This window comes from Corynebacterium sp. HMSC08D02, from assembly GCF_001807505.1.
Taxonomy (GTDB): domain Bacteria; phylum Actinomycetota; class Actinomycetes; order Mycobacteriales; family Mycobacteriaceae; genus Corynebacterium; species Corynebacterium pseudogenitalium.
In genome coordinates, this window is the sequence record NZ_KV789252.1 from 172,057 (window position 1) to 227,772 (window position 55,716).

Here is a 55,716-nt window from a genome sequence, read left to right on the forward strand (position 1 = left end):
ACCACGGTGAAGGTTCCTGTTTCCAAGATTGGTGAGGTCATTGGCCCGAAGGGCAAGATGATCAACTCGATTACCGAGGAAACCGGCGCGGACATCTCGATTGAAGAGGACGGGACCGTGTACGTCTCGGCAACCAGTGGCGAAGCGGCAGACGCCGCGATCGATAAGATCAACGCAATTGCTAACCCACAGTTGCCGAAGGTAGGCGAGCACTACCTGGGTACCGTGGTCAAAACCGTTGCATTCGGCGCGTTCGTTTCGATCGTCCCGGGAACCGACGGCCTGATTCATATCTCGAACTTGGGTGGCAACAAGCGCATCGAGAAGGTCGAGGACGTTGTCAACGTCGGTGACAAGATCGAGGTCGAGATTCGTGATATTGATAATCGCGGCAAGATCTCCCTTGTTCCTGTTGAGCAGGACAAGTAGTCTCACCGCTTAAAGAAGTGGCCAGGGCATTTACGCCCTGGCCACTACGCGTTTGCCGAGCTAACGGTGGACGTCAATAACTAGCCGTGTTGGACTTTCCAACACCGTGGCCTCAAACGAACGCTGCCGGTCGAGTCCGATGAAGAACTGCGACTGGTTCTCAAACGTGCCGCCGTTGGTGATCCCAGCGACGTTGCCGGTTGCCAGCTGATATGGGCCAGCGGAGATAAGGTCAGGGTTGCTCGGGAGTCGATCCATCGGTGTGCCGTCGATGAGCACCTCCAAGATATTGTTACCGGTGACCGCGAGCTCGTGGCCGGAGGCCTGCTGGAGTGCCTTATCGGTGTACTGAATTCGGTATCCAGGTAGGCCATTGCCTGAGAACTCGAAGACGACGCGGTCATAAGTCTCATGGCTACCGACTCGAACATCCTGGAGCGTTAGCTCAGGGGCACCTTCGGGCGGAGCGAAAGCGTTGAGAGCGACTGGGGCTGCGGGAGATGCGGCAGCCGACACCGTTGACTCCGTAGCAGATGCGTCTTGCGTAGTGGTAGCTGTAGCGCTTTCAGTGGACGCGGTTGCTGTGGACGGCTCTGTCACTTCGGAGCCCGTGCCGCACGCGGTGAGCAGTGCAGCCACGGTGAGGACACCGGGGAGGATCAAGCTTCTCTTCATGCTTTTCGAGTGTACCGAACCACACCTGCCTCACGGCGCGCTACAGTGACAGCAGTAGATCGAATGTAACTCGTATGTAGAGAATTGAGGAATGAAAATGTCAATCAAAGTCGGTGTATTAGGGGCGCATGGGCGCGTTGGTACCGCAGTTGTAGCGGGCGTGCGCGCTGCTGATGATCTTGAACTTGTCGCCGAAATTGATAAAGACGACAGCTTAGACAAACTTCTGGACGCTGGCGCCGAAGTTATCGTTGACTTCACCACTCCTGACTCCGTTATGGGCAACCTCGAATTCTGCATCAAGCACGGTATCTACTGTGTTGTCGGTACAACAGGCTTTGACGACGATCGCTACGACCAAGTACGCAGCTGGTGTGCTGCTTCGCAGGGCACTGGCGTTCTCATTGCGCCTAACTTCGCCATCTCAGCTGTATTGACGATGTCCTTTGCTCGCCAGGCGGCCAAGTTCTTCGAGTCAGCCGAGGTAGTTGAGTACCACCATCCGAACAAGCTGGATGCACCGTCCGGCACTGCGGTAAAGACAGCGCAAGGGATTGCAGAGGCCCGAAAGGCCGCCGGAATGCAACCTTGTCCGGATGCCACTGTGCAGGAACTCGATGGAGCGCGCGGCACAGATATCGATGGTGTCCGAGTCCACGCTGTGCGTATGACCGGAATGGTTGCGCATGAGGAAGTTATCTTCGGCACCGTCGATCAGTCGTTGACTATCCGCCAAGATTCCTATGGGCGTGATTCGTTCGTACCGGGTGTATTGCTCGGCGTACGAAACGTCATGGATCATCCAGGCCTCACGATTGGCCTTGACAAGTTCCTCGGGCTGTAACAGATGCAGCCGCAGCGCCAACTCAGCATCCAGCTCGTGGCAGCATCAACGTTCGAACCGCCAGCCGGATTGGGCTGGTGGCCTTCATCTGGTGCAGCGACGGCGGATGCTGTCGTCGAATTTGCAGGCAGGGCAAGCTATGACTCCTTCGGCGACAATGAGTCTCACACTTCGAGCACGGACGCCTTCCTGCATCACATCATTGATGCCGGCAACCTCTCGCTGCTCGAGCATGCAAGCGTGACGCTGTATATTCAGGGAATCTCAATGGCCACCAGCCATGAGATATTGCGACACCGAGACTTTTCAGTCAGCGAGCTTTCACAGTACTCCTTACCTGAAGAGCAAAGAGGAGTCGTGGTTCCTAGCGTTGTGCAGCGGGACGAGCAACTTCAACGGTTTTTCGAGCACGCGATTGAAGACGCTGCGTTTGTGCACGACGAATTGCATAACGCGGTGGAAGCAAGTCTGACGGATGAGAAGAATGTGTTACTGCGCAAGCAACAGGTACGCGAGGCAGCTATGGCACTTGCTCCGGCTGCGAGAGAAACCCGACTTGTTGTCAGCGGCAACCTCCGGACTTGGCGGAATTTTGTTGCGACCAGGGCAGCTGAGCACAGTGGGGAGGAACTACGAGCAGTCGCCGTGAGGTGTCTGGAACTTTTGAGTGAGTGCGCACCCGTCTTGTTCGAGGACTTCGTTGTCACAACGCTGCCGGACGGGACTAAGAAGGCAACAACCCAGTACAAAACGTAGCGGTGGAGTTACATTCAGCCAGCAAAAAGGGTACGCTCTTTTGGCATGGGCACTTCTATGAAAGCTAGTATCGGTGCTGACGTTTTCGGCACAGTCTGCGTCGCAATGGTCACGCCGTTCGATAAGCATGGCGAGCTAGACGTTAAGGCAGGACGAGCATTAGCTGCCCACCTTGTCGGCAATGGCATTGATGCCCTCGTGCTTGCGGGCACGACGGGCGAATCGCCAACGACAACCAGTGAAGAGAAAGTCGCGTTACTGAAAGCGGTGCGTGAAGAAGTTGGCGATAGCGCCAAACTTATCGCCGGAGTAGGCACGAACGATACCCGAAAGTCCGTCGCATTGGCGAAGGAAGCTGCTGAGGCAGGGGCTGATGGCCTCTTGGTTGTCACGCCGTATTACTCGAAGCCGTCTCAAGACGGCGTGTTTGCGCACTTCCGGGAGATCGCGTCTGCAACTTCGTTGCCGATCTGCCTCTACGACATTCCAGGACGCTCTGCGATTCCGATTGCTTCGGACACCATTGCGAAGTTGGCGGAATTGCCAACCGTAGTTGCGATGAAGGACGCGAAAGGCGACTTCTTCCAGGCAGCACCGTTGATCCAATCAACAGGTCTGGCATGGTATTCGGGGGACGACCCTCTGAACCTGCCGTGGCTGGCCATGGGGGCAACCGGTGTGATCTCGGTTGTAGGCCACGCAGCACCGCAAGCATTGCGCGAGCTCATCACAAGCTTCGAGGAAGGCGACCTCGTCCGTGCGCGGGAAATTAACGCCAACGTCATCGATGTTCTCGCACATCAACAGGCGATTCTCGGTGGCACAACATTTGCAAAGGCTGCCCTGCGTCTGCAGGGCATTGAAGTAGGCGAACCACGCCTGCCAGTGGTCGGAGCGACCTCTGAGCAGGTAGAGGTTCTCAGAGAAGATTTGAAGAAGGCTGGAGTCCTTTAAGTATGAACGAACCCCGTACACGCTCACGCAAAGTGACGCGTAAAGCAGGGCCACCTGAGGCCACTGAACAGAAGCCGGTGTTTCAGGCACCGAAGCAGGCCGCAGGAACTGCAAGTAATGAAGATGACAAGGGCTCTGAGAAGTCACAGCGGGATAACAAGTCCCGGAACTCGAACGGAAATGGCGGTAACGGCAGGAATCGCCGCCGCGGCCGTGGACGCGGTAACAACGGCGGTGGCCGCCGTAACCCGGTGAAGTCGATGCAGGGCGCAGACTTGACGAAGCGCCTCCCGGCTCCTCCGAAGGCACCGAAGGGAACCCTGCGTATTTACGCCTTGGGTGGTATTTCCGAAATCGGTCGTAATATGACGGTGTTTGAATACAACGGACGCCTGCTCATCGTTGACTGTGGTGTGCTGTTCCCGAACTCCGGTGAACCAGGCGTTGATCTTGTGCTGCCTGACTTTGGTCCGATTGAAAAGAAGTTGGACAAGGTCGAGGCCCTGGTTGTCACTCATGGACATGAAGACCACATTGGCGCAATCCCGTGGCTGTTGAAGCTGCGCCCGGATATCCCGATTTACTCGTCGCGTTTCACCAATGCGCTGATTGCTGCGAAGACGAAGGAGCACCGTCAGCGTCCGAAGTTGCATGAGGTGAACAAGGATTCTTCCGTCAACTTGGGCCCATTCCACGTGCGTTTCTGGCACGTGAATCACTCCATTCCGCAGTGTCTCGGCCTGTCTATTAAGACCGGCGCGGGTCATGTTGTGATGACTGGTGATGTCAAGGTGGACCAGACTCCGTACGACGGAATGCCGACGGACCTGCCGGCGCTGTCGCGTTACGGTGACGAAGGCGTCGATCTGTTTATGTGTGACTCCACGAACGCTACGGTGCCGGGTATTTCTGCATCCGAGGCCGGTATCGAGGAGACACTGACGCGTTTGGTGAGCCAGGCGAAGCAGCGCGTTGTGATTGCTTCGTTTGCTTCCAACGTTGCTCGCGTCCAAATGGCAGTCAACGCGGCTGTAGCGAATGGTCGCAAGGTTGCCTTCAACGGCCGCTCCATGTTGAGAAATATGGAAATCGCCGAGAAGATGAGCCTGCTGAAGGCTCCGAAGAACACGATTATCCCTATCGAAGAAGCTGCCAAGATGGCGCCGCATAAGGTTGTGCTGATCACAACGGGTACGCAGGGCGAGCCGATGGCTGCGCTTTCGCGTATGTCGCGCCGTGAACACCGCCAGATCACCATCCGCGACGGTGACATGATCATCCTGTCGTCTTCCCTGATCCCAGGTAATGAGGAAGCTGTGTTCGCGGCGATCAACAACCTCGCACAAATCGGTGCGACTGTGGTGACGAACTCCGAAGCTCATGTCCACGCTTCTGGCCACGGCTACGCCGGTGAGCTTCTCTTCCTGTACAACGCAGCACGCCCGACTTGCGCTATGCCTGTGCACGGTGAGTGGCGCCACATGCGCGCGAACAAGGAGCTCGCTATTGCGACCGGTGTGAAGCCGGAGAATACCGCACTTGCTCAAAATGGTGTTGTGGTTGACATGACGAAGGGCAAGATCAAGGTTGTTGGCCAGTACCAGGTCGGACAGCTTTATGTTGATGGCGCGACGATGGGCGACGTAGACCCGGACGTGCTGGCAGACCGCAGCTCGCTTGCCTCAGGTGGCGTTGTCTCGATTACCTGCGTGATCGACGACCGCACGAGTAGCCTCATTGAGGTACCGCGCGTCTCCACCACTGGTTTCTCTGAAGACGACCGTGACTTCAATAAGAAGGTCGTCGAGCGTGTCCAGGAAGTTATGGGTGATTTGGCTGCAGAAGGGGAGAATGACCCGTACCGCATGGTGCAGCAGCTTCGTCGTCAGCTCTCGCGAACGATTGAGCAGAAGTACAAGCGTGAGCCAGTCATTCTTCCAACCGTGGTTCCAACCGCGGCGGATATTGGACCGGCAGAAGACGCTGATGTTCAAGCAACACGAGAGTCGCTTTAATACCTGACACTTTTGTGAGCAGAACTATGGGCCCTGGCACTATGCTAGGGCCCATGTCATTTGCAAAGACTGAACGAAATCAACTCGCTGAACTGTTACTCGAAGTCGGGCCTGAAGCACCGACGCTGTGCGAGGGCTGGAACACTCGCGATTTGGCGACGCACCTCTATATCCGTGAACGAAGGCCATTAGCTGCCATCGGAATATTCGTAAAGCGAGCGAGGAAGTTTTTGGAGGCGGAGGAAGCCCGACTTGCATCATGGTCGTACGAGGATCTTGTGCGTCTCTGGGCCATCGGTCCGCCTTCGCTTTTCAAGCCGAGTGACGACACGTTAAATACAGCCGAGCACTTTATTCACCACGAAGACGTTCGTCGAGGTAGAGGTAAGGTCGAGCCTCGGCAGTTTAGTGCCGTCACCAACAAAGAACTTTTGAAGCTTGCGAAGCGGTTTGGTTCAGTCACGCTGAAAGGTGTTGCGGTACCTGTGATTTTGACGCCCCCGGACTTGCCTCCTGCGGTCATTGGCGAAGGCGTCGGCGTTTCAAAGCAGGGCGATAACGTCGTCCGCGTATATGGCGAACCCGGGGAACTATTGTTGTGGGCCGCCGGTCGCAGCGCGGTCGAAGTGGATGTAACCGGTGCGGTTGAAGCTCTTGCTGGAGTAGATATCAAGTTGTAGTACTTGATTCATTCGCCTGTAACAATATCTGTGGTTTTAGAGTGGCGGATGGTAATAATGGTGCGCAAGGTACTAATGTGTAGCACATGTCTGCCAGGAAACCAGCGCCACGAAATACGCGAGCTTCGACAGGCCCGCGGGACCGTGCACGTTCAACGACGAGCCGTTACGGTGCCCCAGCGTCGATGACGCATCCACCGACCTCGTCCATGGTCGCGGCAGAGACTGCCGATGAACGGGTCGGGTCCGCGACGAGAGTCGTCGGAAGCTCAATTGGCAGTGCAGTTCGCGGAGCTGGTTCGTTGCTTACCAAACTTCGACCACGCCGTAAGGAGAGTTTTGACAGCGTGCCCGACGCAAACGGATACGATGACGAGGACGACAACTTCGATTTTCTTGACGACGGCCCCTCTGCTGAGGCGCCGCAACGTGAAGAGCACTCACGAAAGTCCAGTCGCTCGTTGGGCATCTCGCGTGGCAACGTTGACGCGTACGGTTTAGTGCTCATTGGCCTTGCCGCGATCCTGGGCGCCTCCGTGTGGATGGATATCGCTGGCCCGATAGGCAACGTCATTGCGCAGGGTGTTCACTGGGCAATTGGTGCTGGTGCGCTCCTGCTTCCTGTGATTTTGGTCTGCATCGCTATCGCTCTCATGCTGAACGTGAAGGCAGAACCGGCAGTACGTGCCAGGGTGGCGTCGGGCCTGTTGATTATTGGTATTGCGATGCTTGGCATGATTCATGTCTTCGCTGGCAACCCTGCCGATTGGGAATCTCGCAAGATCGCCGGTGGGGTAGTGGGCACGTTCACCGGTGGCTTGCTCGCCGCTGGATTCTCCTCATATGTGGCAGTTCCGCTGCTGGGACTTGTCATTGTTTATGGTGCGCTTCGTACAACCGGTATTACTGTGCGTGAGGCGTATGATTTTTTCACTGCGTGGCTTAGCTCGGTATTCCAGCGGCCCGAGACTGACGATGAGTCGGATCCTTACAGTGATGTAGGCCGGGACATTGACGCTATCGCAGAGGGGTGCCCGCGCACGTCGGCAAAGCGCTCGCGGGTTGAGCCTGAATCGAGGAGCCCACGTACCGGTCTTTCTCCACGTACAGCGGCAAAGAAACCAAGGGTTTCTGGGTTTTCGTCTTTCTCGGAGAAGTTGCGAAAGGCCTCCACGCCACTGGATAACTACCCGGCGAAGCCAGCGTCAGCGCCTCAAACATCGGGTGATGAGACAGAGGTTATCGATTTCGGTGAAGACTTCGACACGCAGGAAGGCAGCGACGCCACTGCGGTCATTGAACGTCCTGCGACGAAGGCGGCGTCGAAACGTCAGCCTGCGCAACCCGAGGAGACGAAGATTCTGCCTCGACCTACGCTCGAGGAGGCTCAAAGGGATGCCGTCGATCAGTCGCGAGACGCAGTTCGCCAGGCGGTCGTAGCGCGTTCAGGGAAGGACCCAAGCACAACTCCACCTGAGGCGCCGAAGGATGGCCACGCGAAGAAGATCGACAGGAATTCCACCTACGTCGTTCCAACAACCGATTTGCTGCTCGCTGGCCAAGCGCCGAAGACACGCACCGAAGCTAACGATCGCATGATCGAAGCCATCACAGAGGTCTTCGAGGAGTTCAAGGTCAATGCTATGGTGACGGGCTTCTCCCGTGGTCCGACCGTGACCCGCTACGAAGTAGAGCTTGGGCCCGGCGTCAAGGTGTCGAAGATTACCAACTTGCAGTCCAATCTTGCCTATGCAGTCGCGACCGATAACGTTCGTTTGTTGACGCCAATTCCCGGCAAATCTGCCGTCGGCATTGAGGTGCCGAATCAGGACCGTGAGATGGTTCGTCTGCGCGATGTCCTCGAAGCGCCGAATGTTGCTGCGGACGATGACCCTATGCTCATCGGCTTAGGCAAGGACATCGAGGGCGACTTTATTGCATCTTCGGTGCAGAAGATGCCGCACTTGCTTGTTGCGGGTTCTACGGGCTCCGGTAAGTCGGCGTTCGTGAACTCGATGTTGGTTTCCTTGCTGACGCGCGCAACACCTGAAGAAGTACGCCTGATCCTCATCGACCCAAAGATGGTGGAGCTCACTCCGTACGAGGGGATTCCACATCTGATCACGCCAATTATCACGCAGCCGAAGAAGGCATCAGCGGCACTGCAGTGGCTGGTGGAGGAGATGGAGCAGCGGTACATGGACATGAAGACCGCTCGTGTCCGCCACATCAAGGACTTCAACAAGAAGGTGAAGAGCGGTGAAATCACTGCTCCTGCAGGCTCTCAGCGCGAGATGCGACCCTACCCGTTCATCGTCTGTGTCGTCGACGAGCTTGCCGACCTCATGATGACCGCGCCGAAGGAGATCGAGGACTCGATCGTCCGCATTACGCAGAAGGCCCGCGCAGCAGGTATCCACCTTGTCTTGGCTACGCAGCGACCTTCGGTGGACGTCGTCACGGGCTTGATCAAGACGAACGTGCCGTCCAGGCTCGCGTTTGCAACATCCTCGCTTACTGACTCACGCGTCATCCTCGACCAGGGTGGCGCGGAGAAGCTCATTGGCATGGGCGACGGTCTCTTCATCCCGCAGGGCGCCGGCAAGCCGCAACGCATGCAAGGTGCGTTTGTGTCTGACGCTGAAATCCAAGCCGTCGTGGACGCTGCCAAGAGCCAGGACGAACCACAGTACGTCGAGGGCGTTACGGAAGAGAAGGAGTCCGAGAAGAAAGTTATCGACGACGACATCGGCAAGGACCTGGACGACCTGCTGGAAGCCGTTGAACTCGTTGTTACGGCGCAGCTCGGATCGACCTCCATGCTGCAGCGCAAGCTGCGTATCGGTTTTGCAAAGGCCGGCCGACTGATGGATTTGATGGAGTCCCGTGGCATCGTTGGGCCATCGGAAGGCTCCAAGGCTCGTGAAGTGCTGGTGAAGCCAGAGGAGCTCGAGACCATTCTTTGGATGCTCAAGGGTGCGGATCCCGCGGACGCACCGAAGGACGTCGACGCACAACTTGGTGATGACGCCACTGCAGATGAAGATGACGTTAAGACGGTCGAAGCAACCTACAATCCCACCGGTGGAGCCGTATAACTGGTAGCGACTCCTCTTGATGGTGTAGCCTGGCATTCGCATTGGAGGGGAGTACCCCGCAAGTGCCTCGAATCGTCAACACGGAACATACGTATCCCGGTTGAGGCAGCCGCGTAGCTACGTGGTGGGGGAGACCTCCGGTCTTTCTTTGTCCTATGCAACGACCGGAGGTAACCACGTTGAGTGTCCCCCTATGGATATGGCTGCTCACTGCAGCAATCATTCTGGGCTTTTTCGCCTTTGACTTTCTTACTCACGTTCGCCAGGCCCACGAGCCAACTATCAAAGAATCGGGCTTTTGGACGCTGTTCTACATGACGATGGCAGCGATCTGTGGCGGTGTGATCTGGTGGGAGTGGGACGGCGAGCACGGCGTCCAGTTCTTCACCGGCTACATTACTGAGCTGGCGCTGTCCGTGGACAACTTGTTCGTCTTCGCACTGATCATGGGCGCGTTCAAGATTCCAAGGAAGTATCAGCAAAAGGTGCTGCTCCTGGGCATTGTTATCGCGTTGGTATGCCGCTTGCTGTTTATTCTGCTCGGCGCAGCACTTATCGAGGCGTGGAGCGACGTCTTCTACATCTTCGCAGCGTTCTTGATCTACACGGCTGTCAAGCTCGTCTACGACGAAGCGACTGATGCACCTGAAACAGATCCGAACGATATGGCTGTCGTGAAGGCACTCCGTAAAGTCGTCCCAGTCACGAGCTCCTACCACGGTGACAAGCTGTGGTCGAAGACGAAGGAGGGCAAGTCCGCAGCGACCCCGCTGTTCGTCGCACTGCTCTCCATCGGGTTTATCGACGTAATGTTTGCGTTTGATTCGATCCCAGCAATCTACGGGATTACCTCTGAGGCGTACATCGTGTTTACCGCGAATGCGTTCGCACTCATGGGCCTTCGCCAGATGTTCTTCCTGCTTTCTGGCTTGTTGGACCGTGTGGTGTATCTGTCGTACGGGTTGGGCGTGATTCTTGGCTTTATCGGCATCAAACTGTTGCTTCACGCGCTACACGAGAACAACCTGCCGTTTGTCAATGGCGGTGAGAATGTGAGCGTACCGGAGGTCGGCACCGTTGCATCGCTCGGCTTCATTGTGGCAGTACTGGTGATTACCGTGCTGTGCTCCATGGTGAAGGACCGAGCGGATATCAAGGCTGGGCGTCGAGACCCGAACGGTCCGAGCTGGCACATCGACTACGACGACCACGGGAACCGTCGCAAGGTCGATAACCAGGGCCACCACATCGAGTGGATTGATGACCCTGCAACGTCGGGCAAGGGCGACCACACCGCCACTGGTTCCCGCGAGACGGATCACCTCCATGTGCAGCGCGGGAGGAAGTAGAACTTCCGCGGTTTAAGGGAACACCCGGGAGACCGGGTTCCACTCGTGGACCTCGCGGCTGAGTAGAGCGTTGTTCTGCCAGTAGGGGTCCTGGTTCATGAGTGATACTGCCTCCGCAGCGTCGGCAGTATCTGGTAATTGCACGATGATGAGGGCCTTGCCGGCGTCGACTAGCGGGCCAGATCCGACAATCCTTCCGAGCTCTAGCTGCTTCGCGATGAACTCGCGGTGTGCGGGGCGCGTAGCATCTACGACGTCCGTATTATCTGAGTACGTGTAATGGAATGCAAAATATTTCATAACACGCAGTCTAAGGGAAAGCATGGGATAGGTAGGGTAGAGGGCGTGACTGAAAAACCATCGAACTGGAACGTACCCAACGTCTTGACGTCGTTGCGAATCATTTTTATCCCCGTCTTCGCATGGTTGGCACTGGACCAGCGATGGGGTGCGGCGTTCGGTGTGTTCGTTGCGCTGATGCTCACGGACAAGCTAGACGGAACAATCGCCCGTACCTACAACCTGATTACCGACTTCGGGAAAATTGCGGACCCGATCGCGGACAAGGCCCTGATGATTACGGCACTTGTAGTACTCAACGTGGCGTCCAACCTTCCTGTGTGGATGACTATCGTCATCGTGGTCCGCGAGCTCGGCATCACCATGTGGAGAATGTGGATGCTGCGCAACGACCATGTCGTTCCCGCGTCCAAGGGTGGCAAGGTGAAGACGGTGCTCCAGACCGTCGGCGTTGCTCTCTACCTGTGCCCGCTGCCTTCCTGGATGGACGTGCCTTCCTACGTTGTAATGGTGTTGGCCGTAGTCGTCACCGTGGTGACCGGCGTGCAATACCTTGTCGATGCTCGCAAGGTGAATAACTAATGCGAGGTACTGCATCCGATGTGATTGCGGAACTTACTAAGAGGGATGCAACAGTTGGGCTTTGTGAATCGCTCACTGCCGGTTTGGCAAGTGCCGCACTCGCAGGCGTTCCGGGTGCCTCCGCAGCGCTACGAGGCGCGATGGTGACTTACGCGACCGAGTGCAAAGTTACCTTGGCCGGTGTTCCCCAGGACGTCATCGATGAGTTTGGACCTGTTTCTCCGGTGACCGCGAAAGAGATGGCGAAGGCGGCAAGGCGGAAGCTCAACGCAGACTGGGGTCTTTCGCTCACTGGTGTGGCCGGGCCCAGTGAACAGGATGGCCACCCTGTCGGTGAGGTCTGGGTAGGGATCGCCTCAAGTGATGGTTGTGAAGCAGTTCTTGCAGGCGACATTCTTTCCGACGCCCCTCTCGTACGCGGAACCATTCCAGGATTCAGACAGGCCCGAAACTTGCTACAGGCGCCGCGCAACGAGGTACGCGAGTGGGCTGTTGAAGCAGCGCTTCGCGTCCTGTTGCATGCCGTGCGGGAACAAAAACACGTTGAGGGGAGTTATACCAAGTGATGACTACGACACTTCTAATCGATACGCCGCTTGAGCCCTCGTTCGATGCACAGGATGAGGTCGCTTTTCCATTTCGCGAGTCTGGAACCCGCCAGAAAGAACCGCTGCTGAGAGAGGCGCTAGGAATGTCACTGCGAGCTTTCCGGGCGGATAAAGGCGTGACGTTGCGATCTCTTGCTGCTCAAGCCCGCGTTTCTTCTGGTTATCTCTCTGAGCTGGAGCGTGGGCGCAAGGAAGTTTCCTCAGAGCTGCTCGCATCGATTTGCGAAGCACTGGACACAACGGTTTCAGAAGTTGTTCTCGAGGCTGTTGCGAACCTTTCACTGCAATCGATGAACGATGAATTCGCTACGGCTGATGCGATTCACGCATAGCGGAGCAGCGCTGTAACAGATAGAATACGAAACAGTTTGGCCGTGGACACGGCCAATTTCAATGCTCAGCGAAAGGTAAAACGCAACACTATGGCAAACCCGTTTTCAAAATTCTGGAACTACCTGATGGCACTTTTCGACAACAAGATTGAGGAGAATGCTGATCCAAAGATCCAGATTGAGCAAGCAATTTCCGAGGCTCAGCGCCAGCACCAGGCGCTTTCGCAGCAGGCAGCCGCCGTTATCGGTAACCAGCGTCAGCTGGAAATGCAGCTGAATCGTCGCTTGGAGGAAGTCGAGAAACTTCAAGCGAACGCTCGCCAGGCGCTCCAATTAGCAGATAAGTCCCGCTCCAACGGTGACGCACAGAAGGCGACCGAGTATGAGAACGCTGCTGAGGCGTTCGCGGCGCAGCTTGTTACCGCAGAGCAGGGCGTTGAAGACACGAAGGCGCTGCACGACCAGGCACTTCAGCAGGCCGCACAGGCAAAGCAAGCCGTGGAGCGCAACGCGGCACACCTGCAACAGCAGGTCGCTGAGCGTTCGAAGTTGCTGTCGCAGCTTGAGCAGGCCAAGATGCAGGAGAAGGTTTCCGAGACCATGCGCTCGATGAACTCGTTGACCGCCTCCGGCCCGAATTTGGACCAGGTTCGCGACAAGATTGAGCGCCGCTACGCGAACGCACTGGGTGCTGCAGAGCTCGCGGAGAACTCGATCCAAGGCCGCATGGCTGAGGTGGAGCAGGCTGGAATCCAGATGGCAGGCCACAGTCGGCTCGAGCAGATTCGCGCAGAGATGTCTGGCGAGTTGACCTCGGGAAAGGAACAGCAGTCGATTGAGCAGGGCAAGACCGGCGCCCCGCAAGCAAGTCAGGACGCCGTCGCACGTCGGATGCGTGAGCTCCGCGGCGAAGCCTAAGGCGTGGTAAAGAAAGCTCCAGGATTTCTATAGAAACCTGGAGCTTTTGCTTTGCCCTGCGAAGGATTGAAGGCGGTTAGTCGAGCGCGCCACGAGCGACAAGTGCATCGCCGATCTGTTCCGCCCTTCGGATACTTCGCACGATGAGCGGTACGCCAAACGCGAGGGGAGAAAATCCCAGTCCTCGGGCCTTGCGGGCGTCGAGAACTTCCTGCGATGTCTGCAAGATGAGCGGGATGAGACGGAGCGTGAGGGCGATAGCGAGGCTGATTTTCTCAGTTGGTATTCCGAAACGGCCGAGCGGTTTGAGGCCTTCCTCGAGCGATACAAGGAGCGCTTCAACTGTTGTGGTCAGAGTAAGAAGGTTTGCGGCGAGAATCGTTGCGAACAACGTAATCAGCGTGACGCCGGCAAGCCAGATGCCATTTTGCCAGACAAGGAATGCGCCGAGTATTGCGAGCAAGGGAAGAATTGGCACGAGCTGATTGGCAACGATTCGGATCGGAATTCTTGCCACGATGTACAGAACGAAGATCAAGCCTAGCAACGTGAGCGCGATTGGGAACGTACGCCCGAAGTTGGTCGCTATGAGGATGTACAGAATGAGCAGTACGAATTTCTTCTTTGGGCTCATACGGTGGAGCAGCGTTTTGCCTGGGACGTACACGCCCATTGGTAGCGAGTCAATCTTCACTGTTCGGCTCCATTAGCTGAGTGTAGAACTGAATCGTGTCTGCTGGTGTGCCGTCGTATGCAATGACGCCGTCGTTGACACAAATTACTCGGTCGAAGTCACTGAGTAGCTCTAGATCATGGGTCACCACGATTGTTTGTTGATCAAGCGAGTTCAATTCAGCGATTATTCGCCGACGGTTTCGCAGGTCAAGCAATGTTGTTGGCTCGTCTGCGATGATGGTGGTCGGTTCAGTCACCAGTACCGCGGCCAGCGCGAGAAGCTGTTTTTCACCGCCAGAGAGCGTATGAGGTGATTGTTCTGCCTTGTGCAAGAGTTTGAAGCGTTCCAGTACCTCATCGACGCGTTGCTCTTTCTCTGCCTTAGAGAGCTTGAACTTCTTCAATGAAAACGCCACGTCATCGTGGACTTGGGGCATGACAATCTGGCTTTCTGCGTCGGAGAACACGAACCCGACACGTCGGCGGACTTCAGAGCTACGAGTTGCAAGCGAAATCCCGTCGTAGAATACCTCGCCTGTGCTCGGCTCTTCGAGCCCATTGATAAGCCGGACGAGCGTTGACTTACCAGAACCGTTCGAGCCAATGATGCCGATCCGATGTTCCTGCAACGTAAGTGAAAATGGTTGGAGCAGTGTGTTGTCATTACGTACGACGCTCACGTCGTTGAAGCTGATCTGCGGCATGGAAATAATCCAGTTTATGCGCGACGGAGTGAGGGGAGTGCAGCGCGAACTGCGAATGCGATGAACACAATCACTAGCACCTTGGCGGTGTCAGGGATGACAAACGGTAGCTGTGCTGCCCATGCAGCGCCAAAGGTCATGTTTGCGCGTGCCATCAATCCAAACACCCCAAAGAAGTACTGCAGGAACAGGCCAGCGAACCCGGCTCCAAGAAGGAGGGCGATATTCACGAAAGAGCTCTTGCTGGAAGCGCGGTAGGCGATGAGACCTGCAACAAATGCGCTTGCGATGTAGCCAACCAGATATCCGATTGTAGGGCTTCCCAGGGCATAGACGACGGTGCGTCCACCTGCGAGAACGGGAAGAGCAAGTCCGATGAGGAGGAACAATAGCACTGTGTAGGTTCCCCGTTTAGGGCCGAGCACGAGCGCCGCGAGAATACAAGCAGCGTTCTGCATGACGATTGGAACGCCGGCAGCGCCGACTGGAATAGAGACAAACCCGAGTACGATGATCACCGCCGCGAACACGGCGATGTATGCGAGGTCTTGGGCTTCAATCTTTGATTGCGGAATGCTTTTTGACATAGCGAGAATAGTACTTGAACAGTGTTCAGTTCGCTATGAAATCGTATTGATTTTTCTGCGCGTATATTTGAGGCCATGCGATTAACGGAGTTTCACCAACTCGTCCAGGATGAATTTGGGTCTGATCGGGCGTCATGGATTATTGAGGCGCAACTTTTGCCTCGTCATGGGTGTACCGCCGCAGAGGTTATCGAAAATGGAGGCGATTTGCGTCAAGCCTGGGACGAACTTTGTGACGCCTTTGATGTTCCAGAGGCGCGTCGCCTTGGCGTAGATCGGCCGGGTTTCTAGCTGCTCTCGCCGTTTTGCACTTTTAATTCGAACATGTATGCGTGTACACTCTGGTGATGTCTCGGCACTTGCCTATAGTCAGATCCAGATTTAGAAGTCATCGGGAACCGTAACCCTCGAAGGTGAGTCTAAACATGTGTGTGGGCGATGGCGTATGCAAAAACGCCGCCGCCGAACTCGAACAGAATGAACATTAAGGAGAACATGTAAATGGCTGCGAAAAAGAAAACCGCATCAGCCGCGAAAGATCGCCAGAATGCGCTAGATGCTGCACTCGCAATGATCGAGAAGGATTATGGCAAGGGGGCTGTGATGCGTCTCGGTGATGAGAACAGGCCTCCAATTCGGTCGATTTCATCTGGGAATACGGCTATTGACGTCGCTCTGGGGATCGGTGGGTGGCCACGCGGCCGCATCGTTGAGATTTACGGACCTGAGTCTTCCGGTAAGACAACTGTTGCGCTTCACGCCATCGCTTCCGCGCAGCGGGCCGGCGGAATCGCAGCTTTTATCGACGCCGAGCATGCTCTGGACCCGGATTATGCCCGCAAGCTGGGCGTCGATACTGATAACTTGCTCGTTTCTCAGCCAGATACAGGGGAGCAGGCACTGGAGATCGCGGACATGCTTGTCCGATCTGGCGCGATTGACATCATCGTCATTGACTCGGTTGCCGCACTGACGCCTAAGGCTGAAATTGAAGGTGAGATGGGTGACTCTCACGTTGGCCTCCAGGCTCGGTTGATGTCGCAGGCACTGCGGAAGATGACAGGTGCGCTGTACAACTCCGGCACTACAGCGATTTTTATTAACCAGCTGCGTGAGAAGATCGGCGTCATGTTCGGTTCACCCGAGACAACTACGGGCGGTAAAGCGCTGAAGTTCTACTCCTCGGTTCGTTGTGATGTCCGACGTATCCAGACGTTGAAGGACGGACAGGATTCCATCGGAAACCGAACCCGCCTCAAAGTAGTGAAGAACAAGGTTTCGCCACCATTCAAGATCGCAGAGTTTGACATTATGTACGGAGAGGGCATCTCTCGGGAATCGTCCATTATTGACATGGGCGTAGAGAACGGCTTCGTGAAGAAGTCAGGTTCCTGGTTTACCTACGAAGGCGATCAACTTGGACAGGGCAAGGAAAAGGCGCGCAATTTCCTGAAGGAGAACCCGGACCTTGCGGACGAGATCGAGCAAAAGATTTTCCGTGCATTGGGGGTTGGCGAATTTGCCGATGATGATGCGCTGACTGATGACCCAGTAGACATGGTGCCAAACATTGACTTCGACGACGAGGAAGAGCCAGCGAAGGCGAAGTAATACGTGGCAACACCAGATCCGGAAAAGATTCAACGCCTGCAGGACGCACTTGCCGAATGGGAAGCTACCGGTGGGAATGGAGAACTCTTCAACTACGAACGTGAAGAAGCCCTCGCTCCAGTACGGCGGCGTGCATTAAGGTTGCTGGATCAGCGACCGCGATCAGAGCATGAACTCAGGGAGCGTCTTGTCAAGGCTGAGTTCCCAGCGCCTCTCGTTGATGAGGTACTGGCGTCTCTTCGCGCGTCCTCGCTTCTCGACGATCGGCGCTTCGCCCATGAATGGGTTCGACAGCGGGCGAAACGTCGAGGAAAGTCGAGAAGCTTTCTGGACCGCGAGCTCAGGGAAAAAGGAGTCTCAGAAACAGATCGGCGCGCCGCGCTCGCACAAATCAGTGACGAGGACCAACACGCAATTGCTGAAGCCCTCGCGGAAAAGAAGGCGCGAGAAGTGAAAACACCACCAGCGGGGCACGCGGAGTACACCCGCGCGCTGCGCAGGGTTGTCGGAGTGCTGGCGCGTCGAGGCTTTCCACAAGGTATGTGCATGTCTATCGCAAGAACTGCACTAGATACAAGGGTTGAATCACTTCGAGAGACTTCCTAGGGAGCAATTTGCGGCGTTTGGGCGGGGTAGTTGGCAGTGGCTAGAATGTTCAGCCGTGCCTGCGTAGGCCCGCGTAATCAACCAGGAAAGGCGAACCAGATGGCTGCATCAAGGACATACGAAGTACGAACCTTCGGATGCCAAATGAACGTTCATGATTCGGAGCGGTTGTCGGGTCTGCTGGAAGATTCGGGGTACGTGGCAGTTGAAGATGGGCAGGCCCCAGACCTCATCGTTTTCAACACCTGTGCCGTGCGTGAAAACGCAGACAAGCGTTTGTACGGAACGCTTGGACATTTGAAAAAGGTTAAGGAATCGCAGCCTGATTTGCAGATTGCGGTTGGTGGATGTCTGGCGCAGAAAGACAAAGACCACGTTATCCAGAGAGCACCGTGGGTAGACGCGGTCTTCGGGACCCACAATATGGGCTCACTGCCGGTACTGCTGGAACGTGCACGAGTACAGGGCGAGGCGCAAGTTGAAATTGCAGAAGCGCTCGAAGTATTTCCTTCTGTTCTTCCAGCGAAACGTGAAAGTAGCTATGCGGGCTGGGTTTCGGTGTCTGTCGGGTGCAATAATACGTGTACATTCTGTATCGTTCCGAGTCTGCGTGGCAAAGAAGTTGATCGCCGTCCGGGCGATATCCTCGCCGAGGTACAGGCGCTCGTGGATCAAGGCGTCTTAGAAGTCACTTTGCTTGGCCAAAACGTCAATGCTTACGGTGTGCATTTCGTTGACGAGGAAATGGAGCGAGATAGGTCCGCGTTTTCAAAACTGCTACGAGCGTGTGGCGAGATCGAAGGCCTCGAGCGTGTTCGCTTCACCTCCCCGCACCCCGCAGAGTTTACATCTGACGTCATCGACGCAATGGCAGAAACCCCGAACGTTTGCCCGCAGCTACATATGCCGTTGCAGTCGGGGTCTGACAAAGTACTCAAGGACATGCGCCGTTCGTACCGATCCAAGAAGTTTTTAGGCATTTTGGATGAGGTCCGTGAGAAGCTTCCTGAGGCTTCGATCACCACCGATATCATTGTCGGATTCCCAGGCGAGACGGAAGAAGACTTCCAGGCAACGCTTGATGTAGTTGAGAAGGCACGATTCACGTCCGCCTATACATTCCAGTACTCACCGCGCCCTGGGACCCCGGCGGCTGAAATGGAAAACCAGGTTCCGAAAGCTGTGGTGCAGGAGCGGTTCGAACGACTGCTTGAACTCCAGGAACGAATCAGCCTGGAAGAGAATGAAAAGCTCATTGGATCTGTGCAAGAACTCCTTGTTCAGCAGGACGAAGGTCGAAAGCACGAGACGACTCACAGAATGTCAGGACGCGCTCGCGACGGCAGGCTCGTGCACTTTGCTGTCGATGAGGCCAATCGATCTGCCATCCGTCCGGGTGACATTGTTACCGCTCGTATCACCGAAGCAAAGTCATATTTTCTGATCGCGGATTCTGGTGTGCTTTCACACCGACGCACACTCGCGGGTGATCACGCTGAGGCAGGCGAGGTACCAACGACTGCACCTGTTGGGGTGGGACTTGGAATTCCTACGGTTGCACGTCCAGACATCGTTCCAGTGACTAACGTAAGCAACACTGGCTGCTGCACGACTCCTGAAGCGTAAACCACGCGACTACTGGAAGGGAGACTTCAATGAAAATGGAATTAGGATCCGCGCGCTGGGTACTCGGTATTGCAAGTATTGGGTGGCTTGTTGCGCTGTTTTTGCCCTTCGTTGGTGACATTCCCGGATGGCAGGTGCTCGCGGTGGGCGAAGGCGCCCGCAGTGCAGATACCAAGATCACGGAGTACGTATTTGTATGGCTAGGCTTCTTAGGCGTAGGCGTTTGCACGTCGCTAGTGACGGTTTCGCGACGTTTCGGAATGGCCACAGCCGCGTGGATGATTTCAACAGTTGCCCTGGTTAGCTCGTTGCTGGCAGTGTGGCTGCGGAAGTCGAGTACCGGTGTTGCAGGAACGTTTCAGCACGGGCCCGGGTTTTACCTAGAAGTTGTCGCGGTACTCCTGGTCGTGTTGACGTACATTCCGCTGTTCGTGCGAAAGACAGCGGTTGCCCCGGAACTGCTCCGGAATCAGCCAAGCGAAATCGACGCGGATATCGCGGATGCGCAATTGAATGCGACGCGGACTCATCAGGAGCAAGAAACGAACCCACTGCTTGTCGATGACCGACGAGCGAACGCGGCACGACGCCACAAAAGAAGCAACTAGCTATCGAGCTTTGGTACGCCCTTCTGCCAGGCCGTCGCCTGGCTTATCCCGGTTGGGGCATAGTGGTCGAGAATGTGGCTCGCACCCGGCTGCGGGTTGGGATAAGAAGCGTAGATCTGCTTCGTTTGTGGCCAAATCGAGAGCGCGGCTGATATCGCAGAAGCCAAGGCGCGCTTGCCTAAACCGAGTCCCCGGCTTGCCTCCCGTACGTACACCAGCCCGATTTCTGCAACAGAATCTGCGTCATTCTCGAATTTTGCTACCTCTGCAAGCCCGACCGGTTTCCCTGAGACATCACGGGCAATGGCGGTGATCTGGGAACCGCCGCGGTCCTTGAGACGTGCAGCAGCGTCCTGAAGACGGGACGCAGACCACTGGACAGGCTCGAGCGATAGTGAACCACGAGGGTATTTCGCTGCGGACTCCTGGAGAGTAGCTAAGAAGGAGGGCAGATCAGTAGGGTCGAATGCCATGTCTTCAATCACGTCGCACCTATCATTCTGGTCAGGCGCCACGATAGCGTCCGCGTTGATAATTGCCTGTCGCTCACAGTGCGCCGGCGTGTAGCCGTCAGCGCGAAGGAATGGGTGCTCCGGTGCCCCCAATGGCTCCGTGATCCAAATCTGACGGATGGGACGGTGCAACTCTGCAGAAAGCGCGTCAATCAGCGCGAGCGCACTTCGCCACACGTGCGCCGGCTGCTCCTCCCCGGGAAGAGGAGCGATGGAGGCGTCGATAGTGACGTTCGCTTCTAACACATCGACGTCCTCAAGTAGAGGAAGCGATATGAGCACCCAGCCTTCGACGTCGTACAGATCATCCTCAGTCAGCACTGGGTAACCGAACGCTCCAAGGGACCGTGGCGCTGGTTTGCTACACAGCGCGAAGAGAAGCGCTAACGATTCTTCGGATCCCTCCAGGCGTTTCGCGAGATGGGCTGCACTCACTCCGGAGTGCGCTTCTCCCGTAACGTCCTGGATAGCAAGCGTGACTGAGAATGCGTAGGAGGAGACTGCGGCGTGTGACGGGTCGGCACTCCCTACGATCAAGGGATATAGCACTACTGCTCGTCGACGGCCTTCGCTGCGACGTTGGCAAACTCCTGCCACTGCTCAGCCTGTTCACGGAGCTTCGCCGCCTTGGAGGAATTCCCGGCTGCCTCAGCTTCCTGAGCCTGCTGCAGGAAGTGATCAGCTTTCTCCTGGAACTGATTCACCCGCGCTTGTGCCTCAGGGTCTGCTTTGCGCCATCGTGATTCCTCTGCATCCGCTACGCGCTGTTCCAGCCGAGCAATCTTGTCTTCGTACGTACGGACCTTGTTGCGAGGCACAAATCCAATTTCGTCCCACTTCTCCTGGAGCTCACGCAGCTTGGCACGTGCCGCACCTAGACCCTTCTCTGGAGTGATGAGCGCATCGTACTCATCTATAAGTGCGTCCTTAGCTGCAGCATTTGCTTCAAATTCGCGGTCGCGCTCCGCGTTTACGGCGTTGCGGGCGGCGAAGAAGTGATCCTGAGCAGCGCGGAACTGTGCCCACAGCTCATCGTCGACGCCACGTGGGGCGCGTCCGGCTGCTTTCCACTCATCCATCAGAGAGCGGTAGGCACGGGCGGTGGCGTTCCAATCCGTTGAGTCCTGGATTGCCTGCGCGCGGGCGATGATATCCTCCTTGATACGACGAGCCGTTGCGCGATTCCTATCGAGCTCAGCGAAGTGAGCCCCACGACGGCGATTGAAGGCATCGCGTGCACGCGAGTAGCGCTTCCAGAGCGCGTCGTCGGTTGTGCGATCGATACCGCGGATCGTCTTCCATTCTTCGAGGATCGCTCGAATCCTGTCCCCGGCAGCCTTCCAGTTCGTAGACTTCTCGGCGATCTCCTCAGCCTCGGCCGCTAGACTTTCCTTTTTGGCAATTGCGTTAGCCCGTCGGGTCTGCTTGAGTTCCTTTGCTTCGTGTTCCGCAACCTCTGTTTTGCGCAGTAATTCTTCTAGGCGTGCCTCGAGCGCTGCGAAGTCGCCAATTGCGGCGACGTCTTTCAGCGAGTCTTTCAGCTCAGTCACGCTGCGATGCAGAGTGTGTGCGTCCTCTGGGTGTGCAGTGAGTCGCGCCTCCAGGACTTCAGTTTCGACGATGAGGTCGTCGAAACGCTGCCCGTAGTGGCGAAGTCCTTCCTCGGGAGACCCGGCCTGCCAAGATGCGATCTGACGCTCAACGCCGTCACGGGTGACAAAAACATTGCCGGCATCATCGACGCGCCCGAACTTCGACGGATCAGTGTTCGCTGATGACGACTGAGCATGCGCGAGTGGAACAACCCGCTGTGAAGGAACAGACTGCGCCGCACCTGGACGAGGTCCGGGCTTCGGCGTTTGCTTCGGCATGGCAGCCGGGTTCGGACGTCCAGCTGGTGGCTGTGGCTTTGGAGTCGAGGAAGTCATGAAACAGTCCTTTCACAAATAGCTGTGCCGCGCGTCACGGCGCCGAGATACATAATCGACGGCATTCTCGTCTTCATAACTCTAGCGTGTTGCAGACGAACATGCGTCATGTGTCATGGTTTCAACTCCGAGAAAACCCCACTATGGTGGGCGAGGTGAATGAAGCCCGTGCCTGCCTACTTGTCATGCCTGGTTCGCCAGCTCTCGTGCGAGAACTCGCACCTGCTGACGAACCGTCGCAGCGTTTGCTGAACTCAATTAGAGAGACAGCCGGAAAACTGACGAAAACTATTGACATTGTGTGCAGCCACGACAGAAGATGGGCAACGCACCTTGCTGGCTCGTTTGCTGCCTGGGGAGCACCACACGTCGAAGTAGGAGGTGGGCACGTATTAGGCGAACTTGTCGCCAGATACTGTCTTCACGGGGCTACGGTGCGTGAGAGTCGCGAGCACCTGTTGCCGTTAGATCCTTCAGTGCTCACAGTGTTGGTAGTCGATGGACCTGCAGGGCTGACAACTCGCGCCCCGCTAGCGTTAATCCCTGCGGCTGCTGATACGAACGACAAACTCCAGGCTTTGTTGTCAGGAAAGCAAAGCTCCCTGATCCGTGAGCAGGAAATGCGAGACGCAGGAGTACTGGAACCAGATGTTTGGCTTGAGCTACAAACACTGCAGCCAACGAAGGCCACACTCGTAGACGTAGACGACACGTTGGGCGTTGGTCGGTATGTTGCTTACTGGGAGGTAGAGCAGTGAACAAGGAGATCGGACACCAACCAGTAGCAATCGTCGGCCCGACGGCTTCAGGTAAGTCCTCGCTGAGTCTCGCGCTTGCGCACGAACTCGATGGTGAGATTGTCAACGTTGACTCGATGCAGCTTTACCGCGGGATGGATATCGGCACTGCCAAATTACCTCTCGCGGAGCGACAAGGAATACCGCACCACCTGCTTGATATCTGGGAAGTTACGAAGACCGCCAGTGTTGCAGAATATCAGCAACGAGCGGTGGAGACCGTTGAGGAGATCTCCAATCGAGGAAAGCTGCCGATTCTCGTTGGTGGGTCCATGCTGTACATGCAGTCACTTGTCGACGCTTGGCAGTTCCCGCCAACCGACCCCGAAGTCCGCGGGCGCTACGAGTCTCTGTTGAAGGAAATCGGAATAGATCGCCTTCATGCGCAGCTAGCTGCAGTTGACCCTGTGGCGGCGTCGATAATTGAAGACCGTGACCCCCGGCGCACAGTGCGTGCACTCGAAGTCATTGAGCTTACTGGTAAGCCTTTTCAGGCATCTCAACCCCCCAAAAACGCCCCTACACGCTGGGGTACGCGCATGATTGGGTTGGAGACAACCCCAGAGTGGCTCAACCCGCGGATTGCGCAGCGTACTGATGCGATGTTCGAGCAGGGGCTCATCGATGAAATTCATCGGTTGGTGGGCCAGGGATTAGTGAAGGATTCGACTGCTGGCAGAGCTATCGGATACGCCCAAGGGCTTGGAGTTATCGACGGCCACCTCACCATCGACGAAGCCTGCGAGGACACCAAGCTGCGAACGCGGCGCTATGTGCGGCGTCAGAAATCCTGGTTTAGGCGCGACAAACGAATCACTTGGATTGACGCGGCGAACTATGACGTTGCGGAACTAGTAGCGCAGCTTGGTTGATTACGACGGACCAATTTCCCGAGCAGCGTTACGGGCAGCGACCCAGGCGTCCTCAAGCTCGAGGGCGCGCTCGTCCGCAATTCGAATGAGTTTTTCAAGGTGGACGCGTTCCAAGTCCGGTGACTGTAAGTAGGTGTCAACGCGCGCGAGAAAGCGCTGTGCCGCACTGTACTTGAGATGAAATTCGCTGATTTCGGGCACAGAAAGATCGGTGTTCGCAAGCGCGGGAAAATGAAGCGTTCGGTCGGCCAACGCCTGCGTCGAGCTGCCATGTTGCAAGTTATCAAACGCTTCAACGATGTCGCGGATGTCATCGCACGCAATCAGAAGCGATGAGCGAAGCGACTCTACTTCCGGGTTAGGAATAAAACGCCTGCGGGTCAAAAGCGCCGTGACACCAATCAGCCCGGCGATGATGGCGCCAGGAGTCTTGAGGAGCAGCACAAGCAGCACCATGACGGCGAAGATCAGGGCGCCCCACAGTGCTATGGAAAGATCACGACGTGCTGGATCCATGAGTAGTGCCTAGTTTCTAGCAGCCGCCACCGCAACCGCAGGAGCCACCACAACCACCACATCCGCCACCTGTAGGCACCGGGATGGTACCGACCATGACGGCGTTGCCGGCGATGACTTGGTCGCGTTGGGGGAGATCGCCATCAGGTAGGCAAACGTCGAATGGAAACGCGCCGTCGACTGAAACATGAATGAAGCGGTCACCCGTCAACTCCGACGTGCGGTATTCAGCTTCCAGCACGCGTGCGGAAAAAGTGGCTTTTGCATCGGGGGAGGAGGCTGCGCCAGTTGCAATCGCTTCGGCTCCTGCAGAAGCGACTGTGCCAACCGTGCTACCAGGGTGCTCCTCAAGATAAGCAGAGGTGGATTCGTACGTGCTCACATCGAGTGCAAGGGCGGTCACGCTGAGCTCTTGCCACTGGATTGTGGGCTCATCGACGATCAATGGCTCCTGCGCCAGGTTTAGCGTCAGAGATCCGATTGGATTCCCATGTGGATCCACAACCTCAGCAAGCGCAACCACATCGGTTGCCGGGGTGATGTGCGCATTTGTGCGTGTGATGCCTTCAAAGCCAGCAAAGGTGGCGAAAGGCTCAACTGCCAAGATGTTCAGCTGGGCACCAGAGCGGTCCTGGTATTGGACCATTTGGCCGCCGCGTACCTCACCGATAACACCCAGGCGACCGGATGCGATTGCAGCTTCTACCGCGTCTTGCCACTTAGGAAAGTTCAGGCCGATCGCGGCCAGATCCTTGTTTTCAGTCAGAGGTTGTTGGTTCATAAGTGTGAAGCCTAGTCGAACGCGCCCTGAGGTGAAGAAATGTGGTGGAAGAAAAATGGGTGGGCTACCGTTGAGCAAGGAAGAAAGCGAAAAAAGTTACGTATACCCACTATTTTTGAAAGCTTGCATGAATTCGAAATCAACCACTCCTGATTCGCATGAGGCGTTGCTGGATGAAGCGTTTCGCCATAACGCACGAACGCGCAACGAAACCGCGGGAACAGACCTATCGACGCCAACACAGGGCGCACTCGACCTAGAGGAACGAAACTCGTTTCGTCGCGTAAACACCACGACAGAGCTGCGCAACGAAGACCGGGAAGACATCTACGAAGTCGAGTACCGTAAACTGCGGCTCGAGCGAGTCATCCTTGTTGGAGCATGGACTGAAGGTTCCACTGCCGAAATGGAAGCAAACATGCGGGAATTGGCAGCACTGACCGAAACCGCAGGCGCTGAAGTTATTGACATGCTCTATCAAAAACGAGATAAGCCGGATCCAGGGACATACATTGGTTCCGGAAAGGTGAAAGAGCTGCGCGAGATTGTCGACGCCAGTGGCGTGGACACCGTCGTATTCGATGGTGAGCTATCCCCTGGTCAAATGGTGGCGCTAGAGGAAGCCCTCAACTCTAAAGTGATCGACCGAACGATGCTCATTCTGGATATCTTTGCGCAACACGCAAAGAGCAAGGAGGGCAAAGCACAAGTTAGCCTCGCGCAGATGGAGTATCTCTACACCCGTACCCGTGGTTGGGGCGGCAACCTTTCGCGCCAGGCCGGTGGTCGTGCGGGTTCGAATGGCGGCGTTGGTTTGCGCGGTCCCGGTGAAACCAGAATTGAGGCAGACCGGCGAAGGTTGCGCTCAGAGATGGCAAAGCTGCGTCATCAATTAGCAGACATGGAGACTGTTCGTCAGATTAAGCGCGCGAAGAGGCAGAGCTCGACGACACCCAAGATTGCGATTGCCGGATACACGAACGCAGGGAAGTCCTCACTCATTAACGCAATGACGGACGCCGGCGTGCTTGTGGAAGACGCATTGTTTGCAACGCTTGACCCCTCCACGAGACGTGCAACGCTGGCCGATGGGCGAAACGTCGTTTTGACGGACACAGTTGGTTTCGTCCGGCACCTGCCAACCCAGTTGGTCGAGGCGTTTAAGTCGACGCTGGAGGAAGTGAGCAAAGCAGACCTTTTGCTACACGTCGTTGATGGAGCAGACGAGTTCCCACTCAAGCAGATTGCTGCCGTGAGCGAGGTGCTGGCAGAGATCACGCGAGATCAAGATTCCGAATTGCCTCCGGAGATTGTGGTCGTCAACAAGATTGACTCCGCTGACCCTGTGGTTTTGGCAGAGTTACGCCACGTGTTTGACGCGACCGGTCGGGAAGCGGTGTTTGTCTCAGCGCTCACGGGTGAGGGTATTGCTGAACTCGAGGGAAAAATCGAGATGTTCCTGAACACGCTCGATGAGCATGTAGTCATGCTGATCCCGTACACCCGAGGAGATGTTGTCTCACTCGTCCATGAACACGGGACGATTCGCTCCGAAGAATATGAAACCGACGGCACCAGGATCGATGTCCGCTTGCCACGAGTTCTGGCGCGTCAGTATGACGAGTTTGTCCAGCAGGTCTACTAGAGACTGCTGGAGTGGTGAGTTAACGCCAGTAGGCGTCGATCTCCTTGTAGAACTCCACATCGCCGAGGCCGGATGCTGCGGCTTCGTCGAGTAATATGCACACATCGTTGTGCATTTGCAGCGATGAGGCAGGGCAGAAAGAGCTCAAGGGCCCTTCGATCATTGCTTGGACAGCCTCGGCCTTCGCTGCACCGGTAGCGATGAGGAGGATCTTCTTCGCTTCCAGGATGGTGCCGATGCCCTGCGTCATTGCCTGGCGAGGCACCTCATCTTTTGAATCGAAGAAGCGTGCGTTGTCAGCAATGGTCCGCGGGCGTAGATCAATCAGTCGGGTCCGGGAACTCAGCGAGCTGGTCGGCTCGTTGAAAGCGATATGGCCGTTCGCGCCGATGCCGAGCAGCTGAATGTCGACACCACCGGCGTCTTTCATCATGGACTCATACGTCGCAGCCTCCTGCTCCGGATCGGCCGCTGAGCTGCTAAGCGAGTGCACGGCCGCGTCATCGATATCGATTGATGCCGTCAGCTCGCGTCGGATTGTGGACCAGTATGACTGCTCGTGGTGTTGATCGATTCCGTAGTACTCGTCGAGCAAGAATGCGTCACAGTCGGCGAAGCTGAGGCCTTCCTCGCGGTGCTTTCGGATCAGTGCCTGATACGTTGGACTCGGTGTCGAGCCAGTAGCAAGACCAAGCGTTGCACCTTGCTTGACGAATGGTTCAATCATGTTTGCAGCGAAATCGCCAATTTCGTCTGCCGTGCGGCGAATGAAAATCTCCATGCGTATTACGCTACTTTGCCCAATTCGCTTTCGGCAATTATCTAGCGACATAATATGAGCCTGTGAGTAAAACTATTGGATGGACCTTGCATGGCGACGGGCGCCGCGTTCTGCCCGGCGCGGTGGTCGCCCCTGATGAACGCCTTTCTTGGCCTCGAACAATTGGCATCGGCATGCAGCATGTCGTAGCAATGTTCGGAGCTACACTTCTCGTTCCCACGTTGACGGGATTCCCTGTAAACACAACGCTGCTGTTTTCAGGACTGGGAACCATCATCTTTTTGCTGATTACCCGTAATAAACTGCCCAGCTACCTCGGCTCGTCATTCGCTTTCATCGCGCCGCTGTCTGCGTCGTCCCAGTACGGAATCGGCTCTCAGCTGGGCGGGGTACTCATCACGGGTCTGACGTTGATTGCAGTTGGCTTTATTGTTCAACTTGCAGGCAAGAAAGTTATCGACGCCGTCATGCCTCCCACGGTCACTGGTGCCATCGTCGCGCTGATCGGTTTCAATCTTGCGCCGACTGCAGTTTCTAATGTGCAAACTCAGCCCGGGGTCGCGTTTGTCACGCTCGGCACGATTGCTCTGCTGACTGTCGCTGCGAGGGGAATGTTGTCTCGTCTGAGCATTCTGATCGGCGTCATCGTCGGCTGGGTGTTTGCGGCGCTTACTGGCGGGTTATCGGATGACGCACTGGACACGATTGGCGCTAGTCCTTGGATCGGCTTGCCGCAGTTCCATACGCCAGAGTTTCACCTCTCAGCGATTTTGGTGACGCTTCCTGTCATCGTCGTGCTGATCGCGGAGAATATTGGTCATGTCAAGGCAGTTTCTGAGATGACGCAACGCGACCTGGACCCATACCAAGGCAGGGCATTGATCGGTGACGGTATCGCGACGACATTGGCTGGTGGCTTTGGCGGCTCTGGTACAACGACTTATGCGGAGAACATCGGCGTGATGGCTGCTACCAAGGTTTACTCGACGGCTGCGTACTGGGTCGCATCGTGCTTCGCGATCGTTTTGGCGTTCATCCCGAAGTTCGGTGCAGTTATCTTCACAATTCCGGCCGGTGTGCTGGGCGGAGCGTGCCTGGTTCTTTACGGCCTGATTGGAATGCTTGGTGTACGTATTTGGCAGGATAACAAGGTAGATTTCACGAACCCGGTGAACCTAACAGTTGCGGCTGTGGCACTCATTGTTGGTATCGGCAACCTGTCGTTCACTGTCGGTCAGGTGACGCTTGAGGGCATCGCCCTGGGGTCGGTCGGCATCATCGTGTTCTATCCTCTGTTGAAGTGGATTTACAACACAGTGGGTGAGGGTCAGTTCAACGCTGCATCTCGAAAATAGCTTGAACAAGCAAAAGCCCGAGCGCTCAGATGTAGCGCTCGGGCTTTTGTTGAGGAATTTACTCTTCGTCGAGGTTCTTCTCGATCAATGCGGCAATCTTTTCAACTGCCTCACTGTTGTCAGAGGTAACGGTGACCTCGTCACCGAACTCGGCGCCCATTGCCATGATCATCAACGAGGAAGCAGCATCCGTCTCTTCCTCGTCCTCGTCACCGACAAGGGTCAGGATGACCTCGTCATCGTATTCACCGGCGGCGTCAGAAATAATGGTTGCTGGACGTGCGTGCAGTCCAACGGTGGATCCGACTTTAACTGTCTTTGAAGCCATGTGCTTCATCCTTTCTGCTTTGAAAGTATCTATCGAGTTTCTGTATTCAGTTTAGGGGCCTGTGTCCTTAGTTCGCCACCGCTGCAGGTTCTGCTTGGGCAGCGACCTTCTGAATCTCCTCGTTTGGCCAGAACTGCTTAGCGACGATGACCGCTACAGTTGCGACCGCCACGCCTGCAATGAGCGCGACGAACAGTCCCCACCAAGGCTCGTAGGCAAAGAGCACGAAGAGACCACCGTGTGGAGCCTGTACACCAACATTGAGTGCCATGCTGACCGCGCCAGCAGTGGCGCCACCGAGCATCATCGAAGGGATAACGCGGAACGGGTCAGCTGCCGCAAACGGGATTGCGCCCTCGCTGACAAACGACAGTCCGAGGAGCCATGCGGATTTGCCGTTCTCTTGCTCCGCCGGGGTAAACAATCCCTTGCGGAGGAACGTCGCGATTGACAGTGCGATTGGGGGAACCATGCCGGCAATCATTACAGCCGCCATAATTTGGAAGCTTGCCTCCGTTCCCGCAGACAGACCAGCGGTTCCGAAGAGGTACGCCGCCTTGTTGACTGGGCCACCAAGGTCAAAGCACATCATGAGCCCGATGATGACGCCGAGCAGGATCGCAGAGGATCCGCTCATCGACTCAAGCCAGCCCTGCAGTCCCAGCATGAGAGACTCAAGCGGACGCCCCAACAGTAAGAACATGATGAGGCCGATAGCAAGGGAAGTCAGCAGCGGGATGATGACCACTGGCATCAGGGACCCGAGCCAGCGCGGAACCTTCCATGTCTGGATCCAGTATGCGATCAAACCAGCCAGCAGACCTGTGACAAGGCCGCCGATAAAACCTGCGCCAACCATGACGGAGATAGCACCGCCGATAAATCCTGGCGCGATACCTGGACGTCCTGCAAGGCCATACCCGATGTAGCCGGAGAGCGCCGCAACAACGAAGCCCATGCCCATCTGGCCTGTCGCGAACATGACAGCACCGAGATACAGAAGCCAGCCGGAACGGCGGAACGTCATCATTTCACCGTCGACATCGATTGTATGTCCAGGCAGGTGGGTCGGGGAGAAGTTCGTGACGAGGGACTGCCAGCCATTCGCCATGTCGTATCCGCCGAAGAGGAAACCAAGCGCGAGGAGCAGGCCGCCTGCTGCAACGAACGGCACCATGTACGACACACCGGTCATTACAGCTTGCTGGATCTTCTTTGGCCAGCTTTCACCAGAGGAAGCGGAGTCTTCTCGCTGCTCCGATCCCGCCGTGGTGACTCTTGGTGCATTCGGATCGTTTGCAGCGGCAATGGCCTCGTCGATCATCTTGTTTGGCTCGTTGATGCCACGCTTTACTGGACTATCAACGACCGGCTTGCCTGCAAAACGTGCTTTGTTACGCACAGCAACATCATGGGCGAAGATTACGGCGTCAGCACTGTCGATGTAGGCCTGATCCAGAGGATCGCCGCCGGAAGAACCTTGCGGCTCCACCTGAAACTCGACATCATCGCGAGCCTGCGCAGCTTGTGTCAGAGCGTCGGCTGCCATGTATGTGTGGGCAATGCCGGTCGCGCACGATGTAACAGCTGCAATCCTAAACTTTTTCACGCCATCGGTCTTGCCCGTCGCAGCGGGAGTAGGTGCTGCGGCAGTTTTCTTCTTAGGAGCAGCGTTGACGACGTCCAGCACCGCGTTGACGACCGTTTGTTCATCCTTTGCCTCGCGGAGCTGAGTTACGAAGTCGCCGCGTACCAAGGCACGTGCGAGCTTGGAAAGGATCTTCAAATGCGCCTTACCGCCGCCTTCAGGAGCAGCGATCAAAAATACAAGCTCTGCGTCTCCATCTGGCCCCGAGAAGTCAACGGGCCGCTGTAACCTGGCAAAAACCAACGTTGGGGTTTCGACTGCTTCGGTACGGCAGTGGGGGATTGCAACACGGCCATTCACACCGGTACCAGCTTTCTGCTCACGGGCGTAAGCTGCGTCGGCTAGCTTCAAGCTGTCGCTTGCTCGGCCGGCGTCCTGGGCTTGCTGCGCGAGGTGTTCGATGACCTCTCTTGGCGTCGACCCGTAGTCCACATCGAGACTAACGAGTTGTGGAGTGATGATGTTGTCACTCATGGTGGACTCCTGTTCTCTTAAATTATGAATCGATTTCTACAACTTGGGTTTGTTCCAAGTTGATGTCGTCAGGGCTTGGAATCCCGGTACCTGGTAGGCCTGCTGCAGCAGAGCCATAGGCGACCGCGGTTTGAAGGCACTGGTCCAACGGCAGGCCTTGAGTGCGAGCCATAACATATCCAGCAAGTGAGCTGTCGCCTGCTCCAACGGTAGATTTCACAACAGTCGGTGGTGGCGTTGCTGCCCAGGCAGAGTCTGCAGTGACCAGGCAAGCACCTGCGCCACCAAGGGTGACGAGAACTTCCTTAGCCCCTCGCTGAATCAAGCGCTTCGCTGCCTCAACAACCTCGGAGTAGTCTCCGGCTGAAGCGCTAGTCTCTAGTACATGCCCATCGGCTCCCACCAATTGCGCTAATTCAAAAGCGTTGGGTTTCAGGATATCGGGGGCTGCAGATTCAAGCTGATCTCCCAGCTTTACCAGGGGTTCGTCTGATGTGTCGACGGCCACCAGTACGTCTTCGGCGAGCCTCAATCGGATTTCTCGGGTCAACGTTGCGTAGAGATCCGCCGGGGCTCCACTGGGCAGCGACCCTGCCATGACGACGGCCTTACATTCGCTGCTATGCGAATCAAGCGCGTCGAGGAACCCCTGCTGGACATCAATGGTGTATTGAGGGCCAGGCTCATTGATTTTGGTAGTCGTACCGTCGGATTCAGTAATCGCAGTATTGGTACGGATAGTGCCCTCAACCGGGATGAAAACAAAAGGAAAACCGAGTCGGTTAGCAGCGAACTTGAAAGGGTCGCTTTCCCCGCAGGGAACTACAGCGAGTGCCGCTCTTCCAGCCTTCGCTACGGCGTGGGCCACGTTGACGCCTTTTCCGCCAGCTTCTCGCGTAGCGGTAATGGCACGGGCGACTTCGCCGCGACGCAACGTTGCTACAGAAAGCGTTGCATCTGTACTTGGATTCGGAGTGAACGTCAGAATCATGTGGCGCATCCTTAGAGTAATTGGTGCTCTGTGGGGTAGCGCCTACCGAAAGTCTGTTGTGCAGCTGCAGTATCGAAAAGCGCTACTAAAGCCATAATGCCCGATTGTGTCCGTTAATGCAATAGAACGGGCACAATCGGGCATTTGATTCCTTTTGTTTCACTCTTCGGCAAGGACGACCTTGATTCCACGCTCCCGCAATTCGCTGACAAAGCTCTCTGGTGCGTCTGTGTCGGTAACAACGACGTCAATTGCGTCTAGCGGCGCAAAGCTAACTAGATAATCATTGCCGAGCTTCGTGGAGTCGCAGAGCACAACTACCTTGCGTGCATTGGTGACCATTGAAGATTTGACCGCAGCCTCTTGGGCGTCGGCGGTAGAGAGGCCGTGGTCAATAGTCAAGGCATTCGTGCCAATAAAAGCAACATCTGCACGCATAAGCGCGAGAGTGCGTAATGCCGTATCGCCTACAACAGCTTGGGTGATTGCACGGACTGTCCCCCCGAGGAGCTGAACGTCTGTAAGCCCGCAGGATGATAGGTCTAGCGCGATCGGGAGGGAGTTCGTAACTATAGACCAATGCTGTGTTTTTCCTGCTGCGGCAATAAGATCGGCCAGTCCATTGATGGTGGTGCCGGCGTCGAGAAAGATGCCAGCGCCAGGATCCTCTGGGAGAAACTGTGTCGCAGCGCGCGCGATCGCCGATTTGGCGGTCGGTGCCGACCGGAACCGGGCATCAAGAGAAAACTCTGTGGTGAGAAATGATTGGCTAGCGACGGCTCCGCCGTGAACGCGGTGGACAATTCCTTCATTATGGAGAATTGCCAAGTCCCGCCTGATGGTCTCGGCTGTTACATCAAACCGTTCGGCCAGCTCCGTAACATTCACGCGTCCTTCGACTGCGGTAAGTGACGCGATCTGCCTTCTTCTCTCTTCGGCGTACATACAACTCCTCCGTGGGGCAACCACGAATCAGCAGGGTTCAAAAATTAGGTTGCCCCTATTGTTGCAAAACCGTGCGCCCGAATGCTTTTACATGTGTTTGATAGCCCCCGGTTGGGGGCGAAATGGCGAAAAATGGCTACAGGGTCCGGAAAACAGAGACCACTTTGCCCATAATCTCGGCGTCGTTGCCTTGTATCGGAGAAAAGGCATCGTTATGAGGAATGAGCCATACTCCGGAAGAGTCCTTATGAAACTCCTTGACAGTTGCCTCCCCGTCAATTAGCGCTGCTACGAACTCGCCCTCTTCGGCAACATGTTGTGAGCGGATGACTACCCAGTCACCATTGAGAATGCCTGCATCGCGCATTGATTCTCCAACCACCTGAAGCATGAAGAGGTCGCCGCTATCGAGTAGTTCTTCCGGCAGGGGGTAGTAGTGTTCAATGTTTTCCTCTGCCAGGATCGGAGTTCCAGCGGCGATTTGGCCGAGGACAGGGATCATCCGTGCTGGAGAAGTTCCATCAATGTCCGCATCGTTTTTCGGTGTAACCGAACCTCCCATAGATTCTGGCAGGTGGCGGAGGTCTACGGCTCGTGGCTTGTTTGGGTCACGGCGAAGGAACCCTTTCTTTTCGAGCTCCTTCAGCTGGTAGGCGACAGAAGAAGTCGATTGGAGTCCTGCGGCGTCGCCGATCTCTCGAATGCTTGGTGGATAGCCACGTAATACGACGGCGTCGCGAATGACTTGAAGGATTCGCTTTTGTCTGTCTGAAAGTACGCTCATATCGAACTTTTCACTGGTTGTGTTCTTGCGTGCCATGGGTCCTCACATTGAGTCTTGATAGTGTCTTCTGTACAGAATATATCAAAGAGGGCAAATATGTTCGATAGTTGGGGGGTTGTGGGGATGTGATGTGGGATGGTATAAATCGAACATAGAAGTTAAATCGAACAAATACGCTAAAAATGTTTCGCGTGAGATGAGAAACCATCGAATTCGCAAAATGAGGTAAGGGGCATTTTATGAGCATCATTGACCAGGCGAAAATGATTTCTACTCGTGCTGATATGGCGGGAGCTCCACTTGCACCACGGTCTTCAATGCCAGCTGAAGTGTGGGATTTTGTACCCATGCGGGGTGATCGAGGGGGTAAGCCGTCACGCCACGAGCAGGTTATCAACCAGAACTTTCGTTGCCACTGGGCGGCTGCAGATGCTCCCGAGCCAACCGTTTATTCTTCCGCCGAGCCTCAAGAGCAGCGAGCAAACGTTCTAATGGGAGCCCTTCTTGGGGTAACTATGTTCGTCGCTGTACTTATCTCGGGCGATTTCGGTAATAGCGAGTGGGACTCGGTGTCGCGGGACGATTCGAACGTTGCTCATAGCTATGAAGTCGCTTCTGCAGCGCAACGTTAACCCGCTAATGTAGGGGGTGATAACTGTTCTCCGAGAAAGTGGGGTGTAGATGTACTGTCCGTTTTGTCATCACGAACAATCGCGAGTTACAGATTCTCGTGTTGTAGACGGGGGCTCTGCTATCCGGCGGCGGCGAGAGTGCACCTCGTGCGGAGGCCGATTCACAACGATCGAGAAGGCCGTGCTGACCGTTGTGAAGCGCAATGGAGTAACTGAACCGTTCGACAAGGAAAAGTTGATCGTTGGTGTTCGGCGTGCTTGTCAAGGCAGGAACGTTAGCGACGACGCATTGAAGCGGCTAGCGCAGCAAGTAGAGGAGACGGTTCGGGCCCAAGGAAGTTCTCAAGTTGCGGCAAATGACATTGGACTGGCGGTATTGGAACCGCTTCGCACACTGGACGAGGTTGCGTACCTGCGATTTGCCTCGGTGTACAAGTCTTTTGAAAGCGCCGAAGATTTCCAGTCGGAAATCCGCTTGATGAAACGACGCGAGCGAGAGGGACTGGAATAAAGTCCGAGGCTCACTACCGAAGTTTATCGACCATTTTTTCAATACGACGCACGCTCACAGGCTTTTGGGTACCAAGGTGTTGTGCAAACAAACTCACTCGCAGCTCCTGAATTCGCCACATCACGTCCTTGTATGCGCGTGTCTTTCTGCATTGGGCAGGGAGCTGTTCCATTCGTCGCTCTAGGTAAGCCTTAGCATTTGCTACTTCAGCCTGCCGCTCTTCGTCACGTTCCGGTTCCGCTTCTAGATGCTCAAGCCGTATCTGGATTGCCTCTATGTAACGGGGGAGGTGCTGTAGGTGTTGCATGCCATGAACCGTGATAGCGTTCGCGGGCAGCATGAATGCTAGTTGCTCCCGAATATCATCAATCGCAGGACCAGACCAATTCTTGAGCTCTTGCATCAAATCTGAGTATGCAGCGAGACCTGGCGCGATCGATACAATTGATCGTCGGACAGCTCCCGGAATAGTCGGTTTAATTTTCGCACATAGTGCGTCGAAATCAGCAGGTGACCTCACAGGGCCGCCGGCTTGAATCATCGCGTCGCGGATTGCTGCAACGCGAGCGTCTTCGACAAGGCCGGAAGCCCCGCCATGTGGATACCTATCAACAGCGACACGTTGCTGTAGTGGCAGTCCCTTCGTCATCTGAGTATCGGAAACCTCGATTGCCCGCAGCAGCAACGTGAGCGTTGCCGTCATCATTGATGCATCAGCACTCGCCCGGGTTGGATGCACAGCAACGCGAACGCCTTTGGGAGTCACCTCGAGCGCAGGATAGGCCTCGACTTTGTTGCCATCAATGGTTGTGGTCGTACTTTCGGGAATATCGCCGAGTGTGTCTTCGGTCCATACAGGAACTTCGGCAGTTTCAGAGTGGCGGCTTGCTTTCGCGACTGAAGAACGAATCTGTGTGGCCCGACGCTTCTTCAAAGCAAGGAGACTCTTGTCTGAGTCGACAATCTTCCCACGTTTATCAATGACTGCAAACGTTATGAGCAAGTGCGGTGGCAGCAGGTGCGTGCGGAAATCATGCCCGCTAATGCCGCTGGCACCCAATTCAGTGAGGGCCTGAGCCAGTGCTTCGGTAACCGACGTGCGTGGATCGAACGTCATACGCTCAAGTGCACGGTCAGCGAAGTCTGGAGCGGGGACGACGCCCTTGCGTAGTGGTTTCGGCAGTGAACGAATGAGTTCAGTCAGCAACTCTTTACGTAGCCCAGGTACAAGCCAGTCAAATCCGACTGATTCAACGCTGGCCAGTAGAGGCAGGGGAATTGCGATGGTAACACCGTCGTAGGCGGTTCCAGGCTCGAATTTGTACGACACATCGAACCGCATCGACCCTTGTGACCATGACATTGGAAAGTCTTCTGCAGAGATAGTCTGGGCAGAATCGTCAACGAGTTTACTTGGATCAAAGTGAAGATATCCGGGATCGAGCTGCCGTTGCTTCTTCCACCAACTGTCAAAATTGTTCGCTGTTGTGACTGAATCCGGCAGTTTCACGTCGTAGAAATTGAATAGAGTGTCTTCGTCAACGACGATGCCCCTACGCCGTAGCTTTTCTTCAACTTCTGCGGCTTCGCTTAGCAACAAGCTGTTGTGTTCGAGAAACTTATGAGTCCTCGTCCAATCGCCGTCAATGAGTGCGTGACGAATAAACATCTCGCGCGCAGCCGTAGGATCAACGCGGTGGTAGGGGATAAGTCGGTCTCGCACGATAGGGATGCCGTACAATAACGATTTTTGATGAACCATTGCGCATGCGCGTTTCCGTGACCAGAACGGTTCTGAATAGACATGTTTCAGGAGTGATCCTGCCGCGTGCTCGATCCATGAGGATTCTACTTTTGCCACGTCTCTGGCCCAAAGCCGCGAGGTTTCTACAAGCTCGCTTGCCATCAAAAACTCTGGTGGGGTCTTGGCCAGCGATGACCCTGGGAAAATCAGGAAACGGGTACCACGAGCACCTTGGTATTCTTTGCTGTTTCCGTCGCGAGCACCGATATTCGAAAGTAAGCCAGTGAGCAATGCTCGATGAATCGAGTCAGCGTCACGTTTCGTTGTCATTGTCATTGCTTTGTCGACGTCCCAGCCCAGTCGACGTTCGACGTCGCGGAGCTGACGAACGAGGTCGTGCCATTCACGAATTCGCATATAGTGCAAATACTCACGCTTCATGCGCTTTCTGAACTGATTGCCTGAAAGCTCTTCACGGAGACCTCCGACGTAATCCCAGAGCTTGAGCGCTGAAAGAAAGTCGGATGTCTTGTCTTTGAACCGTGCATGGGCTTGGTCTGCTTGTGCCTGAAATTCCAGGGGGCGTTCGCGCACGTCTTGAATCGACATATGGGCGACAACTGCGGTGACATCCTCCAACACCCGGTAGCGTTCGGCCTCGACGAGCATGCGAGCCATCTTGGGGTCGACTGGGATTTTCGCAAGCGTATGGCCAATTTTCGTGAGTCTTGGAAGTTCACCCTTTGGTATTGCTTTGATTGCACCGAGCTCGTACAAGAGCGTAAGGCCATCGCGAATAGCTTTGTCGTCTGGGGATTCCACGAATGGAAAGTGCCGCATGTCGCCGAGATTGAGAGAAATCATTTGCAGGATCACACTTGCCAAGTTGGTCCGCAATATTTCAGGGTCAGTAAATTCCGGGCGTGAATTAAAGTTCTCTTCCGAGTACAAGCGGATAGCGATACCGTCAGCAACACGTCCACAACGGCCCGAGCGCTGGTTTGCTGAGGCTTGGGATATCTCCTCAATTGGAAGACGCTGTACTTTAGTCCGCGTTGAATACCGTGAAATGCGAGCGAGGCCAGTGTCCACAACGTAGTGAATTCCCGGCACTGTGAGCGAAGTTTCGGCGATGTTCGTAGAGAGGACGATCCTACGCCCGCTATGCGGGGAGAAGACGCGGTGCTGTTCTGCGTTCGAAAGGCGTCCGAAAAGTGGCGCGACTTCAACATTCTTCCAATGCTGCTTTTCAATTGCTTCCATGCAGTCACGGATGTCACGTTCTGAGGCGAAAAAGCAGAGGATGTCACCGTCGCCTTCTGCCATCAACTCCTTGATGGCGTTGATAACACCGTCAATCATGTCAATATCAATTTCACGATCGCCGGCATTTTCGACGAGCGGACGGTAGCGCACCTCAACCGGGTAGGTACGACCTGAAACCTCAATAATCGGGGCGGGGTTGCCTTCTTCGTCACAGAAGTGCTGCGCGAAGCGTTCGACGTCAATGGTGGCGGACGTGATGATGACCTTCAGGTCGGGGCGTTTGGGGAGAAGCTCCTTGACGTATCCAAGCAAAAAGTCGATGTTTAAGGAACGCTCGTGCGCCTCATCGATAATGATGGTGTCGTACGCGTTGAGGAACCGATCACGCTGAATCTCCGTAAGGAGAATTCCGTCTGTCATGAGCTTCACTGAGGTAGTGGTGCTGACCTTGTCGTCGAAGCGAATGGCGTAACCGACCGATTCTCCAATGCTCTGACCTAGTTCTTCTGCTATGCGTTCAGCGACAGTTCTAGCAGCGAGACGGCGTGGCTGAGTATGCGCGATACGCCCTCGTCGACCGCGGCCGAGCTCGAGCAGCATCTTAGGAATCTGGGTGGTCTTGCCGGATCCAGTTTCACCAGCAATAACAGTCACTTGGTGGTTCGCGACAGCTTCTAAGATGTCATTCTTGCGCTGAGAAACCGGGAGTGCATCTGGGTACTCGATGTTCGGAATGAGTTCATCCCGCGCCCGAACGACGTGCAAGCTTCGGGCAATTGCCTCTTCAACTTTGTTAAGTTCCTTGCCGTTCTTGGCCTGTCGAATGCGACGGCGAAGACGCCGGACGTCGCGTAGTTCCACGTTGTCTAGTTGGCGGAAGAGTTCTTTCTTAGGTGTTTGTTCCTGGTCCTTCATAACTAGCGTCCCAGTTTAGCGGGACAGAATCGCATCACTGGTTTTCGCTACCTCTTTGTACGCCTTTCTACACAACGCTCCAAGTTCCTCAAACTCATGGATGCGGGAAGAAGAAGAGCGGTAGGCCAGTCCAATTGTACGCTTCGCGTCGACACTCTTCTGGAAGGTAGAAAGCCCCAAACCAGGACGTGTGCACTCAGCTGCAATAGCTGACTTGGGAACGAGGGTTGATCCAAGGCCAGCCACAACCAGCTGCATGATGGTAGTCAGTGACGCAGCCCGTGTATCTGATTGGCTTGAATTTGAGGGTGTAGTTTGAACGTTCTTGCAAAGGTCAACTATTTGGTCGCGCAGGCAGTGGCCGTCGTCGAGAAGAAGCAAATCGAGTTCTTCCAGGACATCGAGAGTAAGGTTTTGGAGCCCAGACAACTTGTGTTTCTCATTTGTTACGACGATGAAGTCTTCGTCATAGAGTTCCAATTCACTGACTCCAGGCGCGTGTGTAGGCAGGGCTAGCAGCGCCACATCGACGTTTCCGTCGCGCAATTTAGCGAGTAGGTGCTTGGTGGGCTCTTCGATGATTCGAGGAGTTAAATCGGGGAACTCGCTCTGAATCAGTTGTAAAAGGGTGGGCAGGATATACGGTGCGATGGTGGGGATGATGCCGATATTGAGGGGTCCGGAAAGGACCCCATGTGCACCGCGGGCATGTGCAACAAAAGCATCGGCTGCTTCAAGCGTTGCTTTTGCATAGGGGAGGAGCGCCTCCCCAGTTGGAGTGACGATGACCTTTCGGGTGGATCGCTCGATAAGTTGAATCCCTAAACCGGTCTCTAGCGCGACCAATGCCTGGGATAATGACGGTTGAGAAATGTTGAGCTTGCTCGCAGCAGTGCCGAAGTGCCTATTCTCGGCGATGGTCACAAACGTACGAAGTTGGGCCAAGGTTGGTTTATATTCTTTATTGTTCATTCTTATAACCATACGGCATTGCAATAGGTTTTGCTGTTGAAATTGCGCGGCGTTTCTGGCACAATGTTTGACAGAGTGCGAGCGATTGCATTCCAAGACCGTATATATACGACATCTCACATTCGGAGGTTAAGCTATGGCAATTCTGACTGTAGGCGAGCGTTTCCCTGAGTTCGATCTGGTAGCGCTGAAGGGTGGCGACCTTCATGAGGTCGACGCAACAAGCCCAGAGGACTACTTCGAGAATGTATCCCTGGACAAGTACGAGGGTAAGTGGAAGGTCGTTTTCTTCTACCCGAAGGACTTTACGTTCGTCTGCCCAACCGAGATCGCAGCGTTCGGCAAGCTGAACGAAGAGTTCGAAGATCGCGATACGCAGGTCCTTGGTGGCTCCACTGACAATGAGTACTCCCACTTCAACTGGCGTGCAACGCACCCAGATCTGAAGGCCGTTCCGTTCCCAATGTTTGCTGATGTCCGCCACGACTTGATCCGTGCACTGGGCGTTGAAAATGAGGCAGGCGTCGCTGATCGTGCAACGTTCATCATCGACCCAGACGGCGTCATCCAGTTCGTGTCTGTCACCCCGGATGCTGTTGGCCGTAACGTCGAAGAGGTCCTTCGCGTTTTGGATGCTCTCCAGTCCGAAGAGGTCTGCGCCTGTGACTGGCAGAAGAACGACCCAACGAAGAACATCGACAAGTTGGCTGTCGTTCAGGAATCCCTGAAGTAAATGAACTCCGAGTCCCCGTCACTAGTTCAATACTCAGTGACGGGGATTTATTAATAAACAATAGAGAGGAAAGAGAAAAGAGATATGTCGATCGATAACCTGCGCAGCGCTTTGCCTGAATATGCAAAAGACCAGAAGCTGAACCTTGGCTCCTTGACACGCTCTACAGAGCTGAACGAGCAGCAGCTGTGGGGCACTCTCGTTGCTTCCGCTGCAGCGACAAAGAACCCCACCGTGATCTCCGAGATTACGGACGAGGCCAAGGAGCACCTGTCTGAAGAGGCTCTCGATGCCGCTTTCGGCGCAGCAACTGTTATGGCAATGAACAACGTTGCCTACCGCGCAAAGGGCTGGCTCGGCGATGACTTTGCACAGGTAAAGTTTGGCCTTCGCATGAACATCATCTCGAAGCCTGGCGTCGAGAAGGCAGACTTTGAGCTGTGGTCGCTCGCAGTATCTGCTGTCAATGGCTGCGAGCATTGCGCTGTTGCACACTCCAACGTCGTGCGCGAAGAGGGCCTGACCAAGGAGCAGGTCTGGGAGGCAGTAAAGATTGCTGCTGTTATCCAGGCCATTGCACAGACCGTAGTGGTAGAAGACGCACGCTAACTGTTACGTCTTCTGCGCGATAGTCGGCTGAGGGACTACATCTGGACAACGTCCAAGTCCCTCAGCCGAACCTCTCCTGCCTCATCAGAGGCATCGAGATCGACGACGCCGTGGAATTGGAAGCTGCGGTCCCCATCTGGATCTTTCACGATCTGTACGACTTCCCAGAGCCGCGAGCTTTCATCGTTTACTCGGAAATACTCTGGCCCGCGAGCATCTGCGTCGATCATGACATCGTCGTACTCGTCGAAGTAGTCGTCAAGAAGCGAGGGCCAGTCGGGCCGAACATCGGGGTCGAGATATTCAAGCATCGACTCCAGGGCTTCTTCCTTTTCGAACGCAAACAGTTCGACAAGCCTAAAGAAATAGTTGCGAACCATGATTTTGAACGCCCTGCGGTTCGCTGTGAGCGCCGTAGGATCCTCAACACCGAACGCAAGCTCGCGGTCGAGAACATCCTGGGAGATTGGGGCGTCGTCATCAGCTAGTGTCGCCCATTCGTCAATGAGCGACGAGTCCACCTGACGGATCAGCTCGCCTAGCCACACGATGATATCTTCGAGCTCCTCAGTCATATATGCCTCGGGCACAGAGTGGGAGAGGGTGCGCCACGCATCGGTGAGGTAGCGGAGCACCACACCCTCAGAGCGGGATAGCCCGTAGGTTGCGATGAGATCCGAAAACGTCATCGCATGCTCGATCATGTCGCGTACCACCGACTTTGGCGAAAGCTGCCACTCCTTCGCCCACGGGTTACTGGAGCAGTAGGTCTCAAATGCATCTTCCAGTTCCTCCGCGAGCGGCTGAGGGTACGTCACATCTTCGATGAGTGCCATGCGCTCCGTGTAGTCGACGCCCTCTGCCTTGAGAGCTGCGATCTCCTCGCCGCGAGCTGCTGACTGCTGAGCTTGCAGCACCTGACGGGGGTCATCCAAGATTGCCTCAAACGCTGAGATTACATCCAACGAATACGTTGAAGACTCGGGGTCAAGCACCGTGAGAAATGCCAGCGCGAACGGGGAAAGCGGTTGGTTGAGCGCAAAGTCCCTGTCCAGCTCTCGCGTGAGAGTATAGGGGCGATACGCTGGAGAATCAGGAGTGCGTTCTACAATGTCAGCCTGGATGAGCCCGCGAAACAGATCGACTGCCGTAAGAATGTCACGGTTCTGCTTAGCGCGTGTGTCATGGTTGCTCCGAATCAAGTGCTTCATGTGCTCGTAGCCGTCACCCGGGCGAGCAATAACATTGAGCAACATGGAATTCGATACTTGGAACTGGCTAGTGAGTTCCTCCGGTTCTGCCGTTGTGAGGCGCTGGAAAGTTTTTTCGGACCAGGTAACTTCGCCATCACGAGCTGACTTCTTGTTGAGCTTCTTAAGCCGCTTCGGATCGTCGCCGGCGCGACGCCGAAGCTTTGCATTCTCAATCTCGTGTTCTGGCGCTTCGACGACGACCGTGCCCTCGGTGTCGTACCCAGCTCGCCCCGCGCGGCCGGCGATTTGGTGAAACTCCCTCGATTTAAGGATGCGTTGTTTCGTCCCGTCGTACTTTGCCAGGCCGGTAATCAGCACAGTACGAATTGGCACATTGATACCGACGCCGAGGGTGTCCGTTCCGCAGATCACCTTTAAAAGCCCTGTTTGAGATAGTTTTTCGACGAGCCGTCGATACTTCGGCAGCATTCCGGCATGGTGAATGCCAATGCCTTTTCGAAGTAACCTCGACAACGTTTTACCGAAGGTAGTCGTGAACCTAAAATTCCCGATCTCCTCTGCGATACGTTGCTTCTCCTCTGCGTTGATGATTTTCATACTGGTCAGTGCCTGCGCGCGCTCTGCTGCCTCGCGTTGTGAGAAGTGCACAACGTAGATCGGCGCTTTGTTATCCGCCAGTAGTTCTTCGATCGTCTCATGGACGGGGGAGAACACGTAACTGAAATCGAGTGGCACGGGACGCTCCGACCCACCAACATACGTGGTTGGGCGGCCAGTGCGCTCGGTGAGATCCTTTTCTATCCAGGCAGTTTCTCCAAGCGTGGCAGACATCAAAAGGAACTGGGCCTGGGGGAGTTCCAGTAGCGGCACCTGCCATGCCCATCCGCGGTCCGGCTCCGAATAGTAGTGAAACTCATCCATGATGACCTGCTGAATCTTCGCGTGCTCACCTTCTCGCAGCGCAATATTCGCGACGATTTCAGCGGTGGCTGCGATAATAGGGGCGCCGCTGTTCACTGTGGCATCACCGGTCATCATCCCTACGTTTTCTGCTCCGAAGATCTCACACAGTGCAAAGAACTTTTCGCTCACAAGCGCCTTAATTGGGGCAGTATAAAACGAGCGCTGCCCTCGAGCCATGGCAATGAAGTGCGCAGCGTTTGCCACCATCGACTTTCCCGAACCGGTTGGCGTCGCCAGGATCACATTATCCCCAGCAAGCAACGCAAGCGAAGCTTCTTCCTGAGCTTCATAAAGCGAGATTCCACGACTCTGTGTCCACGCAGTGAAAGAGTCCCAGACGGCCTCTTCAAAAAGGTCTGCTGGAACGTCGTCAAGGTCTGCCAAATACGTAGAAAGAGTCACGCCAACTACCGTAGCCGAGTTCGTCGCGAAAAGCCGCTACTCGTCTTCCTCATCGGTTGGCTGAGCTGGGTCAATATAGTAAAAATCCTGCAAAGCCTGACTGAGATCATCGCCAAAAGGCAGTCCCCGTTGTCCGTCGACAAGCGGACGACTCTGCTGGTCCTCGATCGCCGTGAGATAGTTCTCGAAGGCTTCGCTGATCTCATCGCCGGAAGGAACCTGTGCCTCACCGGGCATCTTTGCGTTGGGATTGTTCCTGCGGTACTCCTCAACTTCACGGTCGTAATGCTGTTCGAGAGCCGAGACGACTTGCGCGATCTCCTTTGACGCAGCCGTTTGCTCTGCTAATTGACGCTGAACACTTGTTATCTCTTGCTCGAGCGCGCGGAGTGGCAACTGAAGATTTGCTGTATCCTCGAGCGCCTGCATGAGCTGGAACGCCGCCATCGGGTAAGGAGAGTTTGCAATGTAATGAGGTACATGCGCAGTAAAACCAGCGACCTTTTCGCCTCGCTTATCTAGCTCTCGCTCGATCATGATGGAGGCAGCCCCGGGCACAGTAATAATTCCGTCGAAGAGATACTTGTCTTTCACCAAGCTCTCATCATTTCCGTGTGTGGAAACCACTACTGGGCGGGTATGGGGAGCGGCAACAGGGGCAGCGTAGAGGCACAGCGTTTGCTGAACTCCAAACTGCACTGCAAGGTCAGCCACAGACTTGCTAAATGCCTCCCAACGCAGATCAGGCTCTGGCCCGCTCAGCAGCAGAAACGGCATATCCTTTGTGTCGCGGACAACACGCAGCTCAATGCCGATCTCTTCGACGTCGGCCACCGTGTGATTCGCCAGGGTTACAGCAGGCCTGCGAGAGCGGTAGTCAATGAGTTCATCGTTATTGAAGGTGGCTAAAGTGCGGGTTTCCAACGCCGCGTTGAGATGATTCGATACCCCTTCAACCGCATGGCCCGCATCTGCGTAACCCTGTAACGCAACGACGAGCGTTGGCCCCTCAGGAGATTCGCCAAGACTCGAGGGAGACGGGTACTCAAGTTCATACATGCGATTATTCGTTGGCATGACCGCTCCTAGGATAATTTGAAAGGATCTAACTTTGTACTTACCCACAACGTCTGGGGTGAAGAAATATTCCTGCTGAAAATAAGGAATTCTAGCAAAGCGGGAACCGATGCTGTGTTGGCTACGTCTAAACTGTATGAAAATAAATGCAGCTAATTCATCACTTTTTGGACCATCAGATATCATCGCAGCCCTGCCCGGGGTTCTAGGGTTTTATCCTCAAGAATCGGTCGTGGTGCTCGGCATCATTCCGGACAGCGAAGGAACACGTGGGCTTCAACTTGGACCTGTAGTTCGCGTTGACCTCACGCGCCTTGAAGCATTCATAGAAAGCCTCAAGACCGACGTGACGCAATACCTACTGGGGGATGACGTCATCGCGTACCTTGCAGTCATTGTGAGCCGTATTCCGAACTCAGAGCTCGTCAAAGACGCAGTTGATCGCTTGCAGTTCCTCGAAGAAGAAACCGGTTTCAAAGTCGACCTGTGCTGGCATGTTTCCGAAATTGCGCAGGGTACCCCATATACATTGCTTTTTGGACCGCCATTGAATGCGGCCGAAGAATGCGATCGCGCGTCCTCCCTCATTGGTGGCTGTGTATCGTCAGTGATTTCCTCTCCATCGATGCGCCCATACGTTGAGCAGGGGATACTCCCAGAACTCGATAGACAAGACACGTTTAGCTATTTTGAGCCGGTCGATTCGGAGTCCGTCCAACTGGCGCAACAAATCCAGGCACAGACACGCAAAGACGGGTTGCAGCTACTGAAAGACTTGTGGGGCGGTAGCCACGCTGGGGAGGAGGAACACCCGGCAAAACTGGCGAAAGAAGAAATTGAAAGCATTATCGAGGTTCTGCTTTGCTTGCCCGAGACTTGCCTCATCGGCCAGCGCGATGCTAATCCAATCGGCGAAATCTCGAATGAAATGAGAATCGCGCTCGAAGGCTTGACGGCTCTGCTCACCCATGCTCTACTGCGGGATACACTTATCCCCACGATTATGCAGAACCCAAAGCGACTTGCTGCTCCACTACTATTCTTGTCGCGCCATGCTGTGGGGACAGTGCGGGCAAACGCGTTAGCGTTGTGGGCTGTGATCGCTGTGCGGTGCGAGATCGGGTCTTGGGCAGGGGTCGCACTACAGTGCGCGCTGCAAGAAATGCCGGACCACTCATTAAGCGACGTGCTCCTGCAGTTACTCGCGATCGGTCAATATGAGGGTCTCCTGCACGCAGTTGAAGAAGGCGGGGAAGCAGTCTGGATGGAGCTAGAGATGCTTGCAGGTTCCTAACAGCAGATCGGCTCTACTGAAGCTCAATGCGCACGGCATGCGCGAGGTCATCAGGAATGACGAAATCTTTTTGGCCAGGAAGTGATAGCTGTAGCCCCCCATCATCCGGAAGGCTCACTATGACTTTTTGGCCGACGATATCGCCTAGGCCTGCCAGCTCCGGCAAGCGCTCTGCTTCGAGCTGCAGAATCTCACTGATTTGGACCACTACAGCTTCGCGGCCCTCGGAGAGATCTAAGTCCGTTGCGCGAGTGCCAAGCTCAGGCTTAGCAACATTTGAACCGCCAATTTCATCCAACGCAGGGATGGGGTTGCCAAACGGAGATACCTGAGGGTGGTTGAGTACCTCGTATACGCGCTTTTCCACGGCTTCACTCATCACGTGTTCCCAGCGACATGCTTCGTCGTGCACTTGTTCAATATCCAACTTGAGGATGCTGGTGAGAAGGCACTCTGCGAGGCGGTGCTTACGCATCACCGCAGTCGCACGGGCGCGTCCCTCGTTGGTAAGGGAGAGCGAGCGATCTGTTTCAACAACAATCAGGCCGTCGCGCTCCATGCGGGCGACGGTCTGGGAAACTGTCGGGCCAGACTGCTCGAGCCGCTCTGCGATTCGTGCGCGGAGCGGCACAATGCCTTCCTCCTCAAGTTCGTAAACTGTACGTAAATACATTTCTGTTGTGTCTACGAGATCACGCACGTGGAACTCCCTTGCCTAAAAGTCGCTCTGAAGCGTTGAGGCTGCGTCAACATTCGACGCAGTCCAAGAATCGACGCCTATTAACGATTGCTATGGTAACCCAAAAAACTATTAGTTGCGGAACGCTTCGTCGCGGTTGTTACATTGCGTAATCCCTAAGGCGCTCTGCGCGGTCACCTACGCGAAGCTTCGCCATGACCTCTCGTTCGATTTGGCGAACGCGCTCACGAGACAAGCCGAATTTACGCCCAATCTGGTCCAATGTGCGGGGAACACCGTCGGTCAGCCCATAGCGCATACGGATGACGTCCTGCTCGCGCTGCTCCAAACCGTTGATGACATCTTGGATGTCATCGTGACGGAGCACGGATACCACCGCGTCTTCGGCGTCTGTAGCTTCTGCATCTTCAATGAAGTCCCCCAGGGGGGCCTCTTCATCCGCTCCGACCGGCATGTCAAGACTCACGGGGTCTCGGGATTGACGGAGGAGGAGCTCAATCTTGTCCTCTTCGATGCCAGACTCCTCTGCCAACTCCTCATTCGTTGGTTCGCGGCCAAACGACTGGTACATCTCGCGGCGAATTCGGGAGAGTTTATTGACCTGCTCTACAAGATGCACAGGGAGACGGATAGTACGAGACTGGTCTGCCATGCCGCGAGTAATGGCCTGTCGAATCCACCACGTCGCGTACGTCGAGAATTTAAAACCCTTGGCATAGTCAAATTTCTCCATCGCGCGGATCAGTCCGAGGTTGCCCTCTTGGATCAGATCGAGCAGTGGCATCCCGCGTCCTGTGTAGCGCTTTGCCAACGACACAACCAGACGAAGATTTGCCTCAAGGAGGTGGGCGCGAGCTTTCCGGCCTTGCTTCGCCAGAATTTTATAGTCACGTTTCTGGGCTCGGGTGAGCTTGCAGTCTGGATCATCAAGAAGCTGCTGGGCATAGAGTCCAACTTCGATCTGCTGGGCTAGTTCGACCTCTTCTTCTGCATCGAGCAGGGCAGTCTTGCCAATGCCATTGAGATACACGCGAACAAGGTCAGCCGATGGATTGTCGTTCGTTTGATTGCGACGACTACCGCGGTCAACTTTTTCTTCGTTGTCCGCTGTTAAGGTCTGACTCTTCGACGTCATTGAGCACTGCCTCCTTGGACGAGTGGAACAGGTAATCTTCTACACCCTCAACGATCTTGGACACATTTTTGTTCCCAATGATCAAAAGAGTGCTAGGCCTCGACAATCACCGTGAATGGGCCGTCGTTGATGCTCTGCACCTTCATATGGGCACCAAACTTTCCTTCAGCGACCGTGATGCCCCGGTCTCGGAGGTAGACTGCGATTTTTTCAATGATGGGTGCTGCTTCATCTGCGGGGGCTGCGTCACTCCATGACGGCCTCCGTCCTTTTGCCGTGCGACCCATCAACGTGAACTGACTCACAAGCAAAACAGGGGCTTGTGCGTCCACTACAGACTTTTCGCCCTCAAGAATTCGCAGTTCCGCGATTTTGCGAGCAACCGTTTCCCAAGCGTCGTCGCTATCCTCTCGTCCTGCTCCGACAAGGGCCAGAATTCCACCCGTCGCCTCGCAGTCGATTGCTCCGACGACTTCACCGTCGACGGTGACGCTCGCGTTCGTAACTCTTGTCAATACAGCCTTCATTCCTACTCCACCTCTGCAATTTCCGCCGGCAGCACGATGCCGTGGCGGATAAGATCCACAACAGCTGCAACCGTTTGGTTTTCCAATTCTTCAAGGGCCTGCTGGTCGTCGACACCTCGAGATGCTGCTAGGATGCCCACCACGTCACGCAGTGGCAAGCCGGCGGGATGCAATCCTGCAAGGACGGTTTTCAACGCCTCATCCAATGAATGAGAGAATCGTGGGCCATCCATTCGAGTAATGCGCAGCTCTTCGCGCGTGAAACCCAGCCCCTCTTCAGTATTTGGCACAGCGATGTCTTCGATCGCGACTGTGGGCCGGACCAGGAACGAACTATCTAAGAGTTCCTGGACGGATTTTTGCCGTAGCCACGCCTGCCGCAGATAGTATTCTTCGACCTCAGGCCCAAGCGGGTCCGTGAACGGGTGTGATAATTCTTCCGCAGTAATCTCGGAGGGCTGGTCGCCGATGTGTTGCATGAAAATCCAACCGAAACCAATAGCGTGAACACCCGCGGCTTGGAAGTAATCGAGCCACTGTTGTGTGCGGGCTATGCCGCTTTCAGTCCTGAGGTCGACTGATTCATCTTTCAGCCACGTGGCGACGTAGGTCTCGGGGTCAACCACTTCTCGTTGAAGCACCCATGCGCTGACTCCCTGCGAAGGGACCCAACTCGCAACTCGCGACTGCCACGCCTCACCATCAATATGGGCCCATGAGCCCAGCATGCACAGCATCCCACCTTCTGCGAGATATTCAGGTGCGTGCTCTGCCACGAGGTGACTTGCTTCATCCAGTGGCATGCCGGAGTCGCGGTAAACATGCCCTACCTCCGGAATGCCGACTACAAACGGCGGGTTGGCAACGATCCTGTCAAACTGCTCGCCCGCGACAGGCTCAAACCAAGATCCTTCGCGGAGCTGAACGTTAGTGATGCCATTCATCTCGAGCGTGGCCTGAGCCAACTCGATCGCTCGATGATGAATGTCAGTACCGACGATCTGATCGGCAAGGCCAGATTGTGCTACCGACAGCACCCCTGAACCGGTTCCAAGGTCCAAAACCGTTCCAGTCGGTGACTGCGGGATCGCGTGCAACAGGGATTTCGACGCCGCTCCGACTCCAAGTACGTGATCTTTGCCGGGAACGATTGCAGACGTAGAGGCGTCGAGATCTGCAACTATGAAGTGATGCTGTTGAGACAACAAATGAGGCCGGATGTCGTAAGCAACCTCGTAGCGTTGCTCTTTGGTCTGGTGAAAAACACCTGCACTGATGAGTTTCTCAGCAAGTGACGAGCCAAATAACGCCTCGAGCTCGTTTTTGGAAGTCGGGCGCCGCAACAACAAAGTGGATATGGCCGATCCGATAACGTCTTCTGAATGGCAGCGACGCAGGACGGATCCCACCTCGCCCCGGTAGAGAGCCTGGTATGCATTTGGTCCAAGATAACTTCCAATCGAAGATGTGGTGTAGGGGAGCGCGCGCAATCGTTCACCGAGCTCCCGCGCAAGTCCAGGGTGTAATCCAAATGCCGTAGATGATAAATCTGTCATGCTGCTACTCCGATTGGGATTCGTGATCGATAACGGTCGGCGTCGTATCTGTTGAAGCCTGGTTCGAGGATAGTTGTTGCCTCGACTGCTCCTCCAACGCGGCATAGGCACGACTCAGCGCAGGCTTGTAGACATTCTTTTCACGCGGATCACGCGACTCTCCTTTCGCGTTGCCCAACATCACTGCGACCCAGGGGAGCGGTACGGAAACAATAAAGAGCAACGTCGCAATCCACCAGTTACCGAGCCACCACGCAGATGCGATCGAAAGCAAAATGAAAGGGATCCGAAGTGCCTGCAACCAAAGGTATTGAGCCTCTCGGCTCTGCAGGTTTTGCTCCGGCGTCTGCTTCGCATCCGTAATGAGTGCACGGTGTCGTTTTGAGCGGAAATGACGAAAAAGGAAATGCTTATCGTCGTGGACTTCGACTTCCGCATCAATCGAGACGTACTCTTGTGCCTCGCCCTCTCTCTCATTCATAAATACACAGGTTAGCGCCTCGGCTTAAAAACTTTGCCAAAGTGGGGCATGATGGGAGTCGTGAATACGACGACGAAGACTCTTGAGCGCACAGACCTTCGGGAAGACACATCGTCAACAAATGATGATGGAACCCCCAAGTTTTTCCACTACGTGAAGAAGGATCAGATTTTCGATTCTGCGATTTCTGGAAAAGTCGTAGTCGCACTCTGTGGCAAGACATTTCCGGTGAAGAAGCAGGCGAAGCCTGGGTCGCCAGTATGTCCTGACTGCGAACGCATCTATAAGGGGTTGCGTCGGAAGTGACGGCTCCAGGTACGTCGGCCGGGCCTCAGCTGCGCGCATGGCAGCAAGAGGCCCTCGATTCGTTTATGCGCACCAAACCTCGAGACTTTCTCGCTGTAGCAACTCCTGGTGCGGGTAAGACGACGTTTGCACTGACACTAGCCAGCAAACTGCACGCATCGAAGGCAGTGCAGCGCATCATCGTCGTCGTACCAACAGAACACCTAAAACACCAGTGGTCCCAATCAGCAGCGAGGTTCGGCCTTTCGCTAGACCCAAACTTCACAAACTCATCTGCGGTAAACCCTGCCTATGACGGCATTGTCGTGACGTATGCGCAAATCGGTATGCACCCGTTCAAGCATCATGCGGTGGCCACTGCGAAGCGCAGTTTGGTGATTCTTGATGAGATTCACCATGCTGGTGACGCCAAAAGTTGGGGGGATGGAGTCTACGAGGCTTACAACGATGTCGAACACCGCTTAGCGTTGACAGGTACGCCGTTTCGCTCTGATGATTCCCAGATTCCGTTCGTCCGATACGTCGAAGACGGCGATGGGCACCTCGTTTCACAAGCGGACTACACCTATGGGTACTCCCACGCCCTGGCCGATGGCGTCGTCCGCCCAGTTGTATTCCTGGCATATTCCGGCGAGGCACAGTGGAAAGACTCCGCCGGGGAAGAGTATTCCGCAAGGCTTGGTGAGCCACTGAATGCCGAGCAGACCGCGCGTGCCTGGAAAACTGCCCTAGATCCGAAAGGGGACTGGATCAAGGCAGTCCTCCAGGCGGCACATACACGGCTGAAAAAACTTCGTACGAATATGCCGGATGCCGGAGGCCTCGTCATCGCTACGAACAAGACGACAGCACGCGCCTACGCCAAGATCCTCTCCAGCATTTCGAGCACGCCCGTCACGGTCGTGCTCTCAGACGAAGCCGGGGCATCCGACCGCATCGACGAATTCTCCGAGTCCACCGACGAATGGATGGTCGCAGTCAGAATGGTCTCTGAGGGAGTCGACGTTCCTCGCCTCGCTGTCGGAGTATATGCAACATCAGCATCGACACCACTGTTTTTCGCGCAGGCAATCGGACGATTCGTGCGCTCACGCATGCCAGGCGAATCCGCCTCCGTTTTTCTCCCGTCGGTCCCGGTTCTGCTCCGCCTCGCGGAAGAAATGGAGGTGTCACGCGACCACGTTTTGGGCAAACCACACCGAGAATCAGGGTGGTCCGACGAACTACTAGCCCAAGCAAACCAAGTTCAAAACGAACCAGACGACAACCCTTCGTACGAAGCCATCGGCGCATCAGCCGAGCTAGACTCTTTGATTTTCGACGGCTCCACCTACGGCACACCCACCGTCGCAGGATCCGCAGAGGAACAAGACTTCCTAGGCCTTCCAGGGCTGCTTGACGAAGAACAGGTCAAGACTCTGCTCCGCAAACGCCAAAGCGACCAACTAGATGCCCGAGAAGCAGAAGAAAAAGCGCGAAAGGCTGCCGAGCGCCAAGCACGCGAGCGTGCTGAAGTACTAGGAGAGCACTTGGCTCCCACTCAGCCGTCCAAGCAAACCTCCGCGCCGGGTAGCAGCGAGGAGGCATCAGTGGCGGCTGATGAGATTCCCCAGTTGAGAAAGGAACTCAACGCTCGCGTTTCAATCGTCGCTGGAAAGACGGGTCGCCCGCATGGTGCGATCCATACGGAAGCGCGTAAAGCGTGTGGTGGTCCGCCGACCGCGCTGTGCAATGCGGAACAGCTGCGGGCGCGTATTGCGTACTTACGAGATTGGTAATACACGAAACCGGTAGGAGAGTGGACCTCCTACCGGTTATTGCTTACTACGTAGAAACGCATTTAATCGAGGTAATCGCGCAGCACCTGTGAACGCGACGGGTGGCGAAGCTTCGACATCGTCTTGGACTCGATCTGCCGGATGCGTTCGCGTGTCACACCGTACACCTGGCCGATTTCATCTAGCGTGCGAGGCATGCCATCGGTCAAGCCGAAGCGGAGCCGCACGACGCCGGCCTCACGCTCGGAAAGTGTGTGGAGGACATCCTGAAGTTGGTCCTGAAGAAGCGTAAAGGAAACAGCGTCGACTGCCACAACGGCTTCGGAGTCTTCGATGAAATCACCGAGTTGGCTGTCGCCTTCATCGCCGATCGTCTGATCCAATGAGATCGGCTCACGGGCGTACTGCTGGATCTCCAACACCTTCTCTTCGGTGATGTCCATCTCTTTTGCGAGTTCAAGCGGTGTAGGTTCGCGTCCAAGATCTTGTAGAAGCTCACGCTGGATACGGCCAAGCTTGTTGATGACCTCGACCATGTGCACCGGGATGCGAATGGTTCGAGCCTGGTCTGCCATGGCACGTGTAATTGCCTGGCGGATCCACCACGTTGCATAGGTGGAAAACTTGTAGCCCTTGGAATAGTCGAACTTTTCAACTGCACGGATGAGACCGAGGTTGCCCTCCTGGATGAGGTCCAAGAAGGCCATACCGCGACCGGTGTAGCGCTTTGCCAGCGAAACCACGAGTCGAAGGTTAGCTTCGAGCAGATGGTTCTTCGCCTTGCGACCGTCTCGGGCGACGGCGCGGAAGTCGCGCTTAACCGCAGGGGTAAGGCGTGCTTCCTTGTCTCCCTCCTCAGCTGCACGGGCCATCTCGTCGAGTCGGTGTTGCGCGTAGAGACCAGCTTCAATGCGCTTCGCGAGAGAAACCTCCTGCTCAGCATCGAGCAGAGCAACCTTACCTATTTGCTTCAAATACGCACGGACAGAGTCCGCAGATGCGGTGAGCTGAGCGTCCTTGCGGGCTTGGCGAAGTGCAGCAGATTCCTCGATATCCCAGACAGAAGATCCGTCGTCTTCCTCGTCTTCTTTTTCCTCGTCGTCATCACCAAGATGCTCGTCAAATTCTTCGTCATCTTCTTCAGCCGTCAGCGGGTCGAAGTCCTGCTCCTGGTCAGAATCGTCGAGCGATTCGTCCGTTTCTTCCAGCGCGGAGTCGTCGCTGGTGACCTCATCAGTTGCGGGTGAAGCAGCCTTCTTTGCGGCGGTTTTCTTTACTGTCTTCTTCGCTTTCTTAGCTACCTTTGACGCCTTTTTCGCGGTTTTGCGTGCTGTTTTCTTCGCAGTCTTCTTGGCGGTCTTTTTGGCAGCCTTTTTGGCGGTTTTCTTGGCTGCTTTTTTGGTGGCTTTCTTGGCGGTCGTTGTGCCGTCGGTTACGCCGCCGGAAGTGCTCTCTGCCGCATCGTTGACGGAGTTTTTGCCTGAAGCTTCGCTGGCTACCACGTACGCCCTTTCGCCTTTGTGAACTGATTGATGCTTTTGCGGACACCGAGACTTCCTCCAACAATGGATGGAAAGAAAGTCACTCTGGTGAAAGCAGACCAGCAAACGCCGGTCTGCCTTCCTAGCGTACGCAAACTGTGCTGATTTTTCAGAACGCCTATCTTAACAGCATTGTCAAGCTGCTTTGTGTTAGACGCCGAGTCTCGCTAGTTACGGTGCGAGGTGCTCATTGGCCGCCATCGCTGCTCCGACAATGCCTGCTCGGTTGCGAAGAGTGGCCACGACGACAGGAGTGTCGACAGTCAATAGAGGGACCCATTTGTCAGATTTCCGCGAGATGCCACCACCGACGACGAAACACTCTGGATTAAACAGTCGCGCGTATTCGTGCAGCACCTTATCAACTCGCTTCGCCCACTTCTTGAAGCTCAGGTCTTCCCTCTGCTTTACAGCTGAGGAGGCGACGTGCTCTGCTTCCTTCCTATTGACGATTAAATGGCCAATTTCTGTGTTAGGGAAGAGGTGCCCATTAACCAGGAACGCTGAACCAATACCAGTGCCAAACGTGAGGAATATGACAGAACCGTTTCGGGCTCGTTCATTGCCAAAGGCAACTTCAGCAAGCCCCGCGGCGTCGGCGTCGTTTAATACAGTGACAGAGCGCTCAGGGAGATGCTGCTCAAAGAGCTCATGCACATCGGTGTCGATCCACGACGGGTCGATGTTAGCTGCGCTCTTTGCGATCTGATGCTGAATCACCGACGGCAGCGTTACTCCCACAGGGCCGTCCCATTCGTGGAGACGGACGATCTCTGCGACTGTTGATGCAACAGCTTCAGGTGTAGCTGGCTGAGGAGTTGCGATCTTGATCCTGTCGCCGACGAATTCTCCGGTTTTGAGGTTGACGATGGCGCCCTTGATTCCAGAACCGCCGACATCGACGCCCATACCATAGTGCTCTTGGGCACCATCAATTCCACTTGTTGTAGTCATAACATTGAGCATACAAAAGGTGTGCTCATTGCGCATGTAGGAAAATATTTAGGAGCGCGGTACCTAGAACGAGCGGGTTGACGTCGCTGTAC

55 protein-coding genes (1 of these 55 only partly in view) are annotated in these 55,716 nt (G+C 55.4%); 28 read left to right on the forward strand and 27 right to left on the reverse strand.

Features of this window, described 5'->3' with window-relative positions:
* Positions 1–429, forward strand: the end of a protein-coding gene (locus HMPREF3170_RS07690; RefSeq protein WP_070478904.1) for a polyribonucleotide nucleotidyltransferase. The gene continues 1,890 nt to the left of window position 1, outside the view; the window shows 429 of its 2,319 coding nt (coding positions 1,891–2,319); the start codon falls outside the window, past its left edge; it ends in the stop codon at positions 427–429.
* Between the two features lie 60 nt (positions 430–489).
* On the opposite strand, the gene HMPREF3170_RS07695 is transcribed toward HMPREF3170_RS07690, so the two are convergent.
* Positions 490–1,104, reverse strand: a complete 615-nt coding sequence (locus HMPREF3170_RS07695) for an AMIN-like domain-containing (lipo)protein (protein ID WP_141742246.1) — start codon at positions 1,102–1,104, stop codon at positions 490–492.
* Positions 1,105–1,201: 97 nt separating this feature from the next.
* Here HMPREF3170_RS07695 and dapB point away from each other — a divergent pair, with 97 nt between their 5' ends.
* The 5 genes from dapB to HMPREF3170_RS07720 are packed head-to-tail and all read left to right on the forward strand — an operon-like array spanning position 1,202 to position 6,353.
* A complete protein-coding gene (dapB, locus tag HMPREF3170_RS07700) occupies positions 1,202–1,948 on the forward strand; it encodes a 4-hydroxy-tetrahydrodipicolinate reductase (RefSeq protein WP_070478907.1) in 747 nt (248 codons plus the stop codon).
* Between the two features lie 36 nt (positions 1,949–1,984).
* Complete coding sequence (gene thyX / locus HMPREF3170_RS07705) at positions 1,985–2,704, forward strand: FAD-dependent thymidylate synthase (protein WP_246814941.1); 720 nt, start codon at positions 1,985–1,987, stop codon at positions 2,702–2,704.
* A 45-nt stretch (positions 2,705–2,749) separates the two neighbouring features.
* On the forward strand, positions 2,750–3,658 hold the full coding sequence (gene dapA, locus HMPREF3170_RS07710) for a 4-hydroxy-tetrahydrodipicolinate synthase (RefSeq protein WP_070478911.1): 909 nt from the start codon (positions 2,750–2,752) through the stop codon (positions 3,656–3,658).
* A 2-nt stretch (positions 3,659–3,660) separates the two neighbouring features.
* Positions 3,661–5,673: a ribonuclease J gene (locus tag HMPREF3170_RS07715; protein ID WP_070478912.1), complete on the forward strand. Its 2,013-nt coding sequence runs from the start codon at positions 3,661–3,663 to the stop codon at positions 5,671–5,673.
* Positions 5,674–5,726: 53 nt separating this feature from the next.
* On the forward strand, positions 5,727–6,353 hold the full coding sequence (locus HMPREF3170_RS07720) for a TIGR03085 family metal-binding protein (protein ID WP_083290919.1): 627 nt from the start codon (positions 5,727–5,729) through the stop codon (positions 6,351–6,353).
* Positions 6,354–6,519: 166 nt separating this feature from the next.
* Here the strand turns inward: HMPREF3170_RS07720 and HMPREF3170_RS11960 are convergent, their stop codons facing one another.
* Positions 6,520–6,666 carry a hypothetical protein gene (locus HMPREF3170_RS11960; protein ID WP_246814942.1) on the reverse strand — a complete coding sequence of 49 codons (147 nt, stop codon included), beginning with the start codon at positions 6,664–6,666 and terminating at the stop codon, positions 6,520–6,522.
* Positions 6,667–6,700: 34 nt separating this feature from the next.
* Here HMPREF3170_RS11960 and HMPREF3170_RS07725 point away from each other — a divergent pair, with 34 nt between their 5' ends.
* Both HMPREF3170_RS07725 and HMPREF3170_RS07730 read left to right on the forward strand, forming a co-directional pair.
* On the forward strand, positions 6,701–9,451 hold the full coding sequence (locus HMPREF3170_RS07725; RefSeq protein ID WP_246814943.1) for a DNA translocase FtsK: 2,751 nt from the start codon (positions 6,701–6,703) through the stop codon (positions 9,449–9,451).
* 179 nt (positions 9,452–9,630) lie between these two features.
* Positions 9,631–10,800 (forward strand): TerC family protein, encoded by a 1,170-nt coding sequence (locus tag HMPREF3170_RS07730; RefSeq protein ID WP_070478917.1) that lies wholly within the window; start codon positions 9,631–9,633, stop codon positions 10,798–10,800.
* Positions 10,801–10,812: 12 nt separating this feature from the next.
* On the opposite strand, the gene HMPREF3170_RS07735 is transcribed toward HMPREF3170_RS07730, so the two are convergent.
* A complete protein-coding gene (locus HMPREF3170_RS07735) occupies positions 10,813–11,100 on the reverse strand; it encodes a YciI family protein (RefSeq protein WP_070478919.1) in 288 nt (95 codons plus the stop codon).
* 45 nt (positions 11,101–11,145) lie between these two features.
* Between HMPREF3170_RS07735 and pgsA the strand changes: the two genes are divergently transcribed.
* The 4 genes from pgsA (at position 11,146) to HMPREF3170_RS07755 (ending at position 13,540) form a co-directional block, all read left to right on the forward strand.
* On the forward strand, positions 11,146–11,682 hold the full coding sequence (pgsA, locus tag HMPREF3170_RS07740) for a CDP-diacylglycerol--glycerol-3-phosphate 3-phosphatidyltransferase (RefSeq protein WP_246814944.1): 537 nt from the start codon (positions 11,146–11,148) through the stop codon (positions 11,680–11,682).
* The gene (locus HMPREF3170_RS07745; RefSeq protein ID WP_070478921.1) at positions 11,682–12,248 is read left to right on the forward strand and encodes a CinA family protein; all 567 of its coding nucleotides are present in this window, start codon (positions 11,682–11,684) and stop codon (positions 12,246–12,248) included. Before pgsA ends, HMPREF3170_RS07745 begins: the two co-directional genes overlap by 1 nt.
* Positions 12,248–12,622, forward strand: a complete 375-nt coding sequence (locus HMPREF3170_RS07750) for a helix-turn-helix domain-containing protein (protein WP_083290921.1) — start codon at positions 12,248–12,250, stop codon at positions 12,620–12,622. The genes HMPREF3170_RS07745 and HMPREF3170_RS07750 overlap by 1 nt, the downstream gene beginning before the upstream one ends.
* A 90-nt stretch (positions 12,623–12,712) precedes the next feature.
* Positions 12,713–13,540, forward strand: coding sequence for a PspA/IM30 family protein (locus tag HMPREF3170_RS07755; protein WP_070362323.1), 828 nt, complete (start codon positions 12,713–12,715; stop codon positions 13,538–13,540).
* Between the two features lie 76 nt (positions 13,541–13,616).
* On the opposite strand, the gene HMPREF3170_RS07760 is transcribed toward HMPREF3170_RS07755, so the two are convergent.
* From HMPREF3170_RS07760 to HMPREF3170_RS07770, 3 genes are read right to left on the reverse strand one after another with little or no spacing between them, the layout of a single operon-like run.
* Positions 13,617–14,234, reverse strand: a complete 618-nt coding sequence (locus HMPREF3170_RS07760) for an energy-coupling factor transporter transmembrane component T family protein (RefSeq protein ID WP_371327493.1) — start codon at positions 14,232–14,234, stop codon at positions 13,617–13,619.
* Positions 14,224–14,919, reverse strand: a complete 696-nt coding sequence (locus tag HMPREF3170_RS07765) for an energy-coupling factor ABC transporter ATP-binding protein (RefSeq protein ID WP_070478922.1) — start codon at positions 14,917–14,919, stop codon at positions 14,224–14,226. The genes HMPREF3170_RS07760 and HMPREF3170_RS07765 overlap by 11 nt, the downstream gene beginning before the upstream one ends.
* 14 nt (positions 14,920–14,933) lie before the next feature.
* Positions 14,934–15,506 (reverse strand): biotin transporter BioY, encoded by a 573-nt coding sequence (locus tag HMPREF3170_RS07770; protein ID WP_070362325.1) that lies wholly within the window; start codon positions 15,504–15,506, stop codon positions 14,934–14,936.
* A gap of 75 nt (positions 15,507–15,581) precedes the next feature.
* Here HMPREF3170_RS07770 and HMPREF3170_RS11355 point away from each other — a divergent pair, with 75 nt between their 5' ends.
* From HMPREF3170_RS11355 to HMPREF3170_RS07785, 5 genes are all read left to right on the forward strand, one after another.
* Positions 15,582–15,797 (forward strand): DUF3046 domain-containing protein, encoded by a 216-nt coding sequence (locus tag HMPREF3170_RS11355; RefSeq protein WP_083290922.1) that lies wholly within the window; start codon positions 15,582–15,584, stop codon positions 15,795–15,797.
* A gap of 210 nt (positions 15,798–16,007) precedes the next feature.
* Positions 16,008–17,117 carry a recombinase RecA gene (gene recA / locus HMPREF3170_RS07775; protein WP_070362326.1) on the forward strand — a complete coding sequence of 370 codons (1,110 nt, stop codon included), beginning with the start codon at positions 16,008–16,010 and terminating at the stop codon, positions 17,115–17,117.
* A 3-nt stretch (positions 17,118–17,120) separates the two neighbouring features.
* Positions 17,121–17,723, forward strand: a complete 603-nt coding sequence (gene recX / locus HMPREF3170_RS11360; RefSeq protein ID WP_071572548.1) for a recombination regulator RecX — start codon at positions 17,121–17,123, stop codon at positions 17,721–17,723.
* A gap of 45 nt (positions 17,724–17,768) precedes the next feature.
* Complete coding sequence (miaB, locus tag HMPREF3170_RS07780) at positions 17,769–19,349, forward strand: tRNA (N6-isopentenyl adenosine(37)-C2)-methylthiotransferase MiaB (protein WP_141742252.1); 1,581 nt, start codon at positions 17,769–17,771, stop codon at positions 19,347–19,349.
* A gap of 35 nt (positions 19,350–19,384) precedes the next feature.
* Positions 19,385–19,957, forward strand: a complete 573-nt coding sequence (locus HMPREF3170_RS07785) for an Rv2732c family membrane protein (RefSeq protein WP_246814945.1) — start codon at positions 19,385–19,387, stop codon at positions 19,955–19,957.
* Here the strand turns inward: HMPREF3170_RS07785 and HMPREF3170_RS07790 are convergent.
* A complete protein-coding gene (locus HMPREF3170_RS07790; RefSeq protein WP_246814946.1) occupies positions 19,954–21,006 on the reverse strand; it encodes a GNAT family N-acetyltransferase in 1,053 nt (350 codons plus the stop codon). The genes HMPREF3170_RS07785 and HMPREF3170_RS07790 overlap by 4 nt on opposite strands.
* A gap of 11 nt (positions 21,007–21,017) precedes the next feature.
* Complete coding sequence (locus HMPREF3170_RS07795; RefSeq protein WP_371327494.1) at positions 21,018–22,397, reverse strand: DUF349 domain-containing protein; 1,380 nt, start codon at positions 22,395–22,397, stop codon at positions 21,018–21,020.
* A 434-nt stretch (positions 22,398–22,831) separates the two neighbouring features.
* Between HMPREF3170_RS07795 and HMPREF3170_RS12090 the strand changes: the two genes are divergently transcribed.
* Positions 22,832–23,155 (forward strand): hypothetical protein, encoded by a 324-nt coding sequence (locus HMPREF3170_RS12090; RefSeq protein WP_371327495.1) that lies wholly within the window; start codon positions 22,832–22,834, stop codon positions 23,153–23,155.
* Positions 23,152–24,066, forward strand: coding sequence for a tRNA (adenosine(37)-N6)-dimethylallyltransferase MiaA (miaA, locus tag HMPREF3170_RS07805; protein WP_246814947.1), 915 nt, complete (start codon positions 23,152–23,154; stop codon positions 24,064–24,066). The genes HMPREF3170_RS12090 and miaA overlap by 4 nt, the downstream gene beginning before the upstream one ends.
* Here the strand turns inward: miaA and HMPREF3170_RS07810 are convergent, their stop codons facing one another.
* Both HMPREF3170_RS07810 and HMPREF3170_RS07815 read right to left on the reverse strand, forming a co-directional pair.
* On the reverse strand, positions 24,067–24,582 hold the full coding sequence (locus tag HMPREF3170_RS07810; protein WP_070362331.1) for a hypothetical protein: 516 nt from the start codon (positions 24,580–24,582) through the stop codon (positions 24,067–24,069). It lies immediately after the preceding gene.
* A gap of 16 nt (positions 24,583–24,598) precedes the next feature.
* Positions 24,599–25,363, reverse strand: a complete 765-nt coding sequence (locus HMPREF3170_RS07815) for a hypothetical protein (RefSeq protein WP_070478927.1) — start codon at positions 25,361–25,363, stop codon at positions 24,599–24,601.
* A 127-nt stretch (positions 25,364–25,490) separates the two neighbouring features.
* Between HMPREF3170_RS07815 and hflX the strand changes: the two genes are divergently transcribed.
* Complete coding sequence (hflX, locus tag HMPREF3170_RS07820; RefSeq protein WP_070478998.1) at positions 25,491–27,008, forward strand: GTPase HflX; 1,518 nt, start codon at positions 25,491–25,493, stop codon at positions 27,006–27,008.
* A gap of 19 nt (positions 27,009–27,027) precedes the next feature.
* Here hflX and nagB read toward each other — a convergent pair whose 3' ends face one another.
* Complete coding sequence (gene nagB, locus HMPREF3170_RS07825; protein ID WP_070478929.1) at positions 27,028–27,789, reverse strand: glucosamine-6-phosphate deaminase; 762 nt, start codon at positions 27,787–27,789, stop codon at positions 27,028–27,030.
* Positions 27,790–27,851: 62 nt separating this feature from the next.
* Between nagB and HMPREF3170_RS07830 the strand changes: the two genes are divergently transcribed.
* A complete protein-coding gene (locus HMPREF3170_RS07830) occupies positions 27,852–29,144 on the forward strand; it encodes a uracil-xanthine permease family protein (RefSeq protein WP_070478931.1) in 1,293 nt (430 codons plus the stop codon).
* A 58-nt stretch (positions 29,145–29,202) separates the two neighbouring features.
* Here HMPREF3170_RS07830 and HMPREF3170_RS07835 read toward each other — a convergent pair whose 3' ends face one another.
* The 5 genes from HMPREF3170_RS07835 to lexA form a co-directional block, all read right to left on the reverse strand.
* Positions 29,203–29,472 carry an HPr family phosphocarrier protein gene (locus tag HMPREF3170_RS07835; protein ID WP_070363496.1) on the reverse strand — a complete coding sequence of 90 codons (270 nt, stop codon included), beginning with the start codon at positions 29,470–29,472 and terminating at the stop codon, positions 29,203–29,205.
* 67 nt (positions 29,473–29,539) lie between these two features.
* Complete coding sequence (locus HMPREF3170_RS07840) at positions 29,540–31,594, reverse strand: PTS fructose transporter subunit IIABC (protein ID WP_070478932.1); 2,055 nt, start codon at positions 31,592–31,594, stop codon at positions 29,540–29,542.
* A 22-nt stretch (positions 31,595–31,616) separates the two neighbouring features.
* Positions 31,617–32,585 (reverse strand): 1-phosphofructokinase family hexose kinase, encoded by a 969-nt coding sequence (locus tag HMPREF3170_RS07845; RefSeq protein ID WP_070478934.1) that lies wholly within the window; start codon positions 32,583–32,585, stop codon positions 31,617–31,619.
* 159 nt (positions 32,586–32,744) lie between these two features.
* Positions 32,745–33,530 carry a DeoR/GlpR family DNA-binding transcription regulator gene (locus HMPREF3170_RS07850; protein WP_070478936.1) on the reverse strand — a complete coding sequence of 262 codons (786 nt, stop codon included), beginning with the start codon at positions 33,528–33,530 and terminating at the stop codon, positions 32,745–32,747.
* A 136-nt stretch (positions 33,531–33,666) separates the two neighbouring features.
* Complete coding sequence (gene lexA, locus HMPREF3170_RS07855) at positions 33,667–34,350, reverse strand: transcriptional repressor LexA (RefSeq protein WP_070478937.1); 684 nt, start codon at positions 34,348–34,350, stop codon at positions 33,667–33,669.
* Between the two features lie 203 nt (positions 34,351–34,553).
* Between lexA and HMPREF3170_RS11585 the strand changes: the two genes are divergently transcribed.
* Both HMPREF3170_RS11585 and nrdR read left to right on the forward strand, forming a co-directional pair.
* Positions 34,554–34,946 carry a hypothetical protein gene (locus HMPREF3170_RS11585; protein WP_141742247.1) on the forward strand — a complete coding sequence of 131 codons (393 nt, stop codon included), beginning with the start codon at positions 34,554–34,556 and terminating at the stop codon, positions 34,944–34,946.
* 49 nt (positions 34,947–34,995) lie between these two features.
* A complete protein-coding gene (gene nrdR / locus HMPREF3170_RS07860; RefSeq protein ID WP_070362341.1) occupies positions 34,996–35,457 on the forward strand; it encodes a transcriptional regulator NrdR in 462 nt (153 codons plus the stop codon).
* Between the two features lie 13 nt (positions 35,458–35,470).
* Here nrdR and hrpA read toward each other — a convergent pair whose 3' ends face one another.
* Together hrpA and HMPREF3170_RS07870 are read right to left on the reverse strand one after the other, a co-directional pair.
* Positions 35,471–39,382, reverse strand: a complete 3,912-nt coding sequence (gene hrpA / locus HMPREF3170_RS07865; RefSeq protein WP_070478938.1) for an ATP-dependent RNA helicase HrpA — start codon at positions 39,380–39,382, stop codon at positions 35,471–35,473.
* A 15-nt stretch (positions 39,383–39,397) separates the two neighbouring features.
* Positions 39,398–40,354 (reverse strand): hydrogen peroxide-inducible genes activator, encoded by a 957-nt coding sequence (locus HMPREF3170_RS07870; protein WP_070479000.1) that lies wholly within the window; start codon positions 40,352–40,354, stop codon positions 39,398–39,400.
* A 136-nt stretch (positions 40,355–40,490) separates the two neighbouring features.
* Between HMPREF3170_RS07870 and HMPREF3170_RS07875 the strand changes: the two genes are divergently transcribed.
* The gene (locus tag HMPREF3170_RS07875; RefSeq protein WP_070478940.1) at positions 40,491–41,087 is read left to right on the forward strand and encodes a peroxiredoxin; all 597 of its coding nucleotides are present in this window, start codon (positions 40,491–40,493) and stop codon (positions 41,085–41,087) included.
* Positions 41,088–41,171: 84 nt separating this feature from the next.
* Entirely contained in the window at positions 41,172–41,696 is a 525-nt protein-coding gene (locus HMPREF3170_RS07880) for an alkylhydroperoxidase, AhpD family (RefSeq protein WP_070362344.1), read from the forward strand.
* 35 nt (positions 41,697–41,731) lie between these two features.
* Here HMPREF3170_RS07880 and HMPREF3170_RS07885 read toward each other — a convergent pair whose 3' ends face one another.
* Positions 41,732–44,275, reverse strand: a complete 2,544-nt coding sequence (locus tag HMPREF3170_RS07885) for a DEAD/DEAH box helicase (RefSeq protein WP_070478942.1) — start codon at positions 44,273–44,275, stop codon at positions 41,732–41,734.
* 36 nt (positions 44,276–44,311) lie between these two features.
* Positions 44,312–45,352: a PAC2 family protein gene (locus HMPREF3170_RS07890; protein ID WP_083290923.1), complete on the reverse strand. Its 1,041-nt coding sequence runs from the start codon at positions 45,350–45,352 to the stop codon at positions 44,312–44,314.
* 136 nt (positions 45,353–45,488) lie between these two features.
* Here HMPREF3170_RS07890 and HMPREF3170_RS07895 point away from each other — a divergent pair, with 136 nt between their 5' ends.
* On the forward strand, positions 45,489–46,646 hold the full coding sequence (locus tag HMPREF3170_RS07895; RefSeq protein WP_168156179.1) for a DUF4192 domain-containing protein: 1,158 nt from the start codon (positions 45,489–45,491) through the stop codon (positions 46,644–46,646).
* A 13-nt stretch (positions 46,647–46,659) separates the two neighbouring features.
* On the opposite strand, the gene HMPREF3170_RS07900 is transcribed toward HMPREF3170_RS07895, so the two are convergent.
* The 5 genes from HMPREF3170_RS07900 to HMPREF3170_RS07920 form a co-directional block, all read right to left on the reverse strand.
* Positions 46,660–47,346, reverse strand: coding sequence for a metal-dependent transcriptional regulator (locus tag HMPREF3170_RS07900; RefSeq protein ID WP_070478944.1), 687 nt, complete (start codon positions 47,344–47,346; stop codon positions 46,660–46,662).
* Between the two features lie 139 nt (positions 47,347–47,485).
* Positions 47,486–48,481 (reverse strand): sigma-70 family RNA polymerase sigma factor, encoded by a 996-nt coding sequence (locus HMPREF3170_RS07905; RefSeq protein ID WP_070478945.1) that lies wholly within the window; start codon positions 48,479–48,481, stop codon positions 47,486–47,488.
* A 92-nt stretch (positions 48,482–48,573) separates the two neighbouring features.
* A complete protein-coding gene (gene dtd / locus HMPREF3170_RS07910; RefSeq protein WP_070478947.1) occupies positions 48,574–49,008 on the reverse strand; it encodes a D-aminoacyl-tRNA deacylase in 435 nt (144 codons plus the stop codon).
* 2 nt (positions 49,009–49,010) lie between these two features.
* The gene (locus HMPREF3170_RS07915; protein WP_070478949.1) at positions 49,011–50,564 is read right to left on the reverse strand and encodes a DUF7782 domain-containing protein; all 1,554 of its coding nucleotides are present in this window, start codon (positions 50,562–50,564) and stop codon (positions 49,011–49,013) included.
* A gap of 4 nt (positions 50,565–50,568) precedes the next feature.
* Entirely contained in the window at positions 50,569–51,045 is a 477-nt protein-coding gene (locus HMPREF3170_RS07920) for a DUF3099 domain-containing protein (RefSeq protein WP_070478951.1), read from the reverse strand.
* A 51-nt stretch (positions 51,046–51,096) separates the two neighbouring features.
* On the opposite strand from HMPREF3170_RS07920, the gene HMPREF3170_RS07925 reads away from it, so the two are divergent.
* Positions 51,097–51,351, forward strand: coding sequence for a DUF3039 domain-containing protein (locus HMPREF3170_RS07925; RefSeq protein WP_070363499.1), 255 nt, complete (start codon positions 51,097–51,099; stop codon positions 51,349–51,351).
* Between the two features lie 65 nt (positions 51,352–51,416).
* Entirely contained in the window at positions 51,417–53,129 is a 1,713-nt protein-coding gene (locus tag HMPREF3170_RS07930) for a DEAD/DEAH box helicase (RefSeq protein WP_070479002.1), read from the forward strand.
* A gap of 62 nt (positions 53,130–53,191) precedes the next feature.
* Here the strand turns inward: HMPREF3170_RS07930 and HMPREF3170_RS07935 are convergent, their stop codons facing one another.
* Together HMPREF3170_RS07935 and ppgK are read right to left on the reverse strand one after the other, a co-directional pair.
* Entirely contained in the window at positions 53,192–54,631 is a 1,440-nt protein-coding gene (locus HMPREF3170_RS07935; protein ID WP_070478953.1) for an RNA polymerase sigma factor, read from the reverse strand.
* 210 nt (positions 54,632–54,841) lie between these two features.
* Entirely contained in the window at positions 54,842–55,624 is a 783-nt protein-coding gene (ppgK, locus tag HMPREF3170_RS07940) for a polyphosphate--glucose phosphotransferase (protein WP_070363500.1), read from the reverse strand.
* Positions 55,625–55,716: the final 92 nt, after the last annotated feature.

What these genes read in the sequence shown, in the direction of transcription:
- HMPREF3170_RS07845 (WP_070478934.1), bottom strand. Translation starts at nt 32,585, where the DNA reads ATGATTCTGACGTTCACTCCGAATCCAAGTACAGATGCAACGCTTTCT.
- dapB (WP_070478907.1), top strand. Translation starts at nt 1,202, where the DNA reads ATGTCAATCAAAGTCGGTGTATTAGGGGCGCATGGGCGCGTTGGTACC.
- dtd (WP_070478947.1), bottom strand. Translation starts at nt 49,008, where the DNA reads ATGAAGGCTGTATTGACAAGAGTTACGAACGCGAGCGTCACCGTCGAC.
- HMPREF3170_RS07850 (WP_070478936.1), bottom strand. Translation starts at nt 33,530, where the DNA reads ATGTACGCCGAAGAGAGAAGAAGGCAGATCGCGTCACTTACCGCAGTC.
- HMPREF3170_RS07920 (WP_070478951.1), bottom strand. Translation starts at nt 51,045, where the DNA reads ATGAATGAGAGAGAGGGCGAGGCACAAGAGTACGTCTCGATTGATGCG.
- hflX (WP_070478998.1), top strand. Translation starts at nt 25,491, where the DNA reads ATGAATTCGAAATCAACCACTCCTGATTCGCATGAGGCGTTGCTGGAT.
- HMPREF3170_RS11585 (WP_141742247.1), top strand. Translation starts at nt 34,554, where the DNA reads ATGAGCATCATTGACCAGGCGAAAATGATTTCTACTCGTGCTGATATG.
- nagB (WP_070478929.1), bottom strand. Translation starts at nt 27,789, where the DNA reads ATGGAGATTTTCATTCGCCGCACGGCAGACGAAATTGGCGATTTCGCT.
- HMPREF3170_RS11355 (WP_083290922.1), top strand. Translation starts at nt 15,582, where the DNA reads ATGCGATTAACGGAGTTTCACCAACTCGTCCAGGATGAATTTGGGTCT.
- lexA (WP_070478937.1), bottom strand. Translation starts at nt 34,350, where the DNA reads ATGGCACGCAAGAACACAACCAGTGAAAAGTTCGATATGAGCGTACTT.
- HMPREF3170_RS07875 (WP_070478940.1), top strand. Translation starts at nt 40,491, where the DNA reads ATGGCAATTCTGACTGTAGGCGAGCGTTTCCCTGAGTTCGATCTGGTA.
- miaB (WP_141742252.1), top strand. Translation starts at nt 17,769, where the DNA reads ATGTTCAGCCGTGCCTGCGTAGGCCCGCGTAATCAACCAGGAAAGGCG.
- ppgK (WP_070363500.1), bottom strand. Translation starts at nt 55,624, where the DNA reads ATGACTACAACAAGTGGAATTGATGGTGCCCAAGAGCACTATGGTATG.
- nrdR (WP_070362341.1), top strand. Translation starts at nt 34,996, where the DNA reads ATGTACTGTCCGTTTTGTCATCACGAACAATCGCGAGTTACAGATTCT.
- HMPREF3170_RS07715 (WP_070478912.1), top strand. Translation starts at nt 3,661, where the DNA reads ATGAACGAACCCCGTACACGCTCACGCAAAGTGACGCGTAAAGCAGGG.
- HMPREF3170_RS07835 (WP_070363496.1), bottom strand. Translation starts at nt 29,472, where the DNA reads ATGGCTTCAAAGACAGTTAAAGTCGGATCCACCGTTGGACTGCACGCA.
- recA (WP_070362326.1), top strand. Translation starts at nt 16,008, where the DNA reads ATGGCTGCGAAAAAGAAAACCGCATCAGCCGCGAAAGATCGCCAGAAT.
- HMPREF3170_RS07870 (WP_070479000.1), bottom strand. Translation starts at nt 40,354, where the DNA reads ATGAACAATAAAGAATATAAACCAACCTTGGCCCAACTTCGTACGTTT.
- HMPREF3170_RS07745 (WP_070478921.1), top strand. Translation starts at nt 11,682, where the DNA reads ATGCGAGGTACTGCATCCGATGTGATTGCGGAACTTACTAAGAGGGAT.
- HMPREF3170_RS07915 (WP_070478949.1), bottom strand. Translation starts at nt 50,564, where the DNA reads ATGACAGATTTATCATCTACGGCATTTGGATTACACCCTGGACTTGCG.
- HMPREF3170_RS07755 (WP_070362323.1), top strand. Translation starts at nt 12,713, where the DNA reads ATGGCAAACCCGTTTTCAAAATTCTGGAACTACCTGATGGCACTTTTC.
- HMPREF3170_RS07810 (WP_070362331.1), bottom strand. Translation starts at nt 24,582, where the DNA reads ATGGATCCAGCACGTCGTGATCTTTCCATAGCACTGTGGGGCGCCCTG.
- HMPREF3170_RS07750 (WP_083290921.1), top strand. Translation starts at nt 12,248, where the DNA reads ATGACTACGACACTTCTAATCGATACGCCGCTTGAGCCCTCGTTCGAT.
- HMPREF3170_RS07890 (WP_083290923.1), bottom strand. Translation starts at nt 45,352, where the DNA reads ATGCCAACGAATAATCGCATGTATGAACTTGAGTACCCGTCTCCCTCG.
- HMPREF3170_RS07765 (WP_070478922.1), bottom strand. Translation starts at nt 14,919, where the DNA reads ATGCCGCAGATCAGCTTCAACGACGTGAGCGTCGTACGTAATGACAAC.
- HMPREF3170_RS07785 (WP_246814945.1), top strand. Translation starts at nt 19,385, where the DNA reads ATGGAATTAGGATCCGCGCGCTGGGTACTCGGTATTGCAAGTATTGGG.
- HMPREF3170_RS07930 (WP_070479002.1), top strand. Translation starts at nt 51,417, where the DNA reads ATGCGCACCAAACCTCGAGACTTTCTCGCTGTAGCAACTCCTGGTGCG.
- HMPREF3170_RS07880 (WP_070362344.1), top strand. Translation starts at nt 41,172, where the DNA reads ATGTCGATCGATAACCTGCGCAGCGCTTTGCCTGAATATGCAAAAGAC.
- HMPREF3170_RS07795 (WP_371327494.1), bottom strand. Translation starts at nt 22,397, where the DNA reads ATGACTTCCTCGACTCCAAAGCCACAGCCACCAGCTGGACGTCCGAAC.
- HMPREF3170_RS07770 (WP_070362325.1), bottom strand. Translation starts at nt 15,506, where the DNA reads ATGTCAAAAAGCATTCCGCAATCAAAGATTGAAGCCCAAGACCTCGCA.
- HMPREF3170_RS07840 (WP_070478932.1), bottom strand. Translation starts at nt 31,594, where the DNA reads ATGAGTGACAACATCATCACTCCACAACTCGTTAGTCTCGATGTGGAC.
- HMPREF3170_RS07735 (WP_070478919.1), bottom strand. Translation starts at nt 11,100, where the DNA reads ATGAAATATTTTGCATTCCATTACACGTACTCAGATAATACGGACGTC.
- HMPREF3170_RS07815 (WP_070478927.1), bottom strand. Translation starts at nt 25,363, where the DNA reads ATGAACCAACAACCTCTGACTGAAAACAAGGATCTGGCCGCGATCGGC.
- HMPREF3170_RS07895 (WP_168156179.1), top strand. Translation starts at nt 45,489, where the DNA reads ATGAAAATAAATGCAGCTAATTCATCACTTTTTGGACCATCAGATATC.
- HMPREF3170_RS07905 (WP_070478945.1), bottom strand. Translation starts at nt 48,481, where the DNA reads ATGACGTCGAAGAGTCAGACCTTAACAGCGGACAACGAAGAAAAAGTT.
- HMPREF3170_RS07720 (WP_083290919.1), top strand. Translation starts at nt 5,727, where the DNA reads ATGTCATTTGCAAAGACTGAACGAAATCAACTCGCTGAACTGTTACTC.
- hrpA (WP_070478938.1), bottom strand. Translation starts at nt 39,382, where the DNA reads ATGAAGGACCAGGAACAAACACCTAAGAAAGAACTCTTCCGCCAACTA.
- HMPREF3170_RS07925 (WP_070363499.1), top strand. Translation starts at nt 51,097, where the DNA reads ATGGGAGTCGTGAATACGACGACGAAGACTCTTGAGCGCACAGACCTT.
- HMPREF3170_RS07695 (WP_141742246.1), bottom strand. Translation starts at nt 1,104, where the DNA reads ATGAAGAGAAGCTTGATCCTCCCCGGTGTCCTCACCGTGGCTGCACTG.
- dapA (WP_070478911.1), top strand. Translation starts at nt 2,750, where the DNA reads ATGGGCACTTCTATGAAAGCTAGTATCGGTGCTGACGTTTTCGGCACA.